Origin of the sequence: Streptococcus sp. 210928-DFI.4.42 (assembly GCF_020554365.1) — a bacterium.
GTDB lineage: Bacteria > Bacillota > Bacilli > Lactobacillales > Streptococcaceae > Streptococcus > Streptococcus parasanguinis_S.
Genome location: NZ_JAJCHF010000004.1, coordinates 57,672 through 115,342, shown reverse-complemented (window position 1 = coordinate 115,342; position 57,671 = coordinate 57,672). Strand labels below are relative to the sequence as shown.

The following is a 57,671-nucleotide window of genomic DNA, read 5'->3' as shown; positions in this document are numbered from 1 at the left end:
TATTGGCTATGCAAGAGGCATCATCCTCCAATCCTATTACTTTCTAGTGACCTTGGTAGCCCTCTTGATTGCAGGTGGTAGCTACAAGGGACTGGCTAAGGTTTTGTCTCTATGGGTTCCTTTTTCGAGTCCCACCCAGCAATCGGTAAATTATTTTTATGCCAACCGCTACCTGTTTCAATTAGATGACATCTTTTATGCAGGATTAGCTTATGTGTTGATTTTTGTGCTGGTTTATTTGATCGGCCGCGTGATTGGAATCTTTATGCACTTGGTTCCCCAGCCAGAAAAATTGGAGGATCGCAAGTATCAAATTGGAGCAGGTGTGATCGCCGTCGTGATAACCCTCTTGGTGATCCAGATGGGCTTGACTATTCTCTCAACAGTTCCCATGGCTTCCATCCAAAATAGACTAAATGCAAGTGGATTGATCCGCTTTATCATCCTTCATACCCCGATCAGTTCCAGCCTGTTCCACAACTTGTGGGTGACTGCGATTATCGGAGCTTAAGGAGCAAAAATGAAGAAAGGAGTGAGACAAGTCCGATTCAAGGAAGGACGCTCACTTTTTTTGTAGGAGAAACATGAATAAAAAAATCTTAGATATTCTGGAGTTTGACAAGGTCAAGCAACTCTTTGAACCCTATCTACAGACAGAACAAGGGGAGATGGAGCTAGCAGTCCTTACTCCAACTGATAAAAAAGAAACCATCGAAACGGCCTTTATTGAGCTAGAAGATATGGAGCAGATTCTCTTGGAAGAGCCTCGCTTTGCCGTGTCGACCATTCAAGATGTCCGTCCAGTGGCCAAGCGTTTGGAGATGGAGGCGGCCCTCAATATCGATGAATTATTAGCGCTAAAAGCAGTCCTTCGGGTAACACATGAGCTCAAGGATTTCTACGACAACTTGGAAAATGTTCGTCTGGAAAGGCTCCATCGCCTCTTTGACAACTTGGTAGATCTGCCCCGCCTACAAGGTGGGCTTCAAGCCATCAACGAAGGAGGCTTTGTCGAGTCTTTTGCCAGCGAAAAATTGGCCAAAATTCGTCGCCGCATCCAGGAAAATGAACACCAGGTCAGAGAGATTCTACAAGACCTGCTGAAAAGCAAGGCCGATATGTTAGCGGATGCTGTGATTGCTAGCCGGAATGGACGCAATGTTCTACCGGTAAAAAACACCTATCGCAACCGGATTGCAGGGGTGGTCCACGATATCTCAGCCAGTGGGAATACCGTTTATATCGAACCTCGTGCAGTGGTCAATCTCAATGAAGAAATCGCCAACCACCGAGCAGATGAACGGTATGAAATCATTCAGATTCTGGAGGAATTGTCTGACAGCCTGCGCCCCCATGCGGCAGAGATTGCTAACAACGCTTGGATTATCGGTCACTTGGACTTGATCAAGGCCAAGTATCGGTTTATGCGCGATTTCAAGGCAGTGGTACCAGAGGTTAGCAGTAATCGCTCTATTCAGCTCTTGCAACTACGTCATCCCTTGATTGAAAATGCCGTCGCGAATGACCTGCATTTTAGCGAGGACTTGACTGAAATCGTGATTACCGGTCCCAATACAGGGGGGAAAACCATCATGCTAAAAACGCTGGGACTAGCGCAAATTATGGCCCAGTCTGGTCTTCCCATCCTAGCGGATCCAGGTAGTCGTGTGGGCATCTTCTCACAAGTCTTTGCAGATATTGGAGATGAACAATCGATCGAGCAGAGCTTGTCGACCTTCTCCAGTCATATGACCAATATCGTATCTATCTTACATCAAGTAGATACCGCCTCCTTGATCCTTCTGGATGAGTTAGGAGCTGGAACCGACCCTCAAGAAGGGGCTGGTCTTGCTATTGCCATCCTAGAAGACCTGCGCTTACGAGGGATTAAGACCATGGCGACGACCCACTATCCAGAGCTCAAGGCCTACGGGATTGAGACTGCAGGGGTGCAAAATGCCAGCATGGAGTTTGACACAGCGAGTCTTCGTCCGACCTATCGCTTCATGCAAGGGGTGCCTGGTCGCTCCAATGCCTTTGAGATCGCCCGTCGTTTGGGCTTATCTGAGACCATTATCCAGGATGCCATGAAGATGACCAATACGGACAATGATGTCAATCAGATTATTGAAAAACTGGAGGCGCAGACCTTAGAAAGTCGCAAGCGCTTGGATACCATTCAAGAAGTGGAGCAAGAAAATCTCAAATTCAATCGCGCTCTTCGAAAGCTCTATAACGAACTGACTCGAGAGAGGGAAACAGAGCTCAATAAGGCAAGAGAAGAAGCCAAGGAAATTGTGGATATGGCACTTTCAGAGAGTGATCGCATCCTTCAAGGTCTTCACGCCAAATCTCAGTTGAAACCACATGAGATCATTGAGGCCAAGGCTCAGTTAAAAAAACTAGCTCCTGAGACCGTCGATCTTTCTAAAAATAAGGTCTTGAAAAAAGCCAAGAAGGCGCGTGCACCTAAGGTCGGAGATGAGATCCTGGTTATCAGCTATGGGCAACGCGGGACCCTAGTCAATCAACTCAAAGATGGACGCTGGGAGGCCCAAGTCGGCTTGATCAAGATGACCTTGGAAGAAAAAGAATTCAACCTTATCAAGGTTGAAAAAGAAGCGGCTCAACCTAAGAAACGCCAGGTGAATGTCGTCAAGCGCTCCAACACGAGCGGGCCGAGAGCGCGTCTGGACCTCCGTGGAAAACGCTATGAAGAGGCTATGCAAGAGCTAGATGGTTTTATCGATCAGGCTCTGCTCAACAACATGGCTCAAGTCGATATCATCCACGGGATCGGTACAGGGGTCATCCGTGAAGGGGTGACAAAATACCTCCGCCGCAACAAGCATGTCAAGAGTTTTGAATATGCCCCACAAAATGCAGGTGGAAGCGGCGCAACTATTGTTACGTTTAAAGGCTAAGTTAAGCCCTAGCTTTTCATTAGCTAGGGTATAGAACGTAGACTAAATTTTTAAAAAGAAAAATAAGTTAAGAAATTCTGCAAAGAAATATAAATCTGTCCCATTTTTAGAATAAATTAAGAAAATACCGAAACTTTCCGCCGTGAGAAAAGTGCCTGAAACAATACAGTTTCAGGCACTCGGAATTATTGAGACCTTAGGCTCAATAATTAGTCATGGAACTTCTTCGAAGTTCGCTGACGTCCGTGCTCACCTAAGGAAAGTTTCTAAGATAACTTTTTCTTCAATCTGAATCTAGCTGATAAACAGCTAGGTTTTTTTAAAATTTTCATAATGAACCGGATTAAAAGAAATTGAAAACGATCCGTTTTCAAATTGGATTTTCAGTAGGTCCTCCTTTTTAAAAGTGCTATAATAGAGGCAATGAATGATTTGGGAGGATACGCATGCGTAAACGTGAAAGTGCTGATTCGTGTACAACGATTCTAGTCGGAAAAAATGCTAGCTATGATGGTTCGACCATTGTAGCACGAACAGAGGATTCTCAAAATGGCGTTTTTACGCCCAAGAAATTGATCGTGGTCAAACCGGAAGATCAACTGCGTCATTACAAGTCAGTATTATCAACTTTTGAAATCGACTTGCCAGATAATCCAGTTCGCTATACATCGGTTCCAGATGCGATTCCTAAGGACGGGATCTGGGGAGAAGCTGGGATCAATATCTACAATGTAGCTATGAGTGAGACAGAGACCATTACGACCAATAGCCGTGTGCTAGGGGCAGATCCTCTTGTAGAGAGTGGCATCGGTGAGGAAGACATGCTGACCTTGGTCTTGCCTTATGTCAAGACAGCCCGCGAAGGGGTCTTGCGTCTCGGGAAGATTTTAGAAGAGTATGGAACTTATGAATCCAACGGGATCGCCATTTCAGATGTGAATGAAATCTGGTGGTTGGAGACCGTCGGAGGTCACCACTGGATGGCGCGCCGTGTCCCTGATGATGCCTATGTGACCAACCCCAACCAACTGGGAAGTGATTATTTTGAATTTGGCAATCCCGATGAGTTTCTTTGTGACCCGGATCTTGAACATTTTGTCACAGAGCACCATTTGATTCTGGATCAAGAAGGGAAAGGTTTTAATCCACGTTATGCCTTTGGTAGCCAAAAAGACAAGGATCGCCACTACAATACACCGCGGGCTTGGGCCATCCAGCGTTTCCTCAATCCTGAAATCGAGCAGGATCCACGGAGTTTTGAGATTCCTTGGTGTCAAAAACCTTATCGCAAGGTAACGATTGAAGATGTCAAATATGTCTTGAGCAACCACTACCAAGACACTATCTACGATCCTTATGGTCCTGAAGGAGATCACGTGAGTCAACGGACCTTCCGGACGATCGGGATCAACCGGACCAGCCAGACAGCGATTCTGCAATTGCGTCCCAATAAACCACAAGAAACGACAGGCATCCAATGGATTTCTTATGGCTCCATGCCTTACAATACAGCCGTTCCTTTCTTTACCCAAGTGGATACAACGCCAGACTACTTTGCCAATACGACGGCTAAGGTGACAACGGATTCCTTCTACTGGGCCAACCGGATTATTGCCGGACTAGCAGATCCTCACTATGCTCACCATGTTGGTGATTTGGATGATTACCAAGAAACGACAATGGCCTGGGGACATGCGCGCATCAATAAAGTCGATCGTGCACTTGCAGCAGGTGAAACCGTTGATTTTGAGGCGGAAAACCAAGCCATGAGTGATCAAATCCAGGAAGCGACAGATCAACTCTTGGATAAGATTTTGCTCGATGCTAGCAACCTCATGACCAATCACTTCTCCTTGAGTGATTAAAAAGCGTATATTTTCAGGAAGTTTCCAAGACATTTTCAGAAATGATTGACAATCTTTTGAAAATCGATTAAAATAGAGAAAATTACATACGACCGAATGAAGTTTGCAGGAGCGTGAGTGACTGTGAATGGACGGAACTCTGGAGAGACCAGAAATGGCACCGAAGGGGCAAGGTAGAGGATACATCTACTCAAACTCTCAGGTAAAAGGACAGAGCGAAAGATAGGGGAAGTCCCCTATTTTAAGCAGGACCAGAGTACATGTTTGACATGTGCTCTTTCTTTTTCTCTTTTCTGTCGAGCGGTCGATGAAAAAGGAGACAGAAAATGGATCATGTATTGCAATTTTTTCAGCAGCTCGATAATCTAGTGTGGGGCGCCCCGCTGTTGGTGCTCTTGGTAGGAACAGGGATCTACCTGACCTTTCGCTTGGGCTTGCTTCAGATACGCTACCTTCCAAAAGCTTTTCGCCTGATCTTTACAGAAGATGAGGGCCATGGGGATATCTCGAGCTTTGGAGCTCTTGCGACGGCTCTAGCGGCTACTGTAGGGACGGGGAATATTGTAGGGGTGGCTACAGCGATTCAGACAGGTGGCCCAGGTGCCCTCTTTTGGATGTGGATGGCAGCCTTCTTTGGAATGGCGACCAAGTATGCAGAAGGGCTCTTAGCCATTCGTTATCGGACCAAGGATGACAACGGTCATATCTCAGGTGGTCCGATGTACTACATTCTTCACGGGATGGGAGAGAAGTGGCGACCACTGGCTATTTTCTTTGCAGTTGCAGGAGTGCTGGTAGCCCTCTTTGGGATCGGAACCATGACCCAGGTTAATTCCATTACGGGATCCCTTCAAGCTAGTTTTGGAACAACTCCAGAAGTGGCTAGTGTAGTGATTGCTCTAGTGGTTTCGACCATCATCTTTGGTGGAATTCACTGGATTTCCAAAGTCTCTGAAAAAGTGGTTCCTTTTATGGCTGCTGCCTATATCTTTGCGACTGTCACGATCATTGTCTTGCATCTGGACCAATTGCTTCCAGCCTTGAAATCGGTATTTTCAGGTGCTTTCACAGGGACTGCAGCCATGGGAGGTTTCGCAGGAGCAACAGTCAAAATGGCTATCCAAAAAGGGGTGGCGCGTGGAGTTTTCTCTAATGAATCTGGTCTCGGATCTGCCCCAATTGCAGCGGCAGCGGCGAAGACCAATGAGCCAGTCGAGCAGGGCTTGATCTCCATGACAGGAACCTTTATTGATACCATTATCATCTGTAGTTTGACAGGACTTTCGTTATTGGTTTCAGGTGAGTGGATGGCTAAGGGCAGCACTAGTACCTTGACTCAGGATACGTTTACAGGCGTCTTTGGTCCAGTCGGAGGCATCATTCTAACGCTATGCTTGGTGCTTTTTGCGACCACGACCATACTTGGATGGTCTTATTACGGAGAGCGGTGTTTCGAATTCCTTTTTGGCGTCAAACATATCAACCTCTATCGGACCTTCTTTGTTTTTATGGTTGGACTAGGAGGTTTCCTTAAGCTGGATCTGGTCTGGGTGATTGCGGATATTGTGAATGGGCTGATGGCTTTGCCCAACCTAATTGCCCTCTTAGCCCTCTCCCCTGTCATCATCGAAGAAAGCAAACAATACTTTAAGAAATAAGAAAACCCAGATCGATGGATCTGGGTTTTCTTGTCTATTTGAGATAGGCTCATTTAATAGCGTTTTTCTTTTGGCCAGCTGCTCATTTCGGCGATGGCAGTGAAGAGCACATCTGTCGAAGAGTTGAGGGCTGTTTCACAAGAGTCTTGGATGACCCCGATGATAAAGCCGACGCTGACGACTTGCATGGCCAAATCATTGGTGATACCAAAGAGGCTACAAGCAACAGGGATGAGAAGGAGAGATCCTCCCGCAACTCCAGATGCTCCACAAGCAGAGATAGCCGCTACCACACTTAGAATGAGCGCAGTTCCAAAGTCAACCTGAATGTGCAAGGTATTGGCAGCAGCGAGCGTCAAAATATTGATCGTCACGGCTGCGCCTGCCATGTTTACAGTTGAACCAAGTGGAATGGAGACAGAATAGGTATCTGGATTCAGCCCCAACTCTTCACAGAGACGCATATTGACAGGGATGTTGGCTGCAGAACTTCTGGTGAAGAAGGCTGTTACCCCGCTGACACGGAGGCATTTAAAAACAAGGGGATAAGGGTTCTTGCGAATCATGAAAAAGACGATCAATGGATTGATGACCAGGGCTACAAAGGCCATGGTACCAACCAAAACAAGCAAGAGGATCCCGTAGTTACTAAGGGCACTGAGTCCTTGGCCAGCGATGGTCGTGAAGACCAAGCCTAAGATCCCAAATGGAGCTAGGTTGATAATCCACTCAACAATTTTTGAAGTGATGTCTGCTAGGGTTTGGAGGAGGTCCTTACTATGTTCGCTCGCCTCTCTCATGGCAATCCCAAAGACAGTTGCCCAAGAAAGGATCCCAATGTAGTTGGCTTGCTGCAAGGCGTTGACCGGGTTGTCGACGATCTTGAGCAAGAGGTTACTAATCACTTCGCCAATCCCGTTTGGAGAGGATCCTTCAGCGGCCTTTCCAGTCAGGGTAATGGTGATTGGGAAGATGTAATTGACCAAAACAGCGACGAAGGCAGCTGCAAAGGTTCCTAGGAGGTAGAGGACGATGACCTTTTTCATATTGGTCTCTGTCCCTTTTTGGTGTTGGGAGAGGGCATTTGCGACGAGCGCAAAGACCAGAAGGGGTGCGATCGCACGGAGCCCTCCAACAAAGAACTGACCTAAGAGTCCAATGCCAGATGCTTTCGGGAAGATAAGGGCTAGGATAACACCAAGTACAATCCCGATTGCGATCCTTTTCATAAGGTTGGTTTTATTCCAAGTGGTAATCAATCGATGAATCATGTAGGACCTCCTTAAAAAATAATTAAGGAATATTATACGATAGTTAGGGGGGGAAAGCAATGAAATTTTCAAAAAATAGCCTTATTTCCGAATATTTGATATAATCATACTATTCTTTGATAGAAAGGCCCGAATAAATGAGTCAAGCTTTCCAACGTTATTTCAGTAAAATAGACTGGACGAAGATTTTTGATGATCTGATATCAAAATGTATCTCTCTGATTTTTGTCTTTCTTTTATTTTTTATTGCTAAAAAGGTCATCCATAGCCTGGTTAAGCGGATATTAACCCCATCCTTTAAGTATACGGTGCAGGATGAAGCCCGTAAAAATACGATTCTCCGTTTGGTTGAGAGCCTTTTAAACTATTGTTTGTATTTCATCTTGATCTACTGGATTTTGTCGATTCTAGGTCTTCCGGTCTCTAGTCTCTTGGCTGGTGCTGGGATTGCTGGGGTGGCGATTGGGATGGGAGCCCAGGGTTTTCTTTCCGATTTGGTCAATGGTTTCTTCATCCTTTTAGAACGCCAGTTGGACGTGGGAGACAATGTTCGTCTCACGAATGGGTCTATTAATATTGCCGGCATCGTCAGCAGTGTCGGGATTCGGACGACCCAGGTGCGGGACTTTGATGGGACTCTCCACTTTGTTCCGAATCGCAACATCACCGTCGTCAGCAATCTCTCACGTGGCGATATGCGCGTGCTAATCGATATTCCGCTAGATGCAAATACCGATCTCGACAAGATCTATCAGGTGATTGCTCAGGTCAATCAGTCTGAACAAGACAAACACCCAGAAGTGTTGACAGGTCCTACGATTTTAGGCCCACAGATTGAAAAAAATGGTCGTTATTCCTTCCGCATCGCGATGACTGCGCAAAATGGAACCCAGACGACTGTCTATCATACCTACTATAAACTCTACCATGATGCCTTGATGGAAGCAGGGATTAGCCTACCGACAGGAAAGAACGGGATCATGTAATAAGAAAAGCTCAGAAATTAGAATGTAGACAAGATCCTCTTAGAAACTTTCCTTAGGTGAGAACGGACGTCAGCGAACTTCGAAGAAGTTCCATGACTAAACCAAGATACAAAGGGCGTCTGCGGATAAAGTCAAAATAGGAAGTTTGACGCAGAATCTTTCGATTCTAGGAGGACTTATCTTTTTGACACAATCCGCAGCCCGTGTTCAATTCGTTTTGAACCCCTTCGCTTTTCAATTTTTGGGCTCAGGCTAAAACAGTTCCCCGAACTGTTTTACTCTCAAAACTCCCGAGTGCCTGAAACGATATTGTTTCAGGCACTTTTCTCACAGCGGAAAGTTTAAGTAGACGATTGAATCATTCTATCGAATAAATTAATTTATGAACCAATTTTTTACATTTTTTAACACAAAAAAGAGGCTGGGGCAAAAGTCCTAGCCTCTCAATTATTTTTGGATTGTCGAGCAAGACGCAGTGGTTGAGTGGGCTCTACTACGCTGATTTCATCAGCTTTTACAGCCCTACTCAACTGTGCGGAGGTGGGACGACGAAATCGAATTCTAACGAATTACCGATTTCTGTCCCACTCTCTATTTTAAGTAGCAGTATTTGAAATCCAGCTTTTTAATCTGGTCCCAATTTTTTCGAGCCTCTGGTGGCAAGACGATGAGTTGCTGGCGCAACATCGTCGTGATTTCGAGATTTAAGGATTCGATGGGGAGGGCAATGGCTACGGAACTTTTTGCCCTTTGGATCTTGTCCATGCAATATTCAATATGATGGCAAGCTGCACCGGTCTGTGATTGACGGCTAGCTGCGATTTCTTGTCGCATATTGGAGAGTAATTGGACCAATTCAGACTTAAGGAATTCGATCGTATCTGATTTTTCTTGAGCTAAAAGAAACATAAGCACACCTCCTTTTGCTATAGTTTAATACTAATTTATTAAAAATGCAAGGGGGTAAAGTAAAAAAAATAAAATTTTTTTAGAAAAAGATACAGAAAAAGAGAGGGCTCACATCTCCCCACTAGAGACAGTCGAGTCCCTTATCTAAAAAATGGCTTTTCTCCCTTGGTCGGGTTGACTTGACAGAGGTCTGTAGCTATAAAAAAACTCCTGAAACATACTGGTTTCAGGAGTTGAGAGGCTTTGACCCGAAGGTCTTAAAGAAAAATATCGATTGATTATACAAGACCTTGTGCAATCATCGCGTTTGCAACATTTTCAAAGGCAGCGATGTTGGCACCTGCAAGGTAATCTTTACCAAGACCGTAAGTTTCTGCAGTTGTTTTAGCAGTGTTGAAGATGTTGGTCATGATGTCTTTCAAACGTCCGTCCACTTCTTCGCGTGTCCATGAAAGACGTTGGCTGTTTTGGCTCATTTCAAGAGCAGATACAGCAACCCCACCAGCATTGGCTGCTTTAGCAGGTCCGTAAAGAATACCATTTTCTTTGTATACGTTGATGGCATCGATGTTACTTGGCATGTTTGCTCCTTCAGAGACAACTTTCACACCTTGAGCAACCAAGCGTTTCGCTGCTTCGCCGTTGATCTCATTTTGAGTTGCACATGGAAGAGCGATGTCATAGTTACCAGCATAAGTCCATACAGAACCTTCGTAGTAAGTAGCAGTTGGTTTTTCAGCAGCGTATTCAGTCAAACGAGCACGACGTTTTTCTTTAACATCTGTAAGAAGGTCGAAGTCAATACCGTTTTCGTCGATCACGTAACCATTTGAGTCAGATACAGAGATAACAGTTGCACCAAGTTCAGTTGCTTTTTGAAGAGCGTATTGAGCAACGTTACCAGAACCTGAGATTACGACTTTCTTACCAGCAAAGCTGTCGCCGTTGGCTTTGAGCATTTCTTCAGTGTAGTAAACCAAACCATAACCAGTTGCTTCTGGACGGATCAAGCTACCACCGAAACCAAGAGGTTTACCAGTCAAGACACCAGCATCAAATTGGCGAAGGCGTTTGTATTGACCGTAAAGGTATCCGATTTCACGTCCACCAACCCCGATATCACCAGCTGGGACATCAAGAGAAGGACCGATGTGTTTTTGCAATTCAGTCATGAAGCTTTGGCAGAAACGCATCACTTCAGCGTCTGTTTTTCCTTTAGGATCGAAGTCAGATCCACCTTTACCACCACCGATAGGAAGACCAGTCAAGACGTTTTTGAAGATTTGTTCAAAACCGAGGAATTTCAAGATCCCTTGGTTAACAGTTGGGTGGAAACGAAGACCACCTTTGTAAGGACCTACAGCAGAGTTGAATTGAACACGGTAACCACGGTTTACTTGGATGTTTCCTTCACGGTCAACCCAAGGAACACGGAAAGAAATTACGCGTTCAGGTTCTGTAATACGAGCCAAAATGTTTTCTTCGATGTATTCAGGATGTTTTTCAAAAACAGGTTCCAAAGTGCTGAGGAACTCTTCAACAGCTTGAAGGAATTCAGCTTCGTGGCCGTTACGAGCTTTTACAGTTTCGAAAGTGCTTTGGATATATTCTTTAGCAGTTGTCATGTTAATTCTCCTTTGTGAATGAAACGAAAACCAGCAAACCCGCTAGGGGAGTGGTTTTGAGACAGTTGACAAACAATGTCATGTTTTATTACATGGATCATTATAGCAGACTTTTTTTGGCTTGTAAAGAAAAAAGTTGAATTTTCTGAAAATTTTATCGTAACTAGGAAAGTCCGAATGTTTGGAAGAATTTTTAGCTTTGATTGTCCGGAAGCTTCCAAGTGATGGTATAATGAAAGAAGAAAATAGAGAGCATCCCGAACGATTCTGTTGGTGGTGTTTCAAAAAAGGAGTACAAGATGGTATCGACAAAAACGCAAATTGCTGGTTTTGAATTTGACAACTGCTTGATGAATGCGGCAGGTGTAGCCTGTATGACTACTGAGGAATTAGAAGAAGTGAAGAACTCAGCTGCGGGAACCTTTGTGACCAAGACAGCGACCTTAGAATTCCGTGCTGGTAATCCAGAGCCACGCTACCAAGATGTGCCGCTTGGTTCGATCAATTCGATGGGGTTACCTAACCAAGGGTTGGACTATTATTTGAATTACTTATTGGAGTTGCAAGAAACGGATCCTGACCGGACCTTCTTCTTATCTCTCGTCGGCATGTCTCCTGAAGAAACTCATACTATCTTGAAAAAGGTGCAAGACAGTGACTTTAAAGGCTTGACAGAGTTGAACCTATCTTGTCCCAATGTCCCTGGGAAACCTCAGATAGCCTATGATTTTGATACGACAGATCGGATCTTGTCTGAGGTCTTTGCCTATTTCACCAAACCTCTAGGGATCAAGTTGCCCCCTTATTTTGATATCGTTCATTTCGACCAAGCAGCAGCGATCTTTAACAAATACCCGCTTAAGTTTGTCAACTGCGTCAATTCGATCGGAAATGGCCTCTACATCGAGGATGAATCCGTGGTGATCCGTCCGAAGAACGGATTTGGTGGGATTGGTGGAGAATACATCAAACCAACGGCTCTCGCCAATGTCCATGCCTTTTACCAACGTCTGAACCCAGAAATTCAGATTGTGGGGACAGGGGGCGTCTTGACTGGTCGCGATGCTTTTGAGCATATTCTTTGTGGGGCTAGTATGGTGCAAATCGGAACGACACTCCATAAAGAAGGAGTAGGAGCTTTTGACCGCATCACTGCGGAGCTCAAAGCCATCATGGAAGAAAAAGGCTACCAAAGCCTGGAAGACTTCCGTGGGAAATTGCATTACATTGACTAATCTTTCGAAAAGAACTTCCTCAAGTGGAAACTTGGGGAAGTTTTTTATGAGAGTGGGACAGAAATCGGTAATTCGTTAGAATTCAATTTCGTCGTCCCACCTCCGCACAGTTGAGTAGGTCTGTAAAAGCTGATGAAATCAGCGTAGTAGAGCCCACTCAACCACTGCGTCTTGCTCGACAATCCAAAAATAATTGAGAGGCTAGGACTTTTGTCCCAACCTCATTCTGTTCCTAGTTTTAGGAATTTTCCATTTCTATAGAGAGAAAAAGGTGTACAATGGAGGTGAAAAGGAAGGTGATTTCTATGGAAGAAAGGGATGTGATTCAAGAGGCAAGAACGACGATCAGCCTTCTTCAAACAGCCTTTTTGAAAGGATGCACCCCCAGTCCAGATGCCCTTCGATTTCGAGAAAATCTAGATCAGATGTTGAAAGGCTTACGAAAGGCTAGGCGGGTAGACAATCGTCTGTTGATTGAGTTAGAAAAGTTTTATCAGACTGCCAGTCTATTGATTGGTCTGGGCGGGCTAGCATTGAACGAAGAGGCCTTTCAAGCTTGGCGAGCTTATGATCACTGGCATTACGAGGTTGTGAAGCCTCAGTTACAGGTCTATGGACCGACGGTGCTTTTGTAGTTGATGTGCCTGGTGCTTGTCCACAGATATTCAGAGGAGGTGTTGGTCATGGTAGTCCTTCATGATTTTCTACATCAGTTAATCCTATCGTTTTGGAACTTTTATTACTCGCTCTTTTTCTTATTTGAAAAATAAGAAGGACTGAATCCCTTTTACATATAGTAGAAGGGATTTTTGATGCAGAATCCTTGAAAATCTGAGGCTCTTGGATTATGATGGAGCTAATAGATGAGAAGTGTTCCTTTTAGGGAATGCAGGAAGCGAGGAAAAAAGATGGCAGAGATTTATCTAGCAGGTGGCTGTTTTTGGGGCTTAGAGGAATATTTTTCACGGATCCCCGGTGTAGAAGAGACGACGGTGGGCTATGCCAATGGCCAGGTAGAAACGACCAACTACCAACTGATCAAGGAAACGGATCACGCAGAGACTGTAGAAGTCATCTACGATCCAGATAAAATCACCCTACGGGCGATTCTGCTCTACTATTTCCGGGTGATCGATCCCTTGTCCGTTAACAAGCAGGGAAATGATCGAGGCCGCCAATATCGGACCGGTGTCTATTATACAGACGAAGCAGACCGTGAAGTGATTGCCCAAGTGTTTGCGGAAGAAGAGAAGCAACTGGGCCGCAAAATCGCGGTTGAGTTGGAACCCTTGCGCCACTATATCTTGGCTGAGGACTACCACCAAGACTACCTCAAGAAGAATCCTGGAGGCTATTGCCATATCGATGTGACGGATGCTGAGCAGCCCTTGATTGATCCAGCAGCCTATCAGAAGCCAGATCAAGAAACCTTAAAGGCGAAACTGACAGCAGAACAGTACCAAGTCACCCAAGAAAGTGCGACGGAACGTCCTTTCCACAATGCCTATGATCAGACCTTTGAAGAGGGGATCTATGTGGATATTACGACGGGGGAACCTCTCTTTTTTGCCAAGGATAAGTTTGCGTCTGGCTGTGGATGGCCAAGTTTCTCCCGTCCCATTGCCAAAGATGTCGTCCACTATTACCAGGACCATAGCCACGGGATGGAGCGGATCGAAGTTCGTTCCCGTTCAGGCAATGCCCATCTCGGACATGTCTTCACCGATGGACCAAAAGATCAAGGAGGGCTTCGCTATTGTATCAATTCGGCCTCGCTACGCTTTATTCCAAAAGAGGAAATGGAGCAAGAAGGTTATGGATATTTGTTAAAAGCTTTGAGATAATAGAAAAAGCATCTTAGAAACTTTCCTTAGGTGAGTACGGACGTCAGCGAACTTCGAAGAAGTTCCATGACTTAGTTTTGAACCTAAAGTTTCAAAACTCCCGAGTGCCTGAAACATCACTGTTTCAGGCACTTTTCTCACAGCGGAAAGTTTCAGTAGATATCTGTATCAGTGAAAATCGGGATGATGTTTTCTGCAATACCACTTGGGTTGCCTTAGGTAAGAAAAAGATCCACATTCGGAGAGACAGAAGCCACTTTTATAAATAAGGAGCATGATTTTCAAGTTAGGATGCTTTTTAAGGAAAATATGAAAAGGTTTTCGTTATTCTAACAAAATATGTGTTAAAATTAGTATAATATTTAATTTGTAGAGATGTACTGGTGATGAAAGATTTAAAAAAAGAGATTGGGAAAAAAATAAAATCTACACGACTAGATAGAAAATATACACAAGCAGATATTTGCGATGATGAATCTGAATTGACTATTCGGCAATTAGCCCGAATTGAGAATGGTCAGGCTATGCCAACTGTACCCAAATTAATATATTTAGCGAAAAAACTGAATGTCGAGGTTCAGTATATTGTTGATATTGACAAAATTGAAATACCAAAAGATTATCTAAGGTTAAAGAAAGAATTGGTAGATAGTCCGACCTATGCGGATCGAGAACGAATTGAGCGGAAACTAGCGATTTTAGAAGAAATTGGGGAATGTTACTACGATCGTCTTCCAGAGGATGAACAATTACTTATAGATGTGATTCAAGCGCGTCTAGATATTTATAATAGTTCTGATGTGAGATATGGTCTTGCTCTTTTAGAAGAATACTTTCAACAAATCTTAAAGAAAACAATTTATACGGTTAATGATTTGTTAATTATTGAACTCTACTTTTTTTGCTGTGCTGTAGGATTAGAAGATAAAAGGTATTTTCAGGAGTTGGCTGATAAAGTAATGCTTGACATAGATTATGGGGACAAGGAATACCTGACACAGTTGGAAAAAATATTGCTTGTTTTGCTAGCTCAGTTGGAAGAAAAATATACGCTTAAATATATTCAAACTTTCGAAGATGTAATTGATAAGACGAGACATGTTTATTACAAACCTATTATTTATATGTTTAAAGCGAAATATATGCTCCATGTGGAAAAGAACAAGGAGAAATCTGAGGAGTTGTATGGAAAGGCAATTACATTTGCTGAATTATTGGATGATGAAGTGCTGGTACAAAGATTATTAGAAGAAAAACAGAAAGATTTTTAGCAACCCGACGTTTAAGTCATGTTGCTTTTTTCATTTTATGTTAGACTGAAATCATAAAAAAGCAAAGATATCAGAAAACTTTATTTCCTACAGTAGGATATATAACTGTTTGTTGGATCGGTATATTTTGGATGTTGTAGGACGATTTTTTAGTTGATTCGTTTCCCAAACATTCATTTTAGAGAAAAGGAGTTTATGATGAAAAATAGAAATTTGTGGCGATCGATTTTTGCGCTTTCGGCTATGGTGACTCTGATTGGATTAGGATTTACTGCCTATAATCATTTTGTCTTTCATCAACCTTTTATGAATCAGACGACAAAAGGGTTGCTTTCGGCCTTTTTCCTAAGTCTTGTCATGGTTGCGATTAGCCTGTCTAAATCAAACGATAAGAAGTGATGATCGATCATTTACATGAATTCATCAACTGTGCAGGAGCAGGACGATGAAGCGTTTCTAAACAATGGCGCTTCTGTCCTGCTCTCTTTTTTCTCTTCTTAAAAATTGTGATACAATGAAGAGAAAGTATTTCAATGACAGCTCAATTTGTTGGCGGATCATTGGAGAAACTAGGTACGAAGAAGAGGTAGGAATGTTAGAGAAGTTGGAGAGTGTGAAAGGGACCATCAAAACGATGGGGAAAGAGCTATCGGCGGCCTTTGATTGGGCTTTTGATCGTCTCTTTTCAAGGATTGAGCTGACGAATGAACAGTTTGTCTATGTGCTCTTGTCAGTCGTTTTTATCGTGGCCAATGCCATCTTGTGGGTGCAAAAGTTCCAAGGTTTTCCGATCACCGCAACCGAACGGCCAGAGGTTGTGTACAAGGCAAAAACACCGGCTGATCAGATCCCTCATACAGCTCGGATTATGGCCAATGGAGACCAGCTCTATCATGATCTGGTCTATATGAGTGCACAAAAGGAAGATGGAAGCTATGATTTTCATGAAAATTATGAGTATGTCAAACCCTGGCTACAAAAAGCGGATCTAGCCTTGGGTGATTTTGAGGGAACCATTAACCCGAATTACTATTTGTCAGGTTATCCTCTCTTTAATGCACCAAGCGAAGTCGTACCAGCCATCAAGGATGCTGGTTATGATGTCATGGATTTGGGACACAACCATATCTTGGATTCAGGCCTAGATGGGGTCTATTCGACAGCCAAGGCCTTTGAAGATGCAGGCATCACACCTGTCGGTGTCTACACGCATGAAAAGAGAGGGCAAGCTCCCTTGGTGATCAAGGAAGTGAATGGCATCAAGATTGCTATTCTAGCCTATGCTTACGGCTTTAATGGGATGGAAACGACGCTCACTCCAGAGGAGCAAGCAGATGTCTTGTCTGATTTGGATGAAGAGCGGATGAAGGCGGAGATCCAAAAGGCAGAGCAAGAGGCCGATATTACTATTGTTATGCCCCAGATGGGAATCGAATACCAGTTGGAGCCGACAGAAGAGCAAAAAGAGCTCTACCATAAGATGATTTCATGGGGAGCTGATATTGTCTTTGGCGGGCATCCCCATGTTGTAGAGCCTGCTGAAGTGGTCAATAAAGATGGTCAAAACAAGCTCATCATCTACTCGATGGGGAATTTCCTTTCTAATCAGCGTCTGGAAACCATGGGGGACGTGGAGACCGCCCAGTGGACAGAGCGAGGAGTCTTGATGGATGTGACCATCGAAAAGGTCGGCCGCAAGACACGGATTAAGACGGCTACTGCTCATCCAACCTGGGTCAGTCGGACTCCAAAGGGAACCTATTCTCCTGAAGGTTATGAGTTGTACAACTACCAAACCTATATTTTGGAAGATTTTATCAAGGGTGGCAAATACCGCGATAAGTTAGATGAGGAGACCAAGGAGAGAGTGGACACGGCTTATCGAGAAATGAAGGAACATGTTCACTTGGACTGGCCTCAGAGTGGAAAGGAATAGAGCATGGAAGGAAATGTGAACTGGATCCCGCTTGGGATCCTAGGATTGATAGTGGTGATTTGGGCAACCAAATTTCTTACAGCCATCCGCCTCAAGCAAAAGCTGAAGAAGGCTTGGGATGGGGCGCCTTTCTTTCGCAAGAAAGACACAGAAGAAAGTTTGATAGATAGTCTGGCTTATCCAGCTAAGGGAAGGACGATCGATAGCCAAGTGGATGATCAGACCTGGCATGATTTGGCTTTGGATGCGGTCTTTGATCAGCTCAACTATACCCAATCGAGCCTTGGAGCAGAGGCTCTCTATCAAAAAATGCGCCTGCTGGAATTCCAGCCTCAGGACCAGCTTCATGACTTAGAAGCCTTCTTTGAAGAGCATCCTGATTTGCGCCTCAAGGTCCAGGTCATTTTCAACCAACTAGGCAAGAAGAACCACAACATGGCGCGGAGCATTGTCGCAAATCCCGGCAAGCATTATGCAGGTTTGCCCCTCTATCTAGCCTTGGCCTGCCTTCCCATTGTCTGTCTCTTTGCCATCCCCTTTGAGCCAGTCGGGGCGATTACCCTCTTGGTGATCAGTGTGGTCTTTAATATTGTCTTTTCGAGTTTGCACAATTGGTCCAATAAAATCCGTCTGGATAATGTTAGCTATCTGGTCCGCATCTTTGCTTCGGCAGAACGCTTGAGCCATCTAGCCTTGCCACAACAAGAAGCACTCAAGCAAGCGGTCAAACCCTTTAAGAAAACGCGGATCCTTGCCAGTGTCTTGCAGAGTCCAACGGGGACCTCTGAGATGGAAATTGTTCTCCTCTACCTCAACGTCCTCTTTTTACTCCCGCAGATCGCTCAGGTTTATATTTACAATCAGGTGAAGGCTCATCAAAAGGAGGCTCAGAAGCTTCTGGATCTCCTTGGAGAGATGGAAGTCGCCATTAGTCTCTTGCGCCACAAGCGAGACCTAGAAGTGGTCTGTCAGCCGGTCTTTACGGAAACGGGTGGCATTGAGGGAGAGACGCTCTATCATCCCTTGCTGTCCAATCCGATTGCGAATGATGTGCATTTTCAAAAAAATATGGTCATCAGTGGGGACAATGCGTCCGGGAAATCGACCTATTTGAAAACTGTCGCCATCAATGCCATTCTGGCTCAAGGATTAGGCTTTGCCTATGGAGAAAGATTGGCCCTTCCTTACGGTCATGTCCTAACGGCCATGGATGTGAGTGATGATATTGAAGTTGGAGATAGTTACTTCATCACTGAAAGTAAAGCTATTTTACGTATGATTCAGCATCTCAAAGAGCCTGGTTTTCATTACTTCTTTATTGACGAGCTCTTTAAGGGGACCAATACCATCGAGCGGATTGGATCAGGTCTTGGGATTGTCCGCTGGTTGGCTGCCCAAAACTGCCTCTACATGATTTCCAGTCACGATATTGAGCTGGTCGCAGCTTCTGGTGAGGTCAATGATAATTACCATTTTGACAGTCGCTATGTGGATGGCAAGATCGTCTTTGACTACCAGATCAAGCCAGGGTCAGCCGTGACCAAGAATGCGGTCAATACCCTGGAAAGCCTGCATTATCCAGAGGAGATTACGCAAACAGCCAAGGACTTGATTGACCAGTATGAAGAGACGGGGCACTGGTCTTTGAAAGAAATTGAAAAAGAATGAAAAATGAACGAAGGAGTTTGTAAATGATTGGTTTAGGGACCTTTTATAATGCCTTAGGAGTTGTATTTGGTGGGCTTTTAGGATTGCTCATCGGTCAACGTTTGTCAGAAGATTTTCATGAGACCCTTCTGAAAGTGACAGGAGTTGCTGTTTTTGTCTTGGGCATCGCAGGGACCTTGGAAAAGATGCTGGTGGTGCATGGAAGTCATGTAGAAAGTCACGGCAGTATGATGTTGATTCTGAGTCTAGTGATCGGGACCGTTATCGGGGAACTCTTGAAGATTGAGGAGGGCTTTGAGCGACTGGGAACCTGGCTGAAGAAAAAGACGGGCAACCAAGGTGATACCAGCTTTGTCGATGCCTTTATGACCACGGCCTTGACCATTTGTATCGGGGCTATGGCGGTGGTCGGAGCTGTCCAGGATGGCCTAACAGGCGACACCTCGACCTTGTTGGCTAAGGCTATTCTCGATATGGTTATCGTTCTGGTCTTGACCGTTTCAAAAGGAAAGGGTGCGATCTTTGCGGTGGTTCCACTCGTGATCCTTCAGGGATTGATCACGCTGTTGGCCCATTTGATCGCACCGATCATGACTCCGCAAGCCCTTTCGAATCTGTCCCTAGTTGGCTCCAGCCTCATTCTCTGTGTAGGGATCAATCTCATCTGGGGCAAACGAATCAAGGTCGCCAATCTCCTTCCAGCAGTGCTGATTGCCATTATTTGGGCCTTTGTTGGCTAAAAAGCAGAAGCTAACCGGTATAGATGGGTTAGCTTTTTTGCTTGTCCTTGTAGTCTTGTTAGAAAAATGAAGGTGCTCCGAAAAGAAAGGAATTCTTTTAAATGTGATAAAATAAGAAACAGGAGTGAAGATTGGATTCGTTTCGAAGGTGAAGGGTGAGTGAGTTATGATCAAACTAATTGCAACAGATATGGATGGGACCTTATTAGATGAGCGAGGAGAGGTGGATCTTCCGCGCCTGGAAAGGCTATTGGACCACTTGGATCAAAAAGGGATTCGCTTTGTCATTGCGACGGGAAATGAAATCCATCGCATGCGCCAGCTCTTGGGTCCTTTGGTCAAACGGGTGACCCTAGTCGTGGCCAATGGAGCTCGGATTTTTGAGGATGATCAAATGATTCTTGGGAAATTCTGGGATCGAGAACTAGTAGAGGCGGTTCTTGCTTATTTTAAGGGGCGGGAAATTTCAGACCAGCTGGTTGTGTCAGCTGTCAATGGTGGCTTTGTCAAGGAAGGAACGGTCTTTACAGAAGTTGAGAAATTCATGCAGCCGGAAGTGATTGAAGCCTTGTACAAGCGGATGAAGTTTGTTCCCGAATTGACAGCAGATCTATTTGATCAGGTGCTTAAAATGAGCTTGGTGGTTGGCTTGGATCGTCTCGATCAAGTGCGCCAGGAAGTCCAGCAGGCTTTTGGAGATCAGCTCATGGCAGTTTCGAGCGGTTTTGGCAGCATGGATCTCTTACAAGCCGGCATTCACAAGGCTTGGGGACTGGCTCAATTAATGGAGATGTGGCAACTTCATGCCAGCCAGGTTATGGCCTTTGGGGATAGCGGAAACGACATCGAAATGCTTGAAATGGCTGCTCACTCCTATGCTGTAGCCAATGCAGAGAAAGCTGTCAAGGCTGTTGCCAAACACTTAGCGCCGAGCCATCAGGAAGGTGGTGTCTACCAGGTGATCGAAGAGTATCTAGGATTAACCCCCTGGGAACAAGTGAAAGGAAAGAATTAGATGGCGGTACAACTGTTAGAAGACTGGCTCTTAAAGGAGCAGGAGAAAATCATAACAACCTATCGGGAACTCAATCAAGCCCCTTTGAAGGAGCCTGGTTTGATCTTTATCGGAGACTCCATCGTGGAGTATTTCCCCATTCATGAACTATTACAAAGTCCCAAACACATGGTCAATCGAGGAGTGCGAGGCTATAAGACGGATCTCCTTCGTGAGCATCTAGACGCCCATGTCTTTGGAACGGCGGTGGATCAGATCTTTCTCTTGATCGGGACCAATGATATCGGAAAAGAAATTCCTCAAAAGGAAACCTTAGACAATGTAGAAGCGGTCTTACAAGCAATTATGCGAGATTTTCCGCTGACCCACATCAACCTGATTTCGGTTCTACCGGTGAGTCAAGATGAGCGCTACAAACAAAAGGTCTATGTGCGGACCAATGAAAAAATTCAGGCCCTCAACCAGGCCTATCGCGAATTGGCCCAGGCCTACCACCAGGTCAGCTATATTGATGTGTATTCGTCTTTATTGGACGAAAAGGGGCAGTTGGCAGAAGCCTATACGACAGATGGCCTCCATTTAAGTGTGGCTGGTTACCGAGTTCTAGCCCAAGCTCTGCAGGAGACGTTATAGAGAAAACGTCTGTAGCAGGCAACTAGCGTTAACAGTAAAAGCCATGATTTACATGGTTTTTGGCTTGTAAATAATTAGAGTTCACCCAATTTTTTATACATACAAATAAGCGGGCTTCATGACAAAGCTCGCTTTTTCTGTTATGAAAGAAATAACTTATTTTCTAGTTTTTAGATAAATCATCTCTCCAAATATCCTTGACGGTCACATCCCCCCAATTCTTTGGGCTGAAGCGACTAGAGTAGATGGAGGTCCAATCTTTCAGGACTTTATTGCGGAGGACATCATCTGCTTCCTTGCGAATGCCTTCAATAGTCTTTCCATGCTCTGCCAGAAAGGCTTCCACTTGAGACTGTTGATAATATCTCACGCTATTCTCATCCTGATACCACATATAGCGTTCTATTTTTTTATTTGTTACACTATATGTATAACTTACATTTATTGTATTTTTTGTCTCAGGGAGTTTTATTCTCATAAAAATAAAAACTTCAGGTGCTCTATAATTCGAAAAATAAAATTGATAACCTAATTTCCCAATGTTTCTAGGCAAGGATGATGCTGTGTATTCAACACTATGTTTATAAACATCCTTTGAATCATTATCCGTAATATGGATATCATTTAAATTATTAAACACACTTTTACGCCATAAAAATTCAATATTCTGGTAATCACTCTTCTCATAATATATTTCATCAAAAATATTATGTATTCGCTGATGCTTATAGTACTGAAAACCACCAAAAGATAAACACAAGGCTATAAAAATTGAAATAAGTAGTAGTCTTTTTTTCATCCTTCTTCTCACACGCATCCATTCTTCTGTCAATTTACAGTTTTTTCAAGTTTACCGATCCACCACTCGCGCTTTAAAGTGGGCTGGCTTATCCTCTACATTGGTGATTGCGAATCTCCACGTTTTCCGAAAGCACCATAAATTCTCCAACCTAAAAGAAAGAGAATTACAGCTAGCGAACAGAACACTATTTGATGGAACAAATGTTCTAGAACAGTTTTTTTCATTTGTTCTACAACTGCATATAATCGCTTTTTAGCTTTCTCCGAACGTTGTTCCCAAACGGTCACTGAAGAACCTGTGCTACTTTCAATCACAGCTTGATTCTCAGCTGCTAATTTCAAATATCTCCCAGCATGACGAAGCCGTTTCTCTCCATTCAACCAACTAATTTCAACACGCTTGTCTCCTTGTAATCGATTATTATAACTGATGGATACCGCCTTATTCTCAGGGGAAATCTTACTTTCAATTTGACTATAGTCGTCCACCACATAGATAAGGCCGATGTTATGTCCATTTTCTTTCGATGTTACTAAATGAATATGCTCATCAAGAGCATGCCAATCCTGATCACTTTTATCTTGAATCCATTGAACCATACTGCTGTTCACATCCATCTTAGAAAATGAAATATATTGGTAGATCGGCTTCAAAATGAACAATAAAAAATAAACAAGCAAAACGAGTGAACAAAAGATAAATTTGTTTTTATTTTTCATTTACTTCTCCTCAATAAGATCATTTTTATCATGAATAATACTTAATAAGAAACGATTAAAAGTATACATTGGATCTCTTCCCCAATGTTCATATACTTCTGGATTTTCTTTAATTTTTGACTCAAGTGTTAACCATTTATCTTGTAAATGTAAAATTCCTTCATCATAATTCCCATTTCCTAAATTAACAACAAATTCGCGTGCTCTTGATTTAGTCTGCGACTCTACCTCATCATAATATTCACTTACAGTTTCAACGTAATCTCTGTTGTTTTTTATTCTATAATAAATATTCACTGCATCAAGATCAGCTTTATAATCGTCATTTCCCATACTTGGAGGAGCTCCGTTAGCACCTGCCACATCACCAAGATAACCTGCTCTCTCATTTAATATTCCGAATATAGTATCTGCTACTTCTTCCATTGGAGATTCATTAAAATAAGTGGAAATAACCGCATTTTGATGAGTATAATCGGCTTTACCACCAAATCTATCTAACATTTCTTCCAGTTGTTCTTTTTGTTGAGTATCTAATTCGTTAAAACTACTTATACCAAATATTGCATCTGCTGCTATGTTTAGTTTTTCTTCAACAATTTCTTTTGAATCACTTTCCTTTATTGCAACTAATCCCGAATACTTATGTTGATTCACTAACGCTTTTTTTATTAAATCAATTTTAGGATCTTTAAAACCAAGGTTATTCATCTCTTTTACAAAGTGTTCTTCTGCTTTTTGTGATGGTAATCCTGCAGTATAATACCATGAAATTCCTGAATAGGAGATTTCAGCCATTAACCGAATAAATTCTATGTTGGCTTTTTTTGCTCCATATTTATTTCTTAATTTTTCATACAAATCATATATTATTTTTGATTCAGTCTCATTAAAACCATAAGCAACTTGTAGAGTATTTATAAATCGTCCTTCTGAAAAAGATAAACTCTTATCAATTGGATTTAAGTCATGATTCTTAAGTGTAGTATTCTTCATTTTATCAAACCAAGTCATGTCTACACCGTCTACATAATAGTTACCATTATTATCGACAATAATCTTACTTAGCTGTGTGGCTCCCTGGATTGCTAAGGATAAAACTTGTAGGCTATCACTGAAATATTGAGAAACCTGCAACATAAACCATTCTAACTTCTCAATTTTGTCTTTCAGTTCGTCAATCCCCATCTGTAATTGGTATTCCAACTCATGTAAGGCATTATTTTTTGAGATATGATTTCCCAAATTTCCAGTTCCTAAAGCACCTATTATACTCCGAAGTTTTTCGTTTTCCCTTATCTGTGTCTTTACTTCTGCTAACTGTTTTTCTCTTGTTTCTTTCTGAGTTTTCAAATCATCTAAATCTAATTTCTTTCTGAGTTTTCAAATCATCTAAATCTAACTCGCTAAATCCTGAAATGACGGCATCTGCACTCTTATATGAGGACAACTCTGTCTGAATGTCATCTATAGCTGATTGAAGTTTTTTTATTGATGGAATGATGATCTCTGAAAATAGATTTTTCCCTGCAGTGTATGCTGCCCCTTGTAATTTACCTGATTCAAGGACAGAAATTAAATAATCACTACCACTAGAGAGTCTATCTGTTATTTCATTTGCAATCTCAATATTACTATTCATTGCCTCAATCAATGAACTTGACTCTGAAGAACTATACTTTATTCCCATGGTAGGCTATTCCTTTCATGTATTAACTTTTCTTTTTTTATGTCTATATCTTTTAACAATTTATTTGCTTCATAATCAAAGCCGTCAAGTTGATTATTCACATATTGTTCAACTTTCAATTCTAGCTCTCTCGTTTCTTGGATGAATCTTTGATTTTGTAGATTTACTGATAATCTTTGTTCTGCATTAATAGAAATATTTCTAAATTGCTCTATAAAATTCTCCAAAGATTGTTCACGACGTTTTTTCAAATTGCGAAGTTCATCTTCTTGGTGTTCAAGTTGAACTATTTGGTGAAATAGTCTATCTCTCTCTTTTTCATTAATGTCTTGTTTCACTAGACTTAACTCCTCCAACGTTGAGCCTGCTCAATATCTCTTTTTTCCATTGTTTCAGCAATTTGAGGAAATTTATTGGCCTGAATTAAAACAGCTTCGCTAAACTTTCCAACTGCTTCAAGCATTTGATTGGTTACTTCCTTACCATTTTCCATCCCTGTAATACCAGAAGAATAACTAAACTCTACTTGTTTGTTGTCTTTCTGAGATACATCTAAACCAAGTAGTTCACCAATAGCAGCCTGAGCTTCTATTGGACTGGACTTAATTTGAACTTTATCCATAATACGTTCCTCCTCTAACAATTCATTTTAAGTTCTATCTTATCATACTTTTTAGGAAAAGACATTTAAATTCCATGTAGAAGAGATACGAATGCTATAGCAAAAAGCCCAATCAGACAAATCTTCAAAGGAAGATTTGTTTTTTTTTTAAAACTTTTGGTTGACAAATGTAAATCTTAGGAGTAGAATAGCATCATAAGATTTACAAATGTAGATTTTGAAAGGAGAGGCCATGCAAATTTCCAATGCAGAATGGCAGGTCATGAAGATTATCTGGATGCAGGGGGAGCAGACCAGTACTGATCTCATAAAAGTATTAGAGAAAAGGTTCAGTTGGTCCAAATCCACGATCCAGACACTCTTGGCCCGTCTGGTTGAGAAAGAATGTTTGACTCGGGAAAAACAGGGCAAGTCCTTTATCTATTCAGCGTTGTTGACGCAGGAAGATAGTAGGAAGTTACTTGTCCAGGATATCAAAGATAAGGTTTGTTCCCGCAGGATCAAGCAGTTACTTGCTGATTTGATCAAAGAATGTGACTTTACCCTAGCTGACTTGGAAGGCTTGGAAGAAGTGATTTCAAAGAAAAAAGCAAGTGCTGTAACAGAAGTAAGATGTAATTGTATGTAAAGGAGACGCTATGTTAAATCTATTTGTATCTATTATTGTTCTAGGAATGATTGCTTTTATCCTCTTTTGGTTTTTCCAAAAACCTCAAGAAGACGGAAAGAGAGCCCAGCAAAAAAATGGCTATCAGGAGATTCGAGTGGAGGTCATGGGAGGCTATACTCCAGGAACCATTATCCTCAAAAAATCGCAACCTGCTCGCATTATTTTCGATCGAAAAGATCCGTCACCTTGCTTGGATCAAATCGTATTTCCAGACTTTGGTGTGCATGCAGACCTACCTATGGGAGAACAATATGTGGTTGAAATCACTCCTGAAGAAGCGGGAGAATATGGTTTCTCTTGTGGCATGAATATGATGCACGGTAAGATGATTGTAGAATAGGAGAATATTATGACTGAAATTGTAAAAGCAAGTATTGAAAATGGTGTTCAAAAAATCCGTATCACAGCAGAAAAAGGCTATCATCCAGCTCATATTCAACTACAAAAAGGAATTCCTGCTGAGATTACCTTTCATCGTGTGACACCGTCAAACTGTTATAAAGAAATTCTCTTCGAAGAAGAAGGAATTCTAGAACCAATCGCTCAAGATGAGGAAAAAGTCATTCGTTTTACTCCTCAAGACTTGGGTGAGCATGAATTTTCATGTGGTATGAAGATGCAAAAGGGGACCTACACCGTTGTTGAAAAAACTAAAAAGTCTCTCAGTCTGTTACAGCGTTTTTGGATTACTAGTATCTTTACTGTGCCTCTTGTGATTCTCATGATTGGGATGTCTACAGGAGGAATTAGTCACCAAGTCATGCGTTGGGGCACCTTTTTAGCTACGACACCTATTATGCTGGTAGCTGGAGTTCCATATATCAGAAGCGCCTGGGCTAGTTTTAAAAAGCACAATTCCAACATGGATACCTTGGTTGCTCTGGGAACACTAGTGGCCTATTTCTATAGCTTAGTTGCCCTCTTCACTGGTCTGCCCGTTTACTTTGAAAGTGCTGCATTTATCCTCTTCTTCATTCTTTTGGGAACAGTTTTTGAGGAAAAAATGCGAAAAAATACTTCGCAGGCAGTCGAAAAATTATTAGACCTACAAGCAAAAACAGCAGAGGTTTTGCGTGATGATGTTTATGTTCAAATACCTCTAGAACAAGTCAAAGTTGGGGATCTCATTCGCGTTCGACCAGGTGAAAAAATTGCCGTTGATGGGACTGTAATAGAAGGAGAAACTAGTATTGATGAATCAATGGTAACTGGGGAAAGTATTCCAGTCGATAAATCAGTTGGAGATGCTGTCATTGGTTCAACCATCAATAATAGTGGTACGATCATTTTTAGAGCTGAAAAAGTAGGTTCTGAAACCATGTTGGCTCAGATTGTAGACTTTGTGAAGAAAGCTCAAACCAGTCGTGCTCCTATTCAAGATTTGACAGACAAGATTTCTGGAATTTTCGTACCAGCAGTTGTCATTTTAGGACTCCTTACTTTTTGGATCTGGTTTGTTTTTCTTGGTGAAAGTTTTGTAACGTCGCTTCTCTATGGTGTTGCAGTCTTGATTATTGCCTGCCCTTGTGCTCTTGGACTTGCGACACCAACAGCACTCATGGTTGGAACAGGACGAAGTGCCAAGATGGGGATTCTTCTCAAAAATGGTACAGTTCTACAGGAAATCCAAAAAGTTCAAACGGTTGTTTTTGATAAGACAGGAACCTTGACCGAAGGGAAGCCAGTAGTGACAGATGTTATCGGAGATGAAGGAGAAGTGCTAAGTTTGGCTGCCTCATTAGAAGATGCCTCTCAACACCCGCTAGCTCAAGCTGTTGTCAATCGTGCATCTGAACTAGGAATTAGCCTTTACCCAGTGGAAAACTTCCAAGCCTTGCATGGAAAAGGTGTGACTGGGATTATTAATAGTAAACAAGTCTTGCTTGGGAATGCCAAACTTTTAGCTGACCTTGCTATTCCACATGATTATCAAGAACGATTTGATTTACTTGAAAAAGAAGCAAAAACAGTTGTCTTCCTATCCGTAGATGGTCAGTTAAAAGGCTTAATTGCCTTGCAGGATGTCCCTAAGGAAAATGCCAAAGAAGCTATTGCTAAATTGAAAAAACGTGGTCTTAGAACGGTCATGCTTACTGGAGATAATGCTGGAGTAGCCCATGCTATTGCAGAGCAAATTGGGATCGAAGAAGTGATTGCAAATGTCTTGCCAGAGGAAAAGGCACATGAAATTCACAAGCTTCAAAAGAATGGCAAATTGGCCTTTGTTGGAGATGGTATCAATGATGCGCCGGCCCTCAGTGTAGCGGATGTCGGAATTGCCATGGGATCTGGTACAGATATTGCCATTGAATCAGCAGATCTTGTCCTTACAACCAACAATTTACTAGGATTGGCGCGTGCTTTTGATATGAGTAAGAAGACCTTTAATCGTATTCTACTCAATCTTTTCTGGGCTTCTATCTATAACCTCATTGGTATTCCGATTGCAGCAGGAGTCTTTTCAGGACTTGGTTTAGTTCTCAATCCAGAACTTGCAGGATTGGCCATGGCCTTTAGTTCAGTATCTGTTTTAATCAGCTCTCTTATGCTTAATTTTACTAAAGTCGATTAATACTCTTCGAAAATCAAATTCAAACCACGTCAGCTTCACCTTGCGTACTCAAGTACAGCCTGCGGCTAGCTTCCTAGTTTGCTCTTTGATTTTCATTGAGTATAAAAAGGCGGTCTTAACCGCTTTTTTCTATTCTAAAACAGATTTTCGAAACGCTTCCAAATTGTACTGTAATAGAGAATGAAAGTTTCTGAGCACATTCTTATGAATCTGAAAACAAATGTGATAAATTAGGATTGTAAATTTACTGAATCGTTTTCAAATAACATATAAAAGCGCTTTTTGTAAATATATGAAATTATTTTGAAGGAGAGTTAAAATGACTCAAGGGAAAATTACTGCATCTGCAGCAATGCTCAACGTATTGAAAACATGGGGCGTAGACACGATCTACGGTATCCCATCAGGAACACTTAGCTCACTCATGGACGCTTTGGCTGAAGACAAAGATATCCGTTTCTTGCAAGTTCGCCACGAAGAAACCGGTGCTCTTGCAGCGGTTATGCAAGCTAAATTTGGCGGATCTATTGGTGTTGCAGTTGGTTCAGGTGGTCCAGGTGCAACTCACTTGATCAACGGTGTTTATGATGCAGCTATGGATAACACTCCATTCCTTGCTATCCTTGGATCACGTCCAGTTAACGAATTGAACATGGATGCCTTCCAAGAATTGAACCAAAACCCAATGTACAACGGTATCGCTGTTTACAACAAACGTGTAGCTTACGCTGAGCAATTGCCAAAAGTGATTGACGAAGCTTGCCGTGCTGCCGTTTCTAAAAAAGGCCCAGCTGTTGTTGAAATCCCAGTAAACTTCGGTTTCCAAGAAATCGACGAAAACTCATACTATGGATCAGGTTCATATGAGCGTTCATTCATCGCTCCAGCTTTGAACGAATTTGAAATCGACAAAGCTGTTGAAATCTTGAACAATGCTGAACGTCCAGTGATCTACGCTGGTTACGGTGGTGTTAAAGCTGGTGAAGTGATTACTGAATTGTCACGTAAAATCAAAGCACCAATCATCACAACTGGTAAAAACTTTGAAGCCTTTGAATGGAACTACGAAGGATTGACAGGTTCTGCTTACCGTGTTGGTTGGAAACCAGCCAACGAAGTGGTCTTTGAAGCAGACACAGTTCTTTTCCTTGGTTCAAACTTCCCATTTGCTGAAGTTTACGAAGCATTCAAGAATACTGAAAAATTCATCCAAGTGGATATTGACCCTTACAAACTTGGCAAACGTCACGCCCTTGACGCTTCAATCCTTGGTGACGCAGGTCAAGCAGCGAAAGCTATCCTTGACAAAGTGAACCCAGTTGAGTCTACTCCATGGTGGCGTGCAAACGTGAAGAACAACCAAAACTGGCGTGATTACATGAACAAACTCGAAGGTAAAACTGAGGGTGAATTGCAATTGTATCAAGTTTACAATGCAATCAACAAACATGCTGATCAAGACGCTATCTACTCAATCGACGTAGGTGACACTACTCAAACATCTACTCGTCACCTTCACATGACACCTAAGAACATGTGGCGTACATCTCCACTCTTTGCGACAATGGGTATTGCCCTTCCTGGTGGTATCGCTGCTAAGAAAGACAATCCAGATCGCCAAGTATGGAACATCATGGGTGACGGTGCATTCAACATGTGCTACCCAGACGTGATCACAAACGTTCAATACGACCTTCCAGTTATCAATGTTGTCTTCTCAAATGGTAAATATGCCTTCATCAAGGACAAATACGAAGACACAAACAAACACTTGTTTGGTTGTGACTTCCCTAATGCTGACTATGCGAAAATCGCTGAAGCGCAAGGTGCTGTAGGATTTACAGTTGACCGTATCGAAGACATCGATGCAGTTGTTGCAGAAGCTGTTAAATTGAACAAAGAAGGTAAAACTGTTGTGATCGATGCTCACATCACTCCACATCGTCCACTTCCAGTAGAAGTACTTGAGTTGGATCCAAAACAACACTCAGAAGAAGCAATCAAAGCCTTCAAGGAAAAATACGAAGCTGAAGAGCTTGTACCATTCCGCCTCTTCTTGGAAGAAGAAGGGTTGCAATCACGCGCTATTAAATAATTCCTAACGTGGGACTTAAAAAGATCGGAGCAATCCAGTCTTTTTATGGAGAATAGTAAATGAATTTAAATCAATTAGATCTTATCGTTTCAAATGTTCCTCAAGTCTGTGCGGAACTGGAGCATATCTTGGATAAAAAGGCAGACTATGTTGATGATGGTTTTGCTCAGTTTACGATTGGCAGTCACTGTCTTATGTTGTCCCGAAATCATTTAATTCCTTTGGAAGATTTTCAGTCAGGAATCATTCTTCATATCGAGGTTGAGGATGTAGACCTGAACTACAAACGGTTGAAAGAGCTTGGTGTCGAGATTTTACACGGTCCTTGTGAAACGGATTGGGGGACAGAGTCCTTATTAGTTAAAGGTCCTGCTGGTCTAGTGCTTGATTTTTATCGAATGAAATAGGTCGCTTAATCATTTGAAGCTAACCACAATGATTCTTAATACAGAATGTGAGAATATGAACTATTGAAAGATCGGAGCAATCCGGTTTTTTTTCTGTTATGCGATTTTCAGTCCGTCTCGTTCCATTAGGTGCGAGACAAAAAACCACCCGCTGACGGGTGGTTATGATTTCTACACTTATTGTTTGGCTTCCTGTTTTAATTGTTGCACCTGTTCCTTGTACTGGAGAAGCTCCTTGTCTTTTTTATGGATAGTCGTTTCTGCTTCAGCAATGCGGCTTTTCAGCTCTTGAGTCTTGCCATGGTGATAGCTAAAACCAATAGCACTACCAACAATGATCCCGATTACTAGACAAGTAAAAATCACCAAAATCAAGGGAGCAGATAGTTGTGTAAAGACAAGACTGACAGTTACTGTTTGACGATTGAGCAGACCAAAGCAGATCACAATGACTAATAAGATCAAACCGCCAATTAGATAAGCCTTATCTTTCAGTGACAATTCATTAAATTTTTTTAGCATAAGTTCCTTTTCTCCTGACTATGTTGATAGAAAATTACACACCATTTAGGTATTAACAAAATTCATTTTACTAGAAAATTTCGATACTGTCAATAATTTCTAACAGCTTATTTACCATCAATCGATTCATTGAAAAGGAGTATTCATTTTCTAATATTTGATTGACTAAACAGATCGGAGCAATCCAGTCTTTTTTCTGTTCCCTCTTTCTTCTCACAAGATTGTGATAGTTTACATCTTTATAACAAAAGCTTCAAAGTCTTGATTGTTTTGAAAGAAGATTATAAAATAAGATTCAGTAAAAATGAAATAGGTTTTGAAAATAACTGAAAAACAAATGAAAATGTTAGGTTGGGTAGCGACCTTTATGTCTGTTATGATGTATATGTCTTACTTCCCACAAATCATGGACAATCTGGCTGGTCAAAAAGGAAATTTCATTGAGCCCTTGGTTGCAGCGATCAACTGTAGTCTATGGGTCTACTACGGTCTTTTCAAAAAAGAAAGAGATATCCCCCTTGCAGCAGCGAATGCACCAGGTATTATTTTTGGCCTAGTAACCGCTATCACAGCTTTGATTTAAAAAGGAGACTGGTTTCAGTCTTTTTTTCGTACATGTAAGCGAGAACAGTACCATCATTACCCAGATAGTTCCAAACTTTTTGTCTCCTTTTTAGTATAATAGAATTAATAAATCAAATGAGGTAAAGTGATGACAGATAAATTGCAATTTCCAGAAGGGTTTCTATGGGGTGGTGCTACGGCAGCTAATCAATGTGAGGGTGCTTATAATCTCGATGGGCGTGGTTTAGCTAACGTTGATGTGGTACCCATTGGACCTGACCGTGAAGCCATTATCACAGGTCGGAAAAAGATGTTCGATTTTGAAGAGGGCTATTTTTACCCAGCTAAAGATGGCATTGATATGTACCATCGCTACAAGGAAGACATTGCCCTCTTTGGGGTAATGGGCTTTAAAACCTATCGCTTGTCCATTGCTTGGTCTCGGATCTTCCCAAAAGGGGATGAATTGGAGCCAAATGAAGCGGGTCTCCAATTTTATGAAGACCTCTTTAAGGAGTGCCACAAGTATGGCATTGAGCCCTTAGTGACCATTACCCACTTTGACTGTCCCATGCATTTGATTACAGAGTATGGAGGGTGGCGTAGTCGCAAGATGTTGGAATACTACGAACGCCTCTGCCGAACGCTCTTCACTCGTTACAAAGGCTTGGTCAACTACTGGCTGACCTTTAATGAGATCAATGTGATCCTTCACGCCCCCTTTATGGGAGCGGGGCTCTGCTTTGAAGAAGGGGAGAATGAGGAGCAAGTCAAATACCAGGCGGCTCACCATGAATTGGTCGCTTCAGCCATTGCCACCAAGCTTGCCCATGAAATTGACCCGAACAACAAGGTGGGCTGTATGTTGGCAGCAGGACCAAACTATCCGCATACCTGTGCTCCGGGAGATGTTTGGGCTGGTCTAGAAGAAGACCGCAAGAACTATTTCTTCATCGATGTGCAGGCGCGTGGGGAATACCCAAACTATGCTAAGAAAGAGTGGGAGCGTCAGGGAATCACGGTTGAGATGACCGAGCAGGACCTTCAATTATTGAAAGAGCATACGGTGGACTTTATTTCCTTCTCCTACTATGCTAGTCGGGTCGCTTCAGGGGATTCAGCTGAAAGGGAGAAAACAGCGGGCAATATCTTTGCCTCTCTGAAGAACCCCTACCTAGAAAGCTCGGAATGGGGTTGGCAGATTGATCCTCTTGGTCTCCGCATTACCCTCAATACCATCTGGGATCGTTATCAAAAGCCGATGTTTATCGTGGAAAATGGTCTTGGTGCAGTGGATACTCCAGATGAAAATGGCTATGTAGCTGATGATTACCGGATTAACTACCTGGCTGCCCATGTCAAGGCCATGCGAGATGCCATTAACGAAGATGGTGTTGTCCTCTGGGGCTATACGACTTGGGGCTGTATTGACCTGGTCTCTGCCGGGACTGGAGAAATGAAGAAGCGCTACGGCTTCATCTATGTCGATCGGGACAATGAAGGAAAAGGAACTTTAGCCCGCTCCCGTAAGAAATCCTTCTATTGGTACAAAGAAGTCATTGCGACCAATGGAGCTTCTGTTCACTAATGCAACACTCGATTAGGAGGAAAGTTCTTCTTGATCGAGTGTTTTCTTTGTATTTTTCATTGACGAAGGTCCCTTTATTTGATAGGCTAGAGGAATAGAAATGATTTGGAGTTCAAAGGAAAAAGGAGTGTGGCAAGTGGCACGGGTTTTATTAATCGAGGATAATAATGATATCCAAGAAATTTTATACAGTCTCTTAAGTGAAGACCATGAGGTCCTTCAGGCTTTTTCAGGTACAGAAGGGCTGCGGCTCTTCCAGCAAGAAAGCGTTGATTTGGTCCTTCTCGATATCATGCTTCCAGGGAAAAATGGCGATCAGGTTCTGGAGGAGATCCGTTTGCAGAGTCAGGTGCCGGTCATCATGATGACCGCTCTTGGAGACAAACACCTCATTAGCCAGTATCTCCTTGCAGGTGCCAATGATTATATCGTCAAGCCCTTTAATCTGGACGAAGTGGCAGCTCGGGTAACGGTGCAGCTGAGAAATAACAACACTTCGGCACAGGAACCTCCATCATCGAAAAAGCTGACCTTTAAAAATCTGGTCCTGAACCCAGAAACCTTTGAACTGGAGTCTGGAGAACATACGCTTCGCTTGGGCAAAAAAGAATTTCAAATTTTTGAGACCTTGCTGGCACATCCAAAGAAGATTTTTACCAAGGAAGAATTGTATGAAGCGGTCTGGGAAGAAGTTTATCTGCCTGGAGACAATACGCTCAATGCCCAGTTGAGCAACCTCCGAAAGAAAATTGCTCAGCTCGATCCTAATGAGGACTATATTGAAACCGTCTGGGGCTTGGGAGTTCGCTTGAAAGGAGACAAGTAATGTGGGGATTGGTTCTAGTTCTAGTCGTCTTTGTCCTTCTCTTTGAACTGGGTTACCTTCGCCTACTCTCTGCTCTCAAAGATTTGCAGGAGCAAATTCAAAAGAAGCTCCAAAATGGGAGTGGGGTACGGTTGACCTCTCAGGTTTCAAAAAAAGAATTGGTCGCCTTGACCAAGCAGGTCAGTGATCTCTTTGATCAGATCGAGCGGACCAATCGGATTGCCTTTCAAGAGAAGAAAACCTTGGATATGGCCATCAGTAATATTGCTCATGATATTCGGACACCTTTGACCATTGCTTCGGGCTATACCCAACAAATCATCAAGGGTGGGACGCAAGAAGAGGAAAAGCTGAAGAAAATTGCTTCCAATCTTCAAGTCGTCTCAAAACACTTGGAATCTCTCTTGGAATACAGACGCTTGATGGAGGGAGCCATCCAGCCTCGGCTTTCAGACGTCAATCTCAGCCAAGTGCTAACCCAGCAGTTATTCCAGTATTATGATAGCTTGTCTGAGGCGGGGATTGCCTTAGAGGTAGAGTTAGAAAAACATCTCCATTATGCTACCGATCCTGAGCTTTGGGAGCGCCTCTTGCAAAATATGCTCAGCAATGTTCTTAAGCATGGGAAGGAGCAGGCCCGTCTGACTCTGACCTCGGATACGGACACGATTCGAGTCGAGCTGCGCAGTATTGTGCAACAACCGATTCAGCACTTAGACCAACTGGCTAGTCGATTCTACTCAGAGAATCTATCGGATACAGAAGAGTCTTCTGGCTTGGGTCTCTACATTATTCAAAATTTTGTAGAGATCTTAGGGGGAGACTTGCAACTGGCAACGGAGGCAGACTGGTTTATCTTAACCATTACACTAAGAAAAAAGGCTTGAGCAGTGCTCAGGTCTTTAGATGTAGACAAACTATTATTTTACATTAAAACAGCTAGATACTTTTCTATAGTCATTTAAGAAAATTTAAAACTTTTCGCTGTGAGAAAAGTGCCTGAAACACAATAGTTTCAGGCACTCGGGAGTTTTGAGGCCTTAGACTCAAAACTAAGTCATGGAACTTCTTTGAAGTTCGCTGACGTCCGTACTCACCTATGGAAAGTTTCTAAAATTACTTTGTCTTCAATCTAAGGCTTGACCAATCGTCAAGCCTTATTTTTATAAATCTTTGTGTTTAAAGGTAGCCAGTCCTAGGAAGCCGAAAACAAGGATGAATCCAAGGGCGATCGAGAGGGTGTTGGTTGTAGCTGTCGTACTTTGGACCATGGAATATTGGAATTCCAAGTTTAGATAGTGGAGAAGATCAATATCTTTAAAGAAGAGCGCAGGAAGGCTTAAGAAGATATTTCCAATGAAGTAGCCAACGAAGGCCAAGGTGATGGATTGGCTGGCATAAAGGAGGAAGGAAATGATGCTGACCCAAGCCAGGGTGGAAAGGAACTGAATCAGCACGGTCAGACCAAAATGAGCAAGGAAGTGCTCAGGCATGGTCCCGATTCCATTGTAGAAGGTCGCGAGCAAGAAGACAAGACCATAAGAAACAAGGAATTGGAAGAGAGCAATGGTCAGGACAACTGCACTTTTGGCAAAGTAGTAGCTGGTACGCGAAACGCCGTAGGCCAGACTGTTCTTGTATAAGTTTTGTGTTAAGTCTGTTCCCAGGACCAAGGTGATGACAATAATGGTAAAGAGAATGGTCACACTGATGCTGGCGGAGTAGTTGGTCAAGGCTTTAAAGCCCGTCCAAACTTCTGTCGCTTGGGGTAATTTGGATTCCGTATTGACACCGACGTGACCGGTAGCACCAAAAATGACTCCAGACAGGATGTTGAGAACGAGAATGGCTTCTGTAATCCAAAAACCTTTGGAGCGAAAAAGTCTATAAAAATCTGCTTGAATGGTATGCAACATGATAAATCTCCTAAATGAAATGTGTGGGGTAAGTAATACAAGACGGTGGGTTGACTAGTCTACCAAGTCCGTAAAGAATTTCTCCAGATCTTGGCGGGCATAGTAGATTTCGTCCACATCAATGTCGGCTTGGACGAGGGCTTTGACAATGACTTTAATATCGTGAGTCTGTCCGAAGATATGGATTTCACCATCCTTATCGATGACCTTGATACGGTGATGGAGTTGATCTTGAATCAGTTGACTCGCAAGGGCTAACTGGCTGGTCTTGAGGATGATGTAGTCTTCGCCTTGCTCCTCGAATTCAGCCTTGCTAATTTCTTTGATCAGGCGTCCTTGGTCGACAATACCAAAGCGGTTGGCAACCAGATAAAGTTCAGAGAGGATGTGACTGGAAATGAGGATGGTCATGCCGAGTTCATCGTTGAGGCGCTTGATCATCTGACGGAATTCCTTGATTCCGACAGGATCGAGACCATTGATGGGTTCGTCTAGAATGAGGAAGTCGGGCTTGGCAATGAGCGCAATTGCAATTCCCAACCGTTGTTTCATCCCCAGTGAAAAATCGCGGAATTTCTTCTTACCCGTATTATTCAGGCCAACATAGTTCAAGGTTTCTTTGATGACCTGGTCGGGATTGGGAATATGGCGAGCCTTGCAATAGTAGACCAGGTTTTGATAGGCGGTCATATGCTTGTGAGCCACGGGACTTTCAATGACAGATCCAACCCGTTTCAAGGCTTGGGTCCACTGGGAGCGATTTGTAGAAGCAAAGAGAGAGACGCTTCCGTCAGTTTCTTGAATCAGCTGGGTGATGATCTTGATGAGGGTGGTTTTCCCAGCCCCGTTCTTACCGATCAGGCCATAAACGTCGCCTTTGCGAATGGTGAGATTCACATCATTTAAGGCGTATTGTTGACCAAATTTTTTACTCAAATGGGAAATTTCTAATACTTTTTCCATGGTTTTCTCCTTCGTCCAAATGACTAGTTGTTTTCTTTACACTCTTAGTATACAGCTTGCTTTTCAAATAACTATCAAGCAATTCTCAAATATTTCTAAAAAAACGACTAACTTTTAAAAAGTTAGCCGTGACTTTAAGACTAAGTTTTCCTAGAGGCTTTCCTTAGGTGAGTACGGACGTCAGCGAACTTCAAAGAAGTTCCATGACTAATTAAGATACAGAGGGCGTCTGCGGATAAAGTCAAAATAGGAAGTTTGACGCGGAATCTTTTGATTCTAGGAGAACTTATCTTTTTGACACAATCCGCAGCCCGAGTTCAATTCGTTTTGAGCCCCTTCCCTTTTCAATTTTTAGGCTCAGGCTAAAACAGTTCCCCAAACTGTTTTACTCTCAAAACTCCCGAGTGCCTGAAACAATTGTGTTTCAGGCACTTTTCTCACGGCGGAAAGCCTCAAGAAATTCATGCATAACTTTAAAAATAAACATTTCTTTAAATTTCTTGATTTTTTAAGTTATGTAACATGAAAATATACTTTATCTATATTAAGAGCAACTGTTTTTAAAGCTAGCCTCTTCATTTTAAAATTCAGCAACAAACTCCTTGATGGCTTGCGCGAGTTCATAGGGTTTCTCTGTATTGAGTAGATGGCCTCCGTCTGCGATTTCTTGATAGCGGCCTTTTGGCAGGAGCTTGGCCAATTTTTTAGAAGAAGATTGATTGGCCCAATCTTTGCTGCCACAAATAACCAAGCTAGGGAGAGAGCAAGCTTTAACGGTATCGGTTAAATTGAGCCCTTTTAATTCGGTCAAAATTTGAAGCATCTGTTGTTTATTGGCATCTTGTTTTTCAAAGACATGCTTGGGAAGTAGACGAAAGAGAAGGATCTGGAGCCGATAGAGGGGGTTGGTGTTGAGTTTGTATTGAGTTCCTGCAAGGACCAAGCCCTTGAGTTGCGGGAAGTCTTGTCTGGAGAGATCAAGAGCGAGCACGCCACCTAGTGAGAGTCCTACCAGAATAAAGGGTTCGCTTTCTTGCTGGAGGCGCTCCATCAACCTTTCTTTAACTTCCTGATAGCTTTCTTTTGGATGGGAGAAAATATCAAAAGTTTTGGAGTGCAAGGGTGAAAGTGCAAATTGGACTCCTTGCCAAGAGAGGACATCTTGCCCTAGTCCATGTAAAAAAATTAGTTTCATCAGGAATCCTTTCTTTGAAAATCGAGTTCGTAGAGACCACGAAGAGCATTGCAGGCATAAATACGATCAGCGTCTGTTAAATCGTTCAGAGTTAAGAGTTTTTCTTCAACCTGCTGGGTCTCAAGAAGATGGCGGCGGTAAATCCCGTCGAGTAAGGGGAGGTGAGCCGGTGGGGTATAGAGTTGTCCCTCTATCTCCAACACCAGATTGCCAATCGTCGTCTCTAGTAAGGTTCCATCTGGCAGATGGAAAATTTGCTCGTGATCTGACTGGCTGAGATGGTCTCTCTGACTCGTTTTGAAATAAGTAAATGGCGTCGCTAAATCAAGCTTTTGCTCGGTCAGTTGGGCCTGTAGATAGCTAGCGGGCAAGTCTGTCAGCTCCGTGATTACTAGGTGAAAGGTCCCGTTTTTTTGCAAGGCGACCCGACAACGATAGTCAAGGTTGGATTCCAAATGAGCAAGCTCTTCTTGAAGTTCTTTCAGGAGTTTGGGTTCATCATAAGGATAGGCAAAGTAGCGACTAGCTTCTCTCAAGCGTGTTACATGTTTGTCTAAGAAAGTCAACTCTCCTTGGTGGATGCGGCCGGTCGTCAGGAGCTCAAAGTGAGGCTCTTGCCGGTAAAGGACAGCTGATTTTTGCTTGGTTTCCTGGTATTCACTTTCCCATTTACTGTCCCAAGTGATGCCTCCTCCCACGCCATAGATGGCTTGATCCCCCTGCATTTGAAGGGTCCGGATGGCTACATTAAAAATCCGTTTCCCTTTTGGAAGAAGGATGCCGATCGTTCCACAGTAGACACCTCGAGGAGACTTCTCCGTCTTTTGGATGATTTCCATAGTGGAGATCTTCGGTGCTCCTGTAATCGAGCCACAAGGAAAGAGAGCTCGGAAGGTTTGGACCAGGTCGACCTCAGCTCGCAAGCGACTTTCAATGGTCGAGGTCATCTGCCAAACAGTGGAGTATTGCTCGACTTGGCAAAGACGGGTCACCTGCTCGCTTCCGATCTCCGAAATTCGATTCATGTCATTGCGAAGGAGGTCGACGATCATCATGTTTTCTGCTCGATTTTTCGGATCGGCTTCTAACCAAGCAGCCTCTTGAAGATCCTCTTGGTTAGTGAGACCACGGCGCGTCGTTCCCTTCATCGGGCGCGTGGTCAGTAGCCGGTCGTCTTGCTCAAAAAAGAGCTCAGGACTGATGGAGAGGATGGAGACATCATCGTGCTGGATGAAGGCATTGTAATGGGCCCTCTGTTCTACCACCAAGCGATTGTAGATGGCCAAAGGGTCAGCTTTTAGCTCTTGAGAAAGCTGGACGGTGTAGTTTACCTGATAGGTATCCCCTTGGCGGATGTGGTGCTGGATGGTCTCGATGGCTTTTTGATAAGCAGGCGCCTCTACCTCTTCCTGCCAATTGGCTGGAAGATCCACTGCCTCGTAGTCCTCTGGGAAAGGAAGGGTTTCTACTTTTTCGTGGATGGTGAAATAGAGGAGATACTCTCCCATGAGAGGTGCTGGGTGGACGGCTAATTTTTTCTCAAAAGCAGGAGCGGCTTCATAGCTGACATAGCCTACGGCATAAAAACCAGCTTCCTGATAGGCTTCCACCTCTCTCAGAAGAGTCTCTACTTGGTCAAGGTCTCTTGTTTTTAATTCCTTTAGCGGCTTGGTGAAAAGCTGTCGCAATCCAAGCTCTTTAAAATCAATAATTGTTTGTTTATGCATGCTTTGAGTATATCAAAAATAGAGGAAAAAAGGTAGATAAGGAGGCAAGGATTCCTTGCTTGGTCCTCTCTTTCATGCTAAAATAACCATAGAATCTGCATTTGGCGAAGGAGTAGGACCATGAAAAAGAATTCCCTCTATAACACTTCCAGTATTAGTCTTTTTCAATACCTCTTTGCGATTGCAGTGATTTTGGTGCATAGTGGTCGCTTAACTTCCTATGAGCCAGTGCATTTTGGCCTTAAGAGTATCCTTGGACGGCTAGCGGTGCCATTTTTTATCGTCTGTGCCAGCTTTTTCCTAAAGCCATCACTAAGAGATGCAAGGAAAATGAAGGCCTACCTGGTCAAAATCGTAAAAACCTATTTATTTTGGAGTTGTGTCTATCTTCCCTATGCCTGGGTCTTTTTTTCTAGTCTCCATCTCCCTGTCTATCTCTTTCCAGCAGGCGTTCTGATTGCTCTGCTCTATCTGGGAATGTGTTACCAACTCTGGTATATCCCTGCCTTTTTGCTGGGCCTGTTTTTGGTCAATCAATTGGTCAAACGCTTAGGTATGGTTTGGACGGGTGTGATCACCTTGATCCTTTATTGCTGGGGCTTGATCGAGACCTATTCGGCTTATCTGGACACCACAAGTCTTCTCAAAGGCTACCAGCTCTACAGCAACTTATTTTTCACAGCGCGAAATGGTCTCTTTTACACGCCTGTTTTTATCTATATGGGTTACTATCTGTATGATCATTTTTATGATCAAACCTTTAGGGTTCACCGTTGGCAAAAGCTAGCACTTGCCTTTGGTTTGCTCTGCCTCGAAGGCATCATCATTTTTCAACACGAAGGAATTGATAAGAACTTTTTCTTTCTTCTTCCTTTTGTGACCGTTTATTTGGTCAATGCCTGCCTGCGATCGTCCTTTTTGAAAAGCTATGATTTACAGTATTTAAAGCAAATGAGTATAGCTCTTTACTTTTCGCATCCGATCTTTATCGAGTGGGCTCGCTATGGCTTTAGGACTCTCCCTCCTTCTTATCCAGACAGGGGCAAGCTGATTTTTGTGACTGCCTTGTTTGGCAGTCATCTCTTTGGAGTGGCCATGCTATGGGTGCGAGATAGAAGGAAAAACAAAGGGTTCCTTCAAATGGTGAAGAGTTAGATAAAATAACCAACCAATAGTAGGGTGTACAAAACTCAAGCAGATGTGTTTGAGTTTTTTTGTATGAAGAAAATCAAGGAAGAATAAGAATTGGCAGACTGCTCCTCCTTGTTTATAAATGTTTTATTTTCTTGCCCTTGGATAGAAGAAAGGGGAAATCAGTACCAGATAGTGATTTATAATATAGACATCATTGTAAATAATGTCTATATTATTGAATAGTGATGATTTAATTTGAATAGCAAAGGATATTTTAAAAAATAAGTGATAAAATTAAAGGGCGGGCCTTTTGGAAGGCTAACAAAAGTAAAGGAGATAAGACATGAAAAAGCTTCGTTCATTATGGAAAGACTTTTTGAAAAAAGGTTTTGCCATTTTAACAATTTTCATGATGCTAGGTCAGCTTGGTCAAGGGGCTATCACGGCTTTTGCCAATGAGCTAGCAGTCGGGGATAATGGGGCCTTGGATGTTACCCTTATGTATGGGGATAAACAAGATCATCCAGGTGGAATGTCCTATTATACAGGGGATACCATGTCTGGTTATATCCAGATCACCCCTAAGAATTTGACAACGGATATTAATGAGGTAACGGTCACCTTAAATATTCCTGGGAAGTACCTACGAGAAGTTAGTATTCCTGACTTCAATAGTGCCTCAGCACACGATAAACCGACGGATACAAAAGTTGGTGATGATTACCAAGTTACTCTCCGATTTAACAACTATCAAAAGTCAGAAGTCTTAACTCTGCCTTTTATTGGAAAATTTAAGCTTGGTTATGCACCAACAAATTATTCATTGGATATTACAGGAACATTGAATATCAATGGGCAAGAAACGAAGCTCAATGATATCATTTGGAAACCCAAGTACAATGACTACCGTTTGACCAAGTATATCAACCAAAACTTGAATGAAGCCATGTCCAAGGACTATGCGGAAGCCATGCCTGGAGTGGTCAAAGGGGCTGACGGGAAAAATTATATTGAAACGCCATCATCTGTCCCATTTGCATTTCAATTGGAGGGAATGCAAGGACAGTATGGGGGGCAATATCGTCAATTAGAATCAGTAACGCTTACCGATAAGTTGCCAACCTATACAGATAAAAATGGCAATACCCGGACAGCTGTTTTAGATACAGCTAAGTCTGAAGGTTGGGTAGATAATGGAGATGGCACCGTTTCTAAGACGTTTACAGCAGATGCAAACGGTAATCCAGCAGCTTATCACCAAGAATTCATGGCAAAAATCAAGAATACAAGTTACCTCTACTTGAAATTCCCGGATTTGGTATTAGAGAAGGATCAAACGCTGAAGGATGTTCTCAGTAAGGATTTGACAAACTCAGGAAGTATTGTGGGAATTCCTGCTAACCGTGGAGAGGGAGAACCGGATATTACAGCTGAAGATTCTCTTATTTTCCGCTTGACCTCTCGTGATCTGGAAGGGGCTGGAAGTTTTGCCAAAAAAGCAGATGGTGATGTCTATGATTCAACTGAATACAAGGCAGCAAACTATAAATGGATCATCGCTTTTGATAATAAAACTCCTTCGACACAAAAGAATTTTGTTTTCTATGATGAGACAGTGGACTCTCGGTTAAAATTCACCAAGATTGATTACGCTCGTCTTATGCAAGGAAATTACGGTATTGGTGAGTATATTAGCAAATATGTGAAACGCATCATCCTTACTTTAGAAGATGGTAGTCAAAAAGAAGTTCAGCCAGAAACCGATAAAGACGGCAATGGTTTTATCGACTTAACCAAGTATGGAACCGTTGTCGGTTGGCGGATGGAAATGAAGGATGATTTTGTCCTAAAATCTGGTCAAGGAATTCGCCTCAATACCTATACAAGCTTCAAAGATCCAGAAAAGACTCGTTACGATGAAAATGATGCGACCAAGAATGAATTCAAGAATACAGGTCGTGTCACTTATCAAACACAATCAAATATTGCTAAAGACCAAACATCAGATTGGGCCTTTAAGCTGATTCCTTTGAAGGAAAGCTTTGAGATTTCAAAAACGACGGATTACAATGATGTTCGTTATACTGATGGAGAAAATATTCGTTTTGGTTTGATGGCAACCAAAGTGGTCTTGGATCCTGATAAGGATTATGGAGACCTGCGAATCATTGATCTGTATGATCCGAATACCCTTAAAGTCGACTATAAAGATTTTGAGAGAAACCTTGCCTCTAATGAAAAAGGTATGAAATTCTTAAAGAGTTACGATGTCATTGAAAACTATCACAACTCTGGACGGACAGCTCTCATCATGCATTTGGATCAAAAAGAGTTTATTAAAGCTTCTCTTCAAGATCTTAATCGCGTGCGTCTACCATTTATCGTGGCCGATCTGAAAGGGAAAGACGATGGTGGGACCTTCACCAATAAGGTTTATGTCGCTGGAAACGGCATCCACGATCTTGAAAATGCCAACCCTGATCGGGTCACGGAAGATGTGTATGATCTGAACGGAAATGATTTAACAACAGATAAGATTCCATATGCCCAATCAAACTATACAATTGTGGCTGCTGAAGGAATCTATGCACGCAAATATATCGCTAAAAATGATGACCTGTCAGACGCTTCGATTGTGACGCGTACCTTTAAACCTGGTGAAACCTTTAACTACAAACTCACCATTAAAAATAATACGGATAAGGCAGTAGAAGACGGAGTCGTCTATGATGTCCTACCAAAAGTAAAAGACGTTAACACACTAGACGGATCTGGTCGGATGACAGAATACACGGTCAGCCTTCGTGGACCAGTGACAGCTCCAGAAGGATGGACGGTCTACTATACAACTGATACAGGCGTTACGACAGATACCATGGCGCAAGCTGCTGACAAGGATATCTGGACGACAGCTGTGGCTGATTACAGTCAAGTAACAGGAATCAAGTTAGTTGCAAATGCAGGAACCACGATTCCTGCGCGTGGAGAAGCCAGCTTTGGTGTCCCAGTTGTAAATCCAAGTGAATTGACCGATGAAGTCAAGGCCTTGATGCAAAAACGCACCAAAGATAATGAAGACAACGGCGGTCGTTCCGGTCTTGTTCAAGCTCATAACCAGTTTGGTTACAAGGCGAAAGGTCATGAAGGAAATCGTGAGTCTAATACCGTAACTGCACAAATCTTCTCGGCTGCTTTCCAAGTCAAGAAGGTAGACAAGGATGATCCTAAGAAAGTCCTTGAAGGTGCTGAATTTACCTTAACTGATGCAAATGGTGCGGTTGTTGCGACGGCCACTTCTGATAAAAATGGAGAACTCTCCTTTAACACCTTAACAGAAGGAACCTATACGCTCAAAGAAACCAAAGCACCTGCAAACTACAAGTTGGATGAAACAGAACATGCTGTGGTTGTCACCTATGATGCGGACAAACAAATCTACCACGTCACGGTGGATGGAAAAGCGGTTGGCTCAAAAGCAGTCCCAGTTGAGATCGCTAATGAAGCAGATATCAAGTATCTCGATCTTGAAGCTTCAAAAGTTTGGGATGACCAAGACAACCAAGAAGGGCTTCGACCAGCAAGTGTGGAATTCCAACTTTACAAGAATGGCAAAGCTCAAGGAAAACCAGTCACGGTTTCAGCAGCAACAGACTGGAAAGCTCACTTTACGAACCTTCCAGATAAAGACAGTGATGGCAAGCTCATCACCTACACTGTTAAAGAAGTGAAAGTTCCGACTCATTATACGGTCGATACAGAAGAAGCCAGCTTCACAGATGGAAAAGCCACCATCACCAACAAGCGCACTCCTGAGACAACGACGGTTACCGTCAAGAAAGTCTGGGATGATGCACAAAACCAAGATGGTCTTCGCCCATCTACCATCAAAGTTCACCTCTTGGCAAATGGAACAGAGGTGCAAGCTCTTGATCTGACTGGTGAAGGAGATGAATGGACTCATACCTTCACAGACCTACCCGTTTATAAAGATGGTCAAAAAGTTGTCTACACAGTGACAGAAGACAAAGTGGACAATTACACTACTAAGATTGATGGAACTACGATTACCAATACTTACAAACCAGGTAAGACAAGCCTTACTGTTACGAAAAACTGGAAGGATGCCAATAACCAAGATGGCCTTCGTCCAAAAACAATCAAGGTTCAATTGTATGCTGGTGATCAAAAGGTTGGTAAGGCTGTTGAATTGTCAGCAGATAACAAATGGACCCATACCTTCTCAAACCTAGACGAGAAGAAAGCTGGCCAAGTTATCAACTATACAGTCAAAGAAATCGATGTTCCAGAAGGCTATACACAAGCCGTCGAAGCAAGCAACCCAGGTCAAGTAGTCGTGACCAACACGCACGAACCAGAAAAGACCAAAGTAGAAGTGAGCAAGAAGTGGGAAGATGGAGACGACCAAGATGGTCTCCGTCCAGCCAGCATTCAAGTTCAATTATACAAAGATGGCCTTGCAACGGATCAAGTGGTAGAACTTTCAGCCGCGAATGACTGGAAAGGTGCATTTGAAAACCTTGATGCCAAGGCAGCTGGAAAAGCCATCACTTACACGGTGAAAGAAGTCGCTGTTCCAGATGGTTACAAGGTGACGGTAAATGATAAGGACAAGGCTAATATCGTCTTGACCAATACGCATGAACCAGCTTTGACAGAGATGAAAGTAACGAAGAAATGGGAAGATGCCAACAACCAAGATGGTCTTCGTCCAAAATCCATTAAGGTTCAACTCTATGCTGGGGATGAAAAAGTAGGAGATCCAGTTGAGTTGTCAGCGGACAATCAATGGACTCATACCTTTAGCAAATTAGCTGAAAAGAAAGCTGGTCAAGCTATCAGCTACCGTGTGGAAGAAGTCGCTGTTCCTGAAGGCTACCAAGTATCTGCTGATACTTCTGACGCTGCTCACACGATCTTGACCAATACCCATACGCCAGCGGTGATCGATATTCCAGTGACCAAGATTTGGAATGACCAAGACAATCAAGATGGTCTTCGTCCAGCAAGTATCGTGGTGAATCTTCTTGCCAATGGTGAAAAAGTTGCTCAAAAAGAACTCACGAATGCGACAGATTGGAAAGAAAGCTTCACAGGTCTACCAAAATTCAAGGATGGAAAAGAAATCGTCTATACTCTTCAAGAAGAGAAGGTAGCTGAATATACGACTACAATTGATCAGGCTGCTTATACCATTACCAATACCCATGCACCTGGTAAGACAAGCGTCACGGTCACTAAGAAGTGGGATGATGAGAATGACAAGGATGGAATTCGTCCGAAGAGTATTCGCGTTCAACTCTATGCCAATGATCAAAAAGTCGGTCAAGAAGTAGAATTGTCAGCTGAAAACAAGTGGACCCATACCTTTGCAGATTTAGATGAAAAAGCAAATGGAAACACCATCACTTATACAGTGAGAGAAGTCAGTGTTCCAAAGGGCTATGAAGCTCGTAACGACGAGGATGGTAAAGGAAATGTTGTGATTACTAACAAGCATGTTCCAAAAGAAACTCCAAAACAACCAACTCCTCCAAGTTCATCTGAACCAAAGAAACCGGGTCAACCTGAACCTAAAAAACCAAGCCAACCAGAGCCGAAGAAACCAGGCAAAATCTTAGGATTCTTACCAAATACAGGTACGACCATCTCTATTATTAGCTTAGTTTTAGCCTTTGTCTTGGCAAGCATTGCAGCTTATATTTTGAAGAAAAAGAAAAAATAAGCTAGTGCTTCCTTTATAAAATGAAACAAACACCAGAAATGGTGTTTGTTTTTTTATAGTGGCCTATTATAATTGTCTAGCGATCATTCTCATGGGCGCTTGCTCTATTTTTCAATTCCCGAACGTTTTCAAAAAAAATTCAGAAAATTCTTGACTTCTATGAAAATAGGCGTATGATTAGTTGTGAACTGTTGAACAATCCTTTTCAAGAGAAACCCTGATGTCGACTAAGGGATCTGTGAAAGGTGAAGCGGTTCAACTATAAAAATCTATAGAGCGTTGCGTCCGAAAGTCTAAACAGACACGGCTCTTTAAAAACAAAAGGAGAAGATTATGAAAACAGAACCGATTCATCGTACCAGTATGTGGAAATTTAAGTTAAGTGCTGCCACCATGACTTTGATTCCCGCTGCCGTGGGGATTAACTATGTTGCCAAAGCCTTGGCGGAGGGGTTAAAGTTGCCCGTTTGGCTGGGGTCTTTGGGAACCTTTCTTGCCAGCATGTTGGCTGGGCCGGTTGCCGGTGCCATCAGTGGTTTCATCAACAACGTGATCTATGGGCTGACCTTATCGCCAATTTCAACCGTGTATGCGATTACCAGCATCGGAATTGGGATTGCTGTCGGAGTTTTGCACGCCAATGGGTGGTTCTCGTCAGCGCGACGAGTATTTGTTTCTGCTATTATTATTGCCATCGTTTCAGCTGTCATTTCAACGCCACTCAACGTCATCTTTTGGGGTGGTCAGACCGGTATCGCTTGGGGTGACTCATTGTTTGCGGTAATGGTCGCCAATCATGCACCAGTGTGGCTGGCCTCATTTATCGATGAGTTTGTCTTGGATATTTTGGATAAAGTCTGCGTGGCCTACCTGGCATTCTTCATCTATCGTCAGCTGCCGAAGCGGATGGTGCACTTCTTTAGCGGTGATAAATGATGACTGATCAAACATTGATTTCTGGAGCGCCACGGGTCAAGCTCAAGTGGTACCAGGTGATCGATCCGATTACTAAGCTCTTGTTCATCTTGGACATGACGTTGTTGAGCTTTGCCAGTATGAATTTATTGCTTCAGGCCGGATTAATTCTTGTCGCAACACTGCTATTGTTATTTTCCAAATTGAGTTCTACCATCTTTAAGGCGCTGGGATTCAGCTTGTTTCTGATTTGCACCATGCTGATCATCCAAGGGTTATTTTACAGTCGGAATCAAACTGTGCTGTTTTCTGTGCTTGGGGTGTCGTTCTACAAAGAAGGCCTGATTTACGCCACTACTCTGGGTTGTCGAGTATTGGTGATTATTTTGACCAGTGGCTTTTTTATGGTGACCACGAGTATTTCAGAAAACGCGGCCTATTTGGAACTGTCCGGATTGTCTTATAAAACCGTCTACGTTCTGATGTCGGTGTGTTATATTTTGCCGGAAATGATGCGCAATATGCGGAAAATCCAGCAGGCACAAAAAGTTCGCGGAACCAATCCGCAAAAAACGTTGATTCAGAAATTAAAGTCAGTCCTGCCGGTTCTAATTCCATTGGTGATTAAGACCTTGGATCAATCGATGGCGCGGTCGATTTCTCTCCAACTGAGAGGTTTTGATAATCTCAACCGGACTGTCAGAACCTCCCAGCGCGTGTATCGCCTGTCGCGGACGCTGCACATTGGTCTGACTGGATTGGCAATTTTATTGATTGGGTGGAAGATATGGACGAAGATAAACGGATTGTAATTGAAAATTTGACCACCCGTTATCCGGGTACTGAGCAACCACAACTGCGTCAGATTAACGCGGAGGTTCATACCGGCCAGGTGGTTGGGATTATCGGGAATAGCCACTCCGGCAAATCGACTTTGTGCCATGTGCTGGCAGGGGTCATTCCCAAAATGGTGTCTGCTGAGATTGAGGGCGACTGGCACATGTTTGGCCAGCGAGTGTCCGACAATTGGCCCGTTTATAATGCCATGAATGGAGTTGTACTGCAAAATCCAGCTGGCCAACTAAGCGGGTTGGCAGACACGGTTGCCGATGAAATCGCCTTTGACTTGATTAATCAGGGAATGGCTGAAGGACTGATTCAAAAACGGGTTGAAGAAGTTGCCACGCAAATGGGGCTGATTGAACAGCTGAATTTGCGTCCCGAGAGCCTTTCCGGTGGTCAGATCAAGCGGTTGGCAATTGCCACGGCGATTGTGGCTAACCCGGCTGTTTTGATTATGGATGATCCGACCAGTCAGATGGATCCCCTTGGCCGCCGACAATTTTTCCAATGGCTGGCCCAAGTCAAAGAGACGACTGTCTTCATTGTCACCAGTGAAATTGACGATTTGTGCGAAGTCGCCGACGTTGTGTGGGTGCTGCACGAGGGTCAAATGGTAGCCCAGGGCAGGCCGGGTGAGGTGTTTAATCATTTGGCGGCTGACTGGCAGATTCCAGCCCCGACAATCCAGCAACTTGCTCAAAAAATGGATTGGCACTTGGCTGATGGCCGGTATCCGGTGAATGACGCTGATCTGAAGGAGGTTCGTTATGTCCACAATTGAACTGAACCACCTGACGTTCACTTATCCGGAACGGTCCTTTAGCTTGGATGTTGAAGACAAACACTTCGCCGATCCGATGGTGGCGATTGTCGGCCAAAATGGTGCCGGCAAATCAACGCTCTTCAAATTGTTGACGGGCTTGCTGACACCACAAACCGGTGTGATTAAGATCGATGGAGAAAATTTTAATGATCTTAAACCAGTCGAAAAGTTACTGAAGGTTGGGATTACTTTTCAGAATCCTGACGATCAGCTTTTCAACCCGACCGTTCAACGTGAGGTGGAGTGGAGTGTCGCGCAGGTCATGGATGACCACGACACGATTACGAGGCGGGCTTTAGCGGCTCTAAAAAGAGTTGGCTTGGATGATAAAACAGCTGAAAGTCCATATGACCTGTCATTGTCGGAACGCAAGCTGTTGAGTGTTGCCACAGTTTTGGCAGTGGATCCGGCGATTTATTTATTTGATGAGCCGATGATGTCGCTTGATTGGGAAAGCCGGCGCAAGTTGACCGCAATTTTCCATCAGTTGGCTGATTCGGGCCACCAAGTTGTGACCATCACCCATGACATGGATTGGGTCGCCGCCGAGTTTGAGTCGGTGTATGTTATGGAACACGGGAAGTTTGGCTTCGCCGGCAGTCCACGGGAATTGTTCAGCGATCACGAACTTGTCCAGCGAGTGGGATTACTACCACCGCGGATTATGGACATAGCGGAGTCGCTGGGTGATTCACAGACATATTTATCGGTTAATGATTATTGCCAGAAAAATCGAGATGTATAGAAAAAGTCACCTCTGCGGGTTTTCCAGGTTGAAGGATTAACTTCAGCTTCTGGCAAGAACTCACATGGGTGACTTTTGTGTTTAATAACGTTTCATGATCATCGGGTGCTTCCTCAGATCACTCGGTTTGGTTTTACTTTGTTTCATGGTCATAATCATATACCATTTCTTTTGGATCTTTTGTTTGACTAATACAAAATAGGTCTTCGCATTTTTAGCGCCCATTAGGATCATCAGTATAATTTTCTGAATTAGGAGACTGTCCCATCACTATTCGAACTTCGTCTCCCAACTTACGCTGTTCCCATTCATCCGTGAATCCTTTAAATCGCAATTCTGGAACTTTCTTTTTAACTGAATCACCTATTTTCGCCATAGTCCCCACCATTTTATTGGTTTTTCTTGATTTACCTTATCAACAGTCTCGTTGGTTGGTACCAATGGAGCAAGGCAGCTAAGAAGGGATATTAGTGGCAATTAATAAAATACATGAGGTTGGGCATATTGCCCCACCTCTTTTTATGATATACTAGAGTAGTTTTTGAGCCTTGTAAAAAATGTGATTTTCTAGTTCAAATTTAAAAAAGAAAAGGGGAGAACATGGACATCTTTTTGAGGAGTATATCAGGCATCCTGGTCATCCTGGGCATGATTTTAGTGGGCTTTGTCATCGGTGAAAAAGGTTGGTTTGATGACAAGTCACGTGGCTTGATTGCAAAGCTAGTTACTCAAGTCGCTCTTCCCTGCTATATGCTCTACACCATCACGCAACGCTTCACAGCAGCAGATCTGCTTAAAATGTTGCCAGCCTTGCGGTTTCCTGCCCTGTCTATGGTTGTTTTGCTTGGCATCGCGACAGGAGTAGCCAGGATCTTTGCAGTAAGACAGGACCGTCGTGGCCTCTTTATTTCCATGTTTTTTAACTCCAATACGATTTTTGTGGGGCTCCCCATTAACCAAGCCCTCTTTGGAGATGCCAGCATTCCCTATGTTTTGATCTATTACATGTGCAATACAACCTTTTTCTGGACTTTGGGAACTTATCTCATCCAGCGAGATGGTGAGGGAGAAGCTCAGTTTGATCTTAAAACGAGTCTGAAAAAAGTCTTTTCTCCGCCCCTCATGGGCTTTCTCTTGGGACTAGTCTTGGTGATGCTACAGATCAAGTTGCCAGCTTTTCTAGCCAGTGATTTACAGTACCTGGGCAATTTAACAACCCCCTTATCCATGATATTCATCGGTTTGTCAGTGTCTCATGTAGGTGTGAAGCAGTTGGTTCTGGGAAAAGAGCAACTATTGATTCTACTAGGTCGCTTTCTGGTTGCCCCTCTCTTGATGGCCTCCATCGTCTACTGGGTGCCTCTTCCAAGTTTGATGAAGCAGGTCTTTATCATCCAGTCCGCTATGCCTGTGATGACCAATGCGCCAGTTGTTGCCAGACTCTATGGAGCTGATAGTGACTATGCAGCCGTCATGGTGACAGAAACGACCCTTGCAACCATGGTGGTGATCCCTATTCTCATGCTGTTGATGGCTTAACAAATAGCAAATACAAAAGCTCAAGTTTTTTAAAACTTGAGCTTTTCTTATAACATGGCTAACAAGATGGTAAGGACCAGAGTGATGCCCATCCGAATCAGGTGGTGAGCTGGATGGAAGTTTCCTTTGTGTTTCCCATTCCAATAGGCTCCGTAGCAAATCAAACCACAGCCGATCAGCCAAAGGACTAGAGCGACAATCGGTAAAAAGAAGTAGAGGATGAGTGATAAGGTCGCAAGGCTACTTCCGATGAGGAGAAATGTATTTCCTAGAGTGTGATTCCCTTTTTTAACTTCAGAAAGAGAAGCCAATAAGTGAAGAAGAACAAAAGCAAGGGCAAAGAAGGCTGTAAAAAAGCCGAGAAGAATGGGGAAGAACATAGGGTTTCCTTTCTAAGATATGATTGCCTGAGTACTATTTTTTATGACTGATTTTATGAAGAATCATAAATGATACTACAAGATTTAAAATAATAACCAATAAGGTAAAAAGAGAGTAACTATAAAGTTTAATTGGAAATTCATTTTTGAGATTGCAAAGAGCAAACAAACTCGTTAAAATGCCCGTCAACAATCCAGGCACATATTTTCGAATAACGACTGTCTGAATCAGATGTCCTAAGACATGGTAGATATAAGCGATTATGATGCTTGCGTAAATGCTATAGTTGTTAAACTGGTAACTAAGATATAGCGACGTCATTAGGATCAGAAATTGCTCCAAGACAATGGCATTGAAAGCAAAAGGAGTGTAATAAGATAGGATTCGATTGTTTGGATACTGGATTGATATTTTTTTGACAAAGGATGGCATCCAAACGATTTCTTCCAGTTCGTGAAGCATGAAGAGTGATGGAAATAGAAAGTAAAATTGCACGCTGGTCATTGAAAATACTCCCTTCTAGTTCGAGCCCACTTTTAAAATCTCCAAATAAAACTGGATCACTTCTTGTTCCGTGTAGGACTTGCCTTTTTTCAACCACCAGCTGAGGGTTTCGATGAAATGGCTGACGACCAGGTGTTTGAGGTAAGAGTGAGGGAGAGTTGGATGGGCCTTGATGAGTTCGTCGGCTACCATTGGGTAGACATCGTGTTCTAGTTCTTTTCGCAGTTGCCGTATAAAATAATCGTTTTTAGAGAGCAAGAGACTGGTCACATGATCTTGATTTTTCTTGAAATGCTGAAAGATATGAGCCAGATAGTCTTGTGGTGAGAGGTGTTCAGCACGCTCAAAGAGATGGTGAAAGAGTTTTTGACAGAGTTCATCTAGCAATAATTCCTTGCTCTCGTAATGGCTGTAAAAGGTCGAACGCCCCACATCAGCAAGATCAATGATTTCCTGAACCGTGATGGCCTCGTAGTCTTTTTGGTTGAGTAAGTGTAAGAAAGCTTGATAGATAGCTTTTCGAGTTTTGGTGATGCGACGATCCTGTGCTGTCATATGGACACTTCGAACAAACTGTTCGGTAACGTACAACCTAAACAGTTTGCCCCTATCCTTTCTGTTGATAGTATTGGATAATAGATAATGAACAAGATGTTCATGAATCTATTATATCAGAGGATTGAGGATTATGAAGACAAAACATGCGGTCTGGATCGCTTTTTTCTTGAATTTGAGTTATGCCATTGTCGAGTTTATTGCGGGAGGGATTTTTGGTTCCAGTGCAGTCCTTGCGGATTCCGTTCATGACTTGGGGGATGCGATCGCTATTGGGATCTCCGCCTTTTTGGAGAGCATTTCTAACCGTGAAGAAGACAGCCACTATACCTTGGGCTACAAGCGCTTTAGCCTTTTAGGGGCCATGGTAACGGCAGTGATTCTCATGACAGGGTCCGTTCTGGTTATTTTAGAAAATATAACGAAACTCTTTCATCCACAACCGGTCAATGATGAGGGCATCCTTTGGCTAGGAATCATAGCCGTCAGCATCAATGTGCTAGCGAGTCTCGTCATTCGCAAAGGACAAACCAAGAACGAATCCATTCTCAGCCTGCATTTTCTGGAAGATACCTTGGGTTGGGTGGCTGTTATCCTAATGGCCATTGTTCTACGATTTACCGACTGGTATATTCTGGATCCGCTCTTATCTCTTGCCATTTCCATCTTTATTCTGTCAAAAGCCATTCCACGTTTTTGGAGCACGCTCAAGATTTTCTTGGATGCCGTGCCAGAAGGAGTAGATATCCAGCAAGTCAAGAGTGATTTGGAGCGGTTGGACCATGTCGCTAGTATCAATCAGCTCAATCTTTGGACCATGGATGGTTTGGAAAAAAACGCCATTGTCCATGTTTGTCTGGAGCATGTCAAGCATATGGAGGTCTGTAAAGAGTCTATCCGCACCTTGCTCAAAGAGAGTGGATTTCAAAATGTTACCATCGAAGTGGATGAAGACTTGGCGACCCACCGCGCCCACAAGCGAAATATCGAAGAACTGGAAGTGGATCAAGGTCATGGGCATGATCATCACCATCATTAATGACGAGTTGGTACGAGCAGAAGCCTAAGAAAAAGTGTATACTGTAGATAAGGAAGCAATAGAAAGTAGGTTGTTCCTATGAAGAAAACAGTTTATACAAAAGCTGGGCAAGTGGGTCTAGTAGAAGTTGAACGTCCGCAAATCGAAGCGCCGGATGATGTTATTCTCCGCATCGTCCGCACATGTGTCTGTGGATCCGATCTCTGGAGCTACCGTAATCCAGATATTGACGCAGGGCATCAAAATAGTGGCCACGAAGCCATTGGGATTGTCGAAGAAATCGGAGAAGCTATTACAACGGTCAAACCAGGAGACTTTGTCATCGCACCTTTCACCCATGGTTGTGGGGAGTGTGATGCCTGTCGTGCTGGCTACGATGGGACGTGTGACCGTCATATCGGCACCAACTGGTCTGATGGGGTGCAAGCGGAGTACATGCGCTTCGAATACGCCAACTGGGCCCTTGTCAAAATTCCAGGGCAACCATCAGATTATACAGAAGCCATGCTCAAATCTTTCTTGACGCTGGCAGATGTCATGCCGACGGGCTACCATGCGGCGCGTGTAGCAGACGTGAAGCCTGGTGACAAAGTAGTGGTCATCGGGGACGGTGCCGTTGGTCAATGTGCGGTTATCGCAGCCAAAATGCGTGGAGCATCGCAAATTGTCCTTATGAGTCGCCACGAAGACCGTCAACAAATGGCCTTGGAGTCAGGCGCGACAGCAGTCGTAGCTGAACGTGGTGAAGAAGGCATTGCTAAGGTCCGTGAAATCCTTGGTGGCGGAGCAGATGCCGCCCTTGAATGCGTCGGTACAGCGGCAGCTGTCGATCAAGCCCTTGGGGTTCTTCATAATGGAGGGCGCATGGGATTTGTCGGCGTGCCTCATTACAATAACCGTGCCCTTGGTTCGACCTTCGCCCAAAATATCTCAGTGGCAGGTGGAGCAGCCTCAGTTACTACTTATGACAAACAAGTTTTGTTAAAAGCAGTTCTTGACGGTGATATCAATCCGGGTCGTGTCTTTACTTCAAGCTATAAACTGGAAGATATCGACCAAGCTTATAAGGCTATGGATGAACGCAAGACTATTAAGGCTATGATTGTTTTAGAGTAACGAAAAAATCTAGTAGAAATCATCTACTAGATTTTTTGTAGTGAAATAGTTTCTTATTTCAAATCCGACATCGCTTGTTTCTTGGTGAAGGTGCGCTCTTGTTTGTTAGCTAAGGCATTGATGCGAGCATCTAAAAGGATCGCCCGGCCTTCGGCACTTCGGGTATAGATGAGGTCATACTTGCCCAGACTCTTTCGGATTTGTTCCACAAAGGCTTGGGCATCTTCTTTACGTTTGTCAAAGAGGCTTGGCACGGCGAAATATTCTGTCTGATCGGACTCCTTTTCCTGTGCTTTCAAGATATAGCGCTGATTTTCAATTGGAGCGAAAAACTCGATCATGGTTTGCGAGAAGAGTTCCTTCTCCCGCATGGTTCCGCCCTTCAAATAGATCAGCGTGTTGATGGCATCCTTTCTGTCTCGTACGACTTGGATACGGGTCTCTTGAGTCTGAATATGCCCAAAGAGGAGCAGGGCTTGGTGAATAGCCTGGCCGAAGACTTCTAACCGTTTATAAGGGCTCTTATAGAGATAGTAGCGCAGCCAAGCAAGGAGAGCGAGAACAGCTAAGATGAATAGAAGAATTAGAGACGCTTTATTCCCTCCTCCTCTATGTGAATAGTAAAAAAGGTTGGCGAAAGCATTGGTCAAAGCGGCGGCCGTCAGCCAACGAGCTAGCTTCCTGGCGTCAAAAAATAGGGCCAGGGGCAGGAAGTGTTTATCCACTTGGACCTCATTTGCAATCTCCATATTCTCCAGAATCGGCAGGGCTGTTTGCCAGCCGTCTCGGAGTTCTTGACGATGGGTGGAGCGCTCTAAGGTTTCTTCATTGAGTTTTTGCAACTGTTTTTTGGTATAGCGGATATTGTCAAAGGCTAGACGTTCGATACCGGATTCGATGAAGGGCTCCTTGTAATGGAGACCTAAAAATTGCTTCATCCGTCTTTCTAAGAGCTCCAGATCAGGACTATATTCTTTCAGCTGATCAGTGAGGGCTTCGATCTCTTCCTTTTCAAGATCGGACTTTTCATACCATTTCTTTAGGGAAAGATTGATGGAGACCAGGTGCCAGATGTTACTGGTCTTGTCTGGGTCTTCGGGCCACACTCGGATGGCACGACCTCGCATTTGGTTGCTGAGCATGAAACTGCCGACAAAGCTCGCTAGGATCAGAGAGTTGACGCAAGGAGCATCCCAGCCTTCTCCTAGAAGGGACTTGGTTCCAATGACGACTTGGATGAGCCCTTCTTGAAAGAGCTGGGTCACAGCTGTCACCAAATCATGTTGAGAACCAACCAAGCGAACCTTGAGAAAGTCATCTGGAGATAATTGGCCGACACTTTGGTAAGTCAATCGATTCTCTCCTAGAAGTTCTTCTAATCTTGGCTTAGAGACCGTCGGGATGATGACGATGCTGCCGGTCAAGACAGCGATGGCAGGAGGAGTTGTTAGCTCTATGCTTTCCCTGCGAATGGATTCGAAATAAGAGAGCACTCCCAACTGAGTGAATTGGGCATCCTTATCCCCAAGATGAACTTCAAACTCTTGGCGAATATAGTCTGTTAAAACCAGTTGGCGCAGTTGGCTTCCAAGAGCCTGGTATTCCGCCTTGAAAATTTCTCGGACGGCATTAAGTTTTCCGAGGGATTGGTTCAGCAGGAGGTCTTGTTTTTTGTTGCGGACCAGTTTGACTTGTTTTCGATCGATCAAGCTGGCTGCTTTTAATTCATGAAGCAGTTGCTTCTCGTATTCCTCAGGTAGATTGTACCAGTGAGGCACCTGAAAGAGCAGACCTTGCAGGAGAATTTCAAGCCAGTCCAGGGTGAAAGCAGGTAGTTTCTTGGCTCCTAAAAGGTCCTGGAAACGTTTGGGAAAGT

52 protein-coding genes, 1 pseudogene and 1 riboswitch (2 of these 54 cut by a window edge) are annotated in these 57,671 nt (G+C 43.2%); of the genes and pseudogenes, 33 read left to right on the top strand and 20 right to left on the bottom strand.

Annotated features, from left to right (window positions below; all coding sequences use genetic code 11):
* The 4 genes from LIZ08_RS02755 to LIZ08_RS02740 all read left to right on the top strand — a co-directional run.
* Positions 1-511 carry the 3' portion of a CvpA family protein gene (locus tag LIZ08_RS02755; RefSeq protein WP_049506576.1) on the top strand. It extends 44 nt beyond the left edge of the window, so the window shows 511 of its 555 coding nt (coding positions 45-555); its start codon lies beyond the left edge, outside the window; its stop codon occupies positions 509-511.
* A gap of 73 nt (positions 512-584) precedes the next feature.
* Positions 585-2,924, top strand: a complete 2,340-nt coding sequence (locus tag LIZ08_RS02750) for an endonuclease MutS2 (protein ID WP_227038222.1) — start codon at positions 585-587, stop codon at positions 2,922-2,924.
* Between the two features lie 446 nt (positions 2,925-3,370).
* Positions 3,371-4,789 (top strand): C69 family dipeptidase, encoded by a 1,419-nt coding sequence (locus tag LIZ08_RS02745; RefSeq protein ID WP_227038221.1) that lies wholly within the window; start codon positions 3,371-3,373, stop codon positions 4,787-4,789.
* A 129-nt stretch (positions 4,790-4,918) separates the two neighbouring features.
* A riboswitch (glycine riboswitch) is annotated at positions 4,919-5,013 on the top strand.
* Between the two features lie 102 nt (positions 5,014-5,115).
* Entirely contained in the window at positions 5,116-6,447 is a 1,332-nt protein-coding gene (locus LIZ08_RS02740) for an alanine/glycine:cation symporter family protein (protein WP_227038220.1), read from the top strand.
* A gap of 53 nt (positions 6,448-6,500) precedes the next feature.
* Here the strand turns inward: LIZ08_RS02740 and sstT are convergent, their stop codons facing one another.
* On the bottom strand, positions 6,501-7,718 hold the full coding sequence (gene sstT, locus LIZ08_RS02735; RefSeq protein ID WP_045759865.1) for a serine/threonine transporter SstT: 1,218 nt from the start codon (positions 7,716-7,718) through the stop codon (positions 6,501-6,503).
* Between the two features lie 137 nt (positions 7,719-7,855).
* Here sstT and LIZ08_RS02730 point away from each other — a divergent pair, with 137 nt between their 5' ends.
* Positions 7,856-8,704: a mechanosensitive ion channel family protein gene (locus tag LIZ08_RS02730; protein WP_003008782.1), complete on the top strand. Its 849-nt coding sequence runs from the start codon at positions 7,856-7,858 to the stop codon at positions 8,702-8,704.
* Between the two features lie 591 nt (positions 8,705-9,295).
* Here LIZ08_RS02730 and LIZ08_RS02725 read toward each other — a convergent pair.
* Positions 9,296-9,613 (bottom strand): hypothetical protein, encoded by a 318-nt coding sequence (locus tag LIZ08_RS02725; protein WP_049485484.1) that lies wholly within the window; start codon positions 9,611-9,613, stop codon positions 9,296-9,298.
* A gap of 278 nt (positions 9,614-9,891) precedes the next feature.
* Positions 9,892-11,238, bottom strand: a complete 1,347-nt coding sequence (gdhA, locus tag LIZ08_RS02720) for an NADP-specific glutamate dehydrogenase (protein ID WP_214260476.1) — start codon at positions 11,236-11,238, stop codon at positions 9,892-9,894.
* 299 nt (positions 11,239-11,537) lie between these two features.
* Between gdhA and LIZ08_RS02715 the strand changes: the two genes are divergently transcribed.
* The 10 genes from LIZ08_RS02715 to LIZ08_RS02670 all read left to right on the top strand — a co-directional run bounded on the left by LIZ08_RS02715 (position 11,538) and on the right by LIZ08_RS02670 (position 21,580).
* Entirely contained in the window at positions 11,538-12,473 is a 936-nt protein-coding gene (locus LIZ08_RS02715) for a dihydroorotate oxidase (RefSeq protein WP_003016837.1), read from the top strand.
* A 278-nt stretch (positions 12,474-12,751) separates the two neighbouring features.
* Complete coding sequence (locus tag LIZ08_RS02710; RefSeq protein ID WP_024055113.1) at positions 12,752-13,108, top strand: hypothetical protein; 357 nt, start codon at positions 12,752-12,754, stop codon at positions 13,106-13,108.
* Positions 13,109-13,381: 273 nt separating this feature from the next.
* Positions 13,382-14,317 carry a peptide-methionine (R)-S-oxide reductase MsrB gene (gene msrB, locus LIZ08_RS02705; protein ID WP_227038218.1) on the top strand — a complete coding sequence of 312 codons (936 nt, stop codon included), beginning with the start codon at positions 13,382-13,384 and terminating at the stop codon, positions 14,315-14,317.
* Between the two features lie 386 nt (positions 14,318-14,703).
* Positions 14,704-15,588: a helix-turn-helix domain-containing protein gene (locus LIZ08_RS02700; protein WP_125826605.1), complete on the top strand. Its 885-nt coding sequence runs from the start codon at positions 14,704-14,706 to the stop codon at positions 15,586-15,588.
* Between the two features lie 195 nt (positions 15,589-15,783).
* Entirely contained in the window at positions 15,784-15,987 is a 204-nt protein-coding gene (locus tag LIZ08_RS02695; RefSeq protein WP_125826604.1) for a hypothetical protein, read from the top strand.
* A 193-nt stretch (positions 15,988-16,180) separates the two neighbouring features.
* Positions 16,181-17,524, top strand: a complete 1,344-nt coding sequence (locus LIZ08_RS02690) for a CapA family protein (RefSeq protein WP_125826603.1) — start codon at positions 16,181-16,183, stop codon at positions 17,522-17,524.
* A 3-nt stretch (positions 17,525-17,527) separates the two neighbouring features.
* Positions 17,528-19,192 (top strand): MutS-related protein, encoded by a 1,665-nt coding sequence (locus tag LIZ08_RS02685; RefSeq protein WP_125826602.1) that lies wholly within the window; start codon positions 17,528-17,530, stop codon positions 19,190-19,192.
* Positions 19,193-19,215: 23 nt separating this feature from the next.
* Entirely contained in the window at positions 19,216-19,932 is a 717-nt protein-coding gene (locus tag LIZ08_RS02680) for a DUF554 domain-containing protein (RefSeq protein WP_227038217.1), read from the top strand.
* A gap of 166 nt (positions 19,933-20,098) precedes the next feature.
* Positions 20,099-20,947 carry an HAD family hydrolase gene (locus LIZ08_RS02675; RefSeq protein WP_227038216.1) on the top strand — a complete coding sequence of 283 codons (849 nt, stop codon included), beginning with the start codon at positions 20,099-20,101 and terminating at the stop codon, positions 20,945-20,947.
* Entirely contained in the window at positions 20,948-21,580 is a 633-nt protein-coding gene (locus tag LIZ08_RS02670) for an SGNH/GDSL hydrolase family protein (RefSeq protein ID WP_227038215.1), read from the top strand. It begins immediately after the preceding gene.
* Between the two features lie 163 nt (positions 21,581-21,743).
* On the opposite strand, the gene LIZ08_RS02665 is transcribed toward LIZ08_RS02670, so the two are convergent.
* From LIZ08_RS02665 to LIZ08_RS02645, 6 genes and pseudogenes are all read right to left on the bottom strand, one after another.
* Positions 21,744-22,379, bottom strand: coding sequence for a TipC family immunity protein (locus LIZ08_RS02665; RefSeq protein WP_227038214.1), 636 nt, complete (start codon positions 22,377-22,379; stop codon positions 21,744-21,746).
* Positions 22,380-22,474: 95 nt separating this feature from the next.
* The gene (locus LIZ08_RS02660) at positions 22,475-23,101 is read right to left on the bottom strand and encodes a hypothetical protein (RefSeq protein WP_049474136.1); all 627 of its coding nucleotides are present in this window, start codon (positions 23,099-23,101) and stop codon (positions 22,475-22,477) included.
* The gene (locus LIZ08_RS10420; protein ID WP_319637116.1) at positions 23,102-24,454 is read right to left on the bottom strand and encodes an ATP-binding protein; all 1,353 of its coding nucleotides are present in this window, start codon (positions 24,452-24,454) and stop codon (positions 23,102-23,104) included.
* Positions 24,455-24,509: 55 nt separating this feature from the next.
* Positions 24,510-24,791: pseudogene (locus tag LIZ08_RS10415) on the bottom strand (virulence protein); the annotation flags it as partial.
* The gene (locus LIZ08_RS02650; protein WP_227038213.1) at positions 24,782-25,129 is read right to left on the bottom strand and encodes a cingulin; all 348 of its coding nucleotides are present in this window, start codon (positions 25,127-25,129) and stop codon (positions 24,782-24,784) included. The pseudogene LIZ08_RS10415 and the gene LIZ08_RS02650, both read right to left, overlap by 10 nt.
* A gap of 5 nt (positions 25,130-25,134) precedes the next feature.
* Positions 25,135-25,413 carry a hypothetical protein gene (locus LIZ08_RS02645; protein ID WP_003008749.1) on the bottom strand — a complete coding sequence of 93 codons (279 nt, stop codon included), beginning with the start codon at positions 25,411-25,413 and terminating at the stop codon, positions 25,135-25,137.
* Positions 25,414-25,645: 232 nt separating this feature from the next.
* Here LIZ08_RS02645 and LIZ08_RS02640 point away from each other — a divergent pair, with 232 nt between their 5' ends.
* The 5 genes from LIZ08_RS02640 (at position 25,646) to LIZ08_RS02620 (ending at position 31,157) form a co-directional block, all read left to right on the top strand.
* A complete protein-coding gene (locus LIZ08_RS02640) occupies positions 25,646-26,041 on the top strand; it encodes a CopY/TcrY family copper transport repressor (protein ID WP_227038212.1) in 396 nt (131 codons plus the stop codon).
* A 10-nt stretch (positions 26,042-26,051) separates the two neighbouring features.
* Positions 26,052-26,423, top strand: a complete 372-nt coding sequence (locus LIZ08_RS02635) for a cupredoxin domain-containing protein (protein WP_227038211.1) — start codon at positions 26,052-26,054, stop codon at positions 26,421-26,423.
* 9 nt (positions 26,424-26,432) lie between these two features.
* Positions 26,433-28,655, top strand: a complete 2,223-nt coding sequence (locus tag LIZ08_RS02630) for a heavy metal translocating P-type ATPase (protein WP_227038210.1) — start codon at positions 26,433-26,435, stop codon at positions 28,653-28,655.
* A 319-nt stretch (positions 28,656-28,974) separates the two neighbouring features.
* Positions 28,975-30,750 (top strand): pyruvate oxidase, encoded by a 1,776-nt coding sequence (spxB, locus tag LIZ08_RS02625; protein WP_227038209.1) that lies wholly within the window; start codon positions 28,975-28,977, stop codon positions 30,748-30,750.
* A 59-nt stretch (positions 30,751-30,809) separates the two neighbouring features.
* On the top strand, positions 30,810-31,157 hold the full coding sequence (locus LIZ08_RS02620) for a VOC family protein (RefSeq protein ID WP_227038208.1): 348 nt from the start codon (positions 30,810-30,812) through the stop codon (positions 31,155-31,157).
* A 177-nt stretch (positions 31,158-31,334) separates the two neighbouring features.
* Here LIZ08_RS02620 and LIZ08_RS02615 read toward each other — a convergent pair whose 3' ends face one another.
* On the bottom strand, positions 31,335-31,679 hold the full coding sequence (locus LIZ08_RS02615; protein WP_227038207.1) for a lipopolysaccharide assembly LapA domain-containing protein: 345 nt from the start codon (positions 31,677-31,679) through the stop codon (positions 31,335-31,337).
* Between the two features lie 322 nt (positions 31,680-32,001).
* Between LIZ08_RS02615 and LIZ08_RS02610 the strand changes: the two genes are divergently transcribed.
* The 4 genes from LIZ08_RS02610 (at position 32,002) to LIZ08_RS02595 (ending at position 35,544) form a co-directional block, all read left to right on the top strand.
* On the top strand, positions 32,002-32,262 hold the full coding sequence (locus LIZ08_RS02610) for a SemiSWEET family transporter (RefSeq protein WP_025170330.1): 261 nt from the start codon (positions 32,002-32,004) through the stop codon (positions 32,260-32,262).
* Between the two features lie 129 nt (positions 32,263-32,391).
* The gene (locus LIZ08_RS02605; RefSeq protein WP_227038206.1) at positions 32,392-33,831 is read left to right on the top strand and encodes a 6-phospho-beta-glucosidase; all 1,440 of its coding nucleotides are present in this window, start codon (positions 32,392-32,394) and stop codon (positions 33,829-33,831) included.
* 136 nt (positions 33,832-33,967) lie between these two features.
* Positions 33,968-34,657, top strand: a complete 690-nt coding sequence (locus LIZ08_RS02600; protein ID WP_227038227.1) for a response regulator transcription factor — start codon at positions 33,968-33,970, stop codon at positions 34,655-34,657.
* Entirely contained in the window at positions 34,657-35,544 is an 888-nt protein-coding gene (locus LIZ08_RS02595; RefSeq protein WP_227038205.1) for a sensor histidine kinase, read from the top strand. The genes LIZ08_RS02600 and LIZ08_RS02595 overlap by 1 nt, the downstream gene beginning before the upstream one ends.
* Positions 35,545-35,820: 276 nt before the next feature.
* Here the strand turns inward: LIZ08_RS02595 and LIZ08_RS02590 are convergent, their stop codons facing one another.
* From LIZ08_RS02590 to pabB, 4 genes are all read right to left on the bottom strand, one after another.
* Positions 35,821-36,573: an ABC transporter permease gene (locus tag LIZ08_RS02590; RefSeq protein WP_227038204.1), complete on the bottom strand. Its 753-nt coding sequence runs from the start codon at positions 36,571-36,573 to the stop codon at positions 35,821-35,823.
* A gap of 54 nt (positions 36,574-36,627) precedes the next feature.
* Entirely contained in the window at positions 36,628-37,536 is a 909-nt protein-coding gene (locus LIZ08_RS02585; RefSeq protein ID WP_031574611.1) for an ABC transporter ATP-binding protein, read from the bottom strand.
* 580 nt (positions 37,537-38,116) lie between these two features.
* Entirely contained in the window at positions 38,117-38,731 is a 615-nt protein-coding gene (locus LIZ08_RS02580) for an alpha/beta fold hydrolase (protein WP_049483767.1), read from the bottom strand.
* Positions 38,731-40,458 (bottom strand): aminodeoxychorismate synthase component I, encoded by a 1,728-nt coding sequence (pabB, locus tag LIZ08_RS02575; RefSeq protein ID WP_227038203.1) that lies wholly within the window; start codon positions 40,456-40,458, stop codon positions 38,731-38,733. The genes LIZ08_RS02580 and pabB overlap by 1 nt, the downstream gene beginning before the upstream one ends.
* A gap of 120 nt (positions 40,459-40,578) precedes the next feature.
* Between pabB and LIZ08_RS02570 the strand changes: the two genes are divergently transcribed.
* From LIZ08_RS02570 to LIZ08_RS02545, 6 genes are all read left to right on the top strand, one after another.
* Positions 40,579-41,613, top strand: a complete 1,035-nt coding sequence (locus LIZ08_RS02570; RefSeq protein ID WP_227038202.1) for an acyltransferase family protein — start codon at positions 40,579-40,581, stop codon at positions 41,611-41,613.
* A 322-nt stretch (positions 41,614-41,935) separates the two neighbouring features.
* The gene (locus tag LIZ08_RS02565) at positions 41,936-47,335 is read left to right on the top strand and encodes a Cna B-type domain-containing protein (protein ID WP_227038201.1); all 5,400 of its coding nucleotides are present in this window, start codon (positions 41,936-41,938) and stop codon (positions 47,333-47,335) included.
* 333 nt (positions 47,336-47,668) lie between these two features.
* On the top strand, positions 47,669-48,271 hold the full coding sequence (locus tag LIZ08_RS02560; RefSeq protein WP_003008715.1) for a hypothetical protein: 603 nt from the start codon (positions 47,669-47,671) through the stop codon (positions 48,269-48,271).
* Positions 48,271-49,062, top strand: a complete 792-nt coding sequence (locus LIZ08_RS02555; protein WP_175062049.1) for an energy-coupling factor transporter transmembrane component T — start codon at positions 48,271-48,273, stop codon at positions 49,060-49,062. Before LIZ08_RS02560 ends, LIZ08_RS02555 begins: the two co-directional genes overlap by 1 nt.
* On the top strand, positions 49,038-49,874 hold the full coding sequence (locus LIZ08_RS02550; protein ID WP_227038200.1) for an ABC transporter ATP-binding protein: 837 nt from the start codon (positions 49,038-49,040) through the stop codon (positions 49,872-49,874). The genes LIZ08_RS02555 and LIZ08_RS02550 overlap by 25 nt, the downstream gene beginning before the upstream one ends.
* A complete protein-coding gene (locus tag LIZ08_RS02545) occupies positions 49,861-50,661 on the top strand; it encodes an energy-coupling factor ABC transporter ATP-binding protein (RefSeq protein ID WP_014713856.1) in 801 nt (266 codons plus the stop codon). Before LIZ08_RS02550 ends, LIZ08_RS02545 begins: the two co-directional genes overlap by 14 nt.
* Positions 50,662-50,742: 81 nt before the next feature.
* Here the strand turns inward: LIZ08_RS02545 and LIZ08_RS02540 are convergent, their stop codons facing one another.
* Positions 50,743-50,886, bottom strand: coding sequence for a hypothetical protein (locus LIZ08_RS02540; RefSeq protein ID WP_227038229.1), 144 nt, complete (start codon positions 50,884-50,886; stop codon positions 50,743-50,745).
* On the bottom strand, positions 50,876-51,037 hold the full coding sequence (locus LIZ08_RS02535) for a hypothetical protein (RefSeq protein ID WP_227038199.1): 162 nt from the start codon (positions 51,035-51,037) through the stop codon (positions 50,876-50,878). Before LIZ08_RS02535 ends, LIZ08_RS02540 begins: the two co-directional genes overlap by 11 nt.
* A gap of 224 nt (positions 51,038-51,261) precedes the next feature.
* On the opposite strand from LIZ08_RS02535, the gene LIZ08_RS02530 reads away from it, so the two are divergent.
* A complete protein-coding gene (locus LIZ08_RS02530; RefSeq protein WP_227038198.1) occupies positions 51,262-52,200 on the top strand; it encodes an AEC family transporter in 939 nt (312 codons plus the stop codon).
* Positions 52,201-52,247: 47 nt separating this feature from the next.
* Here LIZ08_RS02530 and LIZ08_RS02525 read toward each other — a convergent pair whose 3' ends face one another.
* From LIZ08_RS02525 to LIZ08_RS02515, 3 genes are read right to left on the bottom strand one after another with little or no spacing between them, the layout of a single operon-like run.
* Positions 52,248-52,580, bottom strand: coding sequence for a glucuronide permease (locus LIZ08_RS02525; protein WP_227038197.1), 333 nt, complete (start codon positions 52,578-52,580; stop codon positions 52,248-52,250).
* Between the two features lie 34 nt (positions 52,581-52,614).
* The gene (locus tag LIZ08_RS02520) at positions 52,615-53,085 is read right to left on the bottom strand and encodes an HXXEE domain-containing protein (RefSeq protein ID WP_227038196.1); all 471 of its coding nucleotides are present in this window, start codon (positions 53,083-53,085) and stop codon (positions 52,615-52,617) included.
* Positions 53,086-53,100: 15 nt separating this feature from the next.
* Positions 53,101-53,640 carry a TetR/AcrR family transcriptional regulator gene (locus LIZ08_RS02515; RefSeq protein WP_227038195.1) on the bottom strand — a complete coding sequence of 180 codons (540 nt, stop codon included), beginning with the start codon at positions 53,638-53,640 and terminating at the stop codon, positions 53,101-53,103.
* A gap of 133 nt (positions 53,641-53,773) precedes the next feature.
* Here LIZ08_RS02515 and LIZ08_RS02510 point away from each other — a divergent pair, with 133 nt between their 5' ends.
* Both LIZ08_RS02510 and LIZ08_RS02505 read left to right on the top strand, forming a co-directional pair.
* Positions 53,774-54,679 (top strand): cation diffusion facilitator family transporter, encoded by a 906-nt coding sequence (locus LIZ08_RS02510; protein ID WP_227038194.1) that lies wholly within the window; start codon positions 53,774-53,776, stop codon positions 54,677-54,679.
* Positions 54,680-54,757: 78 nt separating this feature from the next.
* The gene (locus LIZ08_RS02505) at positions 54,758-55,795 is read left to right on the top strand and encodes a zinc-binding dehydrogenase (protein WP_227038193.1); all 1,038 of its coding nucleotides are present in this window, start codon (positions 54,758-54,760) and stop codon (positions 55,793-55,795) included.
* A 53-nt stretch (positions 55,796-55,848) separates the two neighbouring features.
* Here the strand turns inward: LIZ08_RS02505 and LIZ08_RS02500 are convergent, their stop codons facing one another.
* Positions 55,849-57,671 carry the 3' portion of a DEAD/DEAH box helicase family protein gene (locus LIZ08_RS02500; RefSeq protein WP_227038192.1) on the bottom strand. Its footprint extends 892 nt past the window's final position, so 1,823 of the gene's 2,715 nt are visible here — the last part of the coding sequence; its start codon lies off the right edge, out of view — the gene reads right to left on this strand; the stop codon is at positions 55,849-55,851.

Bases quoted from the DNA above. Each gene is read 5' to 3' on its own strand.
- LIZ08_RS02680 (WP_227038217.1), top strand. From the start codon at position 19,216: ATGATTGGTTTAGGGACCTTTTATAATGCCTTAGGAGTTGTATTTGGT.
- LIZ08_RS02750 (WP_227038222.1), top strand. From the start codon at position 585: ATGAATAAAAAAATCTTAGATATTCTGGAGTTTGACAAGGTCAAGCAA.
- LIZ08_RS02725 (WP_049485484.1), bottom strand. From the start codon at position 9,613: ATGTTTCTTTTAGCTCAAGAAAAATCAGATACGATCGAATTCCTTAAG.
- LIZ08_RS02505 (WP_227038193.1), top strand. From the start codon at position 54,758: ATGAAGAAAACAGTTTATACAAAAGCTGGGCAAGTGGGTCTAGTAGAA.
- LIZ08_RS02510 (WP_227038194.1), top strand. From the start codon at position 53,774: ATGAAGACAAAACATGCGGTCTGGATCGCTTTTTTCTTGAATTTGAGT.
- pabB (WP_227038203.1), bottom strand. From the start codon at position 40,458: ATGCATAAACAAACAATTATTGATTTTAAAGAGCTTGGATTGCGACAG.
- LIZ08_RS02535 (WP_227038199.1), bottom strand. From the start codon at position 51,037: ATGGCGAAAATAGGTGATTCAGTTAAAAAGAAAGTTCCAGAATTGCGA.
- sstT (WP_045759865.1), bottom strand. From the start codon at position 7,718: ATGATTCATCGATTGATTACCACTTGGAATAAAACCAACCTTATGAAA.
- LIZ08_RS02540 (WP_227038229.1), bottom strand. From the start codon at position 50,886: ATGGGCGCTAAAAATGCGAAGACCTATTTTGTATTAGTCAAACAAAAG.
- LIZ08_RS02635 (WP_227038211.1), top strand. From the start codon at position 26,052: ATGTTAAATCTATTTGTATCTATTATTGTTCTAGGAATGATTGCTTTT.
- spxB (WP_227038209.1), top strand. From the start codon at position 28,975: ATGACTCAAGGGAAAATTACTGCATCTGCAGCAATGCTCAACGTATTG.
- LIZ08_RS02700 (WP_125826605.1), top strand. From the start codon at position 14,704: ATGAAAGATTTAAAAAAAGAGATTGGGAAAAAAATAAAATCTACACGA.
- LIZ08_RS02640 (WP_227038212.1), top strand. From the start codon at position 25,646: ATGCAAATTTCCAATGCAGAATGGCAGGTCATGAAGATTATCTGGATG.
- LIZ08_RS02660 (WP_049474136.1), bottom strand. From the start codon at position 23,101: ATGAAAAATAAAAACAAATTTATCTTTTGTTCACTCGTTTTGCTTGTT.
- LIZ08_RS02675 (WP_227038216.1), top strand. From the start codon at position 20,099: ATGATCAAACTAATTGCAACAGATATGGATGGGACCTTATTAGATGAG.
- LIZ08_RS02565 (WP_227038201.1), top strand. From the start codon at position 41,936: ATGAAAAAGCTTCGTTCATTATGGAAAGACTTTTTGAAAAAAGGTTTT.
- LIZ08_RS02585 (WP_031574611.1), bottom strand. From the start codon at position 37,536: ATGGAAAAAGTATTAGAAATTTCCCATTTGAGTAAAAAATTTGGTCAA.
- LIZ08_RS02605 (WP_227038206.1), top strand. From the start codon at position 32,392: ATGACAGATAAATTGCAATTTCCAGAAGGGTTTCTATGGGGTGGTGCT.
- LIZ08_RS02710 (WP_024055113.1), top strand. From the start codon at position 12,752: ATGGAGGTGAAAAGGAAGGTGATTTCTATGGAAGAAAGGGATGTGATT.
- LIZ08_RS02620 (WP_227038208.1), top strand. From the start codon at position 30,810: ATGAATTTAAATCAATTAGATCTTATCGTTTCAAATGTTCCTCAAGTC.
- LIZ08_RS02570 (WP_227038202.1), top strand. From the start codon at position 40,579: ATGAAAAAGAATTCCCTCTATAACACTTCCAGTATTAGTCTTTTTCAA.
- LIZ08_RS02545 (WP_014713856.1), top strand. From the start codon at position 49,861: ATGTCCACAATTGAACTGAACCACCTGACGTTCACTTATCCGGAACGG.
- LIZ08_RS02515 (WP_227038195.1), bottom strand. From the start codon at position 53,640: ATGACAGCACAGGATCGTCGCATCACCAAAACTCGAAAAGCTATCTAT.
- LIZ08_RS02695 (WP_125826604.1), top strand. From the start codon at position 15,784: ATGATGAAAAATAGAAATTTGTGGCGATCGATTTTTGCGCTTTCGGCT.
- LIZ08_RS02590 (WP_227038204.1), bottom strand. From the start codon at position 36,573: ATGTTGCATACCATTCAAGCAGATTTTTATAGACTTTTTCGCTCCAAA.
- LIZ08_RS02730 (WP_003008782.1), top strand. From the start codon at position 7,856: ATGAGTCAAGCTTTCCAACGTTATTTCAGTAAAATAGACTGGACGAAG.
- LIZ08_RS02670 (WP_227038215.1), top strand. From the start codon at position 20,948: ATGGCGGTACAACTGTTAGAAGACTGGCTCTTAAAGGAGCAGGAGAAA.
- LIZ08_RS02740 (WP_227038220.1), top strand. From the start codon at position 5,116: ATGGATCATGTATTGCAATTTTTTCAGCAGCTCGATAATCTAGTGTGG.
- LIZ08_RS02525 (WP_227038197.1), bottom strand. From the start codon at position 52,580: ATGTTCTTCCCCATTCTTCTCGGCTTTTTTACAGCCTTCTTTGCCCTT.
- LIZ08_RS02580 (WP_049483767.1), bottom strand. From the start codon at position 38,731: ATGAAACTAATTTTTTTACATGGACTAGGGCAAGATGTCCTCTCTTGG.
- LIZ08_RS02555 (WP_175062049.1), top strand. From the start codon at position 48,271: ATGACTGATCAAACATTGATTTCTGGAGCGCCACGGGTCAAGCTCAAG.
- LIZ08_RS02745 (WP_227038221.1), top strand. From the start codon at position 3,371: ATGCGTAAACGTGAAAGTGCTGATTCGTGTACAACGATTCTAGTCGGA.
- msrB (WP_227038218.1), top strand. From the start codon at position 13,382: ATGGCAGAGATTTATCTAGCAGGTGGCTGTTTTTGGGGCTTAGAGGAA.
- LIZ08_RS02595 (WP_227038205.1), top strand. From the start codon at position 34,657: ATGTGGGGATTGGTTCTAGTTCTAGTCGTCTTTGTCCTTCTCTTTGAA.
- gdhA (WP_214260476.1), bottom strand. From the start codon at position 11,238: ATGACAACTGCTAAAGAATATATCCAAAGCACTTTCGAAACTGTAAAA.
- LIZ08_RS02520 (WP_227038196.1), bottom strand. From the start codon at position 53,085: ATGACCAGCGTGCAATTTTACTTTCTATTTCCATCACTCTTCATGCTT.
- LIZ08_RS02665 (WP_227038214.1), bottom strand. From the start codon at position 22,379: ATGAAAAAAAGACTACTACTTATTTCAATTTTTATAGCCTTGTGTTTA.
- LIZ08_RS02530 (WP_227038198.1), top strand. From the start codon at position 51,262: ATGGACATCTTTTTGAGGAGTATATCAGGCATCCTGGTCATCCTGGGC.
- LIZ08_RS02715 (WP_003016837.1), top strand. From the start codon at position 11,538: ATGGTATCGACAAAAACGCAAATTGCTGGTTTTGAATTTGACAACTGC.
- LIZ08_RS02690 (WP_125826603.1), top strand. From the start codon at position 16,181: ATGTTAGAGAAGTTGGAGAGTGTGAAAGGGACCATCAAAACGATGGGG.
- LIZ08_RS02645 (WP_003008749.1), bottom strand. From the start codon at position 25,413: ATGGATAAAGTTCAAATTAAGTCCAGTCCAATAGAAGCTCAGGCTGCT.
- LIZ08_RS02630 (WP_227038210.1), top strand. From the start codon at position 26,433: ATGACTGAAATTGTAAAAGCAAGTATTGAAAATGGTGTTCAAAAAATC.
- LIZ08_RS02550 (WP_227038200.1), top strand. From the start codon at position 49,038: ATGGACGAAGATAAACGGATTGTAATTGAAAATTTGACCACCCGTTAT.
- LIZ08_RS02685 (WP_125826602.1), top strand. From the start codon at position 17,528: ATGGAAGGAAATGTGAACTGGATCCCGCTTGGGATCCTAGGATTGATA.
- LIZ08_RS02615 (WP_227038207.1), bottom strand. From the start codon at position 31,679: ATGCTAAAAAAATTTAATGAATTGTCACTGAAAGATAAGGCTTATCTA.
- LIZ08_RS02560 (WP_003008715.1), top strand. From the start codon at position 47,669: ATGAAAACAGAACCGATTCATCGTACCAGTATGTGGAAATTTAAGTTA.